Origin of the sequence: Rheinheimera nanhaiensis E407-8 (genome assembly GCF_000296695.1) — a bacterium.
Taxonomy (GTDB): Bacteria; Pseudomonadota; Gammaproteobacteria; order Enterobacterales; family Alteromonadaceae; genus Alishewanella; species Alishewanella nanhaiensis.
This window is the reverse complement of the sequence record NZ_BAFK01000008.1, coordinates 1-57,372: the sequence shown is the minus strand read 5'-3', so window position 1 is coordinate 57,372 and position 57,372 is coordinate 1. Positions and strand designations below refer to the sequence as shown.

Sequence of the window (57,372 nt, the reverse complement as noted above, 5' to 3'; positions counted from 1 at the left end):
TCAGTCACATAAATAATGCCGATGGCATTCGTGCCAGTGCCCATCACAAACACAGGCCGTTCAGTTTCACGAGCCAGTTTCTTATAAACTGCCCGAAAATGTTCTGAGCTAAAACTCTCAAGCCTGACTCGGGGAGGGACTCCAACTAATACCGCGACAGCAGTATTATCCTCACTGATATTAACAAAATTACATACCAACCCATTAGTACCATTACATTCCCGCCCGGCAGTTGCATTAGTACCAACGCGACTGTATTTGTAACTCAGATCTTTATCTTTTCTAATCACCAACCCAAGAGGTGCATTAGCCCTGATAGCATCATGTCCTACTGCTGGTTTATTGTTTGCACCACGGTTATTAGCAGCACGAACTTCACTGCCTACTTGGCCTCTAGCCCTGTTGAGTAAAGAGATAAATGCCGGGTCATCGCAAAGTACACCACATTCCTTAATCAAATCCATTTTAAAAGTCCGATAAAGCTAGAAGAGAGAGCATTGTAAATTAATTGATAATATTTGAAAGTAATAAGTTTAATTTTATGATTCATTGTCGAGAAAAAGACTTCCAGCGTTAAATACCAATGCTCGCGGTAAATCCATTTGTTAAGCATATGGGCCACGATAATCCATTTGTCAGCGGCACGCGCGAGAGAAATTTGGGGTATAAGAAAACCGGGTATGGATTAACACTAAGCCAATAAAACACAAGCCACAGTTTGCCTAATAATTAGGCCGCTTGATTTACAAACAACTAACCGCCTAGACTAAGAGCAATTCTGGAACTTGCAAAATCGTTTATGCGACACTTCCGATTTATGATCATTCGGAATGTTCGGTTAGCATGTTCAACTTGACGGTTAGGGAATGAGAATGGAACAAAGCTGGGATACCTATAAAAGTTGGGTCGCAGACGCAACACGAAACAACAAAAAGTACTATTTTCGAGGTCAGAGCGATAGCAGGTGGAAGCTAGAAACCACTTTTCAGCGCAGCGCCAAGCTCAAAGGCATATCTCTCGAAACTTACTTTAGCACCATCATAAATGACGTAAATTATCAAGTTGCTGCCTTTGAGGCTCCAATCAATTTTCAAAATAACGCTGAATATGGTGCATTCTTGGGGAAACTGCAACATCATGGCTTTCCTACACCTTTACTTGATTGGACTCTATCTGGCTATATAGCTGCATATTTTGCTTTTAAAAACGCGCCGTTAAGTCCCAATGTGACAGATAAAGTTACAGTGTATATTTTCGATATTGAGGGTTGGAACGAAGCTTTCGGCTCTGAAACGAACTTTCTTGGAGTTGAACAGTTTGTCAGTAACTTTGTTCCATATGCGACAGGGAACCAAAGAATGGCAAGGCAAATGGGGGTAACAACTTCGACTAATGTGGTTGATATTGAAAACTTTATTATGCAGAAAGGTACTGAGAGAAATCGTACATTTTTGTGGCGTTATGATATGTCAGCTATTAACCGAAATGTTGTAATGCGAGAGCTAAATTCTATGGGAATCAATGATATGACCTTATTTCCTGACTTCGACGGCTTATGCCGGCACTTAAAAGAAGTACATTTTACGAGTCATCAACATATATTGCCACCACCACCACCGCCATCACCATTGAATAAAAATGGCTAACAAGTCTGATAAGATGTTTGCAATTAGCTAAATATCGTGGTCAAAAGTTGTTTATTGCCTGACATAAGCAAGACCCGGAGACATCGCTAGAGCTCGAGCTTGACCAGCGCATAAGCCAGCATATGGGCCACGATAATCCTTTTGTCAGCGGCAAGCGCGAGTGGAGTTTGGGCTATAAGCCAACCGGGTATGGGTTGGTGGTTAGTCAGTAAAACGGTTAGCTAACATTACCACCCGGCCCATTTATCGTTGCCACCTGCACCTGTCCAGCACGGATAGCGCCGGCCAGATCGCTGTAAAGCTGCGACTCTACCTCGCTAAAGCGGGCATTTAGCCCCTCGAGCATACACACCTGGTTGCGGCCGTTAGTTTTACTTAAATACAGCGCCATATCGGCAATTTGCAGTACCTTTTCCCAGTCCAGCTCAGCCTCGCTGATACCGGCAAACGGCAAGTGAATAAAACCACCACTAACTGTTACTGCGATCTGTTGGTTGTCAAAGGTCACCGGCTGTTCACCAATAATATTTAACACCCGTTGTACAAAGCTGCCAACATGGGCCGGGTCGATATTATCCAATACCAGCAACATTTCTTCACCGCCCCAACGCACCACCATATCTTTGTCGCGACAGCTATCTTGCAGCCGCTGCGCCACACTTTGTAGCACAGCATCGCCGGCAGCATGGCCATAGCTGTCGTTTACCTTTTTAAAGAAGTCGATATCCAGCAATAAAAAGCCGGTAATGCTACTGCTGACAATATCGCCATCGCGCCGCTTTAACGCCCGCTTTTGTAAATACTCCTGCAGTGCACGGCGGTTATACAGCCCGGTGAGTACATCGCGTTGTGACTGATACGCCAGCAGCTTATTGGTTTCGTGAAGCTTTTTATTAGAGCGGCGCACCTTACGGTATAGCTGGAATACCATAACAGCGGCAAAGGCAACAATAATGGCAACTAACCAAACGAGTTGTTGATGCAACCGCTGGTTTTCCAGCAACTGGGCATGCAGCGCGTTTTCCTGCTCCAGTATAGTGATCTGCTGCGCTTTGGCTTTAGAGTCATACCTGTCGTGCAGTGCGGCCAGCCGGCTTTCGCTGTCGGCTTTGCGGATATCCTCCTGCAAGGCCATTTGCTCCAACAAGGTGTCGGCTTGCTCTTTATAACGTCCGGCTGCAGCATACGCCTTGGCCAGCCATTCATAATAGGGTTCATATTCCGTTTTGGCAGAATGCTGGCTTAAATAGCGCATAGTGCTTTCCATCTGCGCTATGCCCTCGTCATGCTCACCTTGCATCACACGGATAAAGCCCAGATTTTGCAAGATTAACTGCTTGCTGTGCTCGTCTTGTAGCTGCTCTGCCCGCTTAAGTGCCTGCTGTAAGATGGTTTTGGCCTCAGCATACTGCGCCATCTGGATATAGGTGGCACCGAGGTTATTCTCGAAAATAAGTGCAGTGCTGTCATGCCCCACCGCATTTGCCGCTGCCAGGCCTTGCTGATTAATTTGCACCGCACGCGGATAATCTTTTTCTGAGCCGACGATATAGCCCAGCAGCAAATACAGCTCCGGTAAAAAGCCATCATGGCCATACTTTTTCGCCTCGGCGATATTTTGCTCGGTCAGAGTGCGGGCCTGTGTCCAGTTTCTCAGCTCAGTGTGCACATGGGCTATGTTGTAGTTTAAAAAGGCCCGCCGGCGCAATGTGAAAGCATCATCGGTTTCGCTTACCGCATCCAGCGCGTCGATAAAATGTTGCAGCGCTTTTTCAAATTGCTGATCGGCTTTATACAACCGGCCCAGGACGTTATTGGCGTAGTAACGTACCCGTGGTGTCAGCGCGCGGCTAACGGCTTGGGTCGCCCGGTCAATATTAAGAAAAGCCTCATTTAACTTAGTCTGATACAGCCGGATCTCCAGCTCAGTGGCGTAGATTTCTGCCAGCGTATCGGCATCTTCTGTCAGCTCGGCCTGGGCCAGTAACTGGCTAAGGCGCTGCTCCAGCCGCTCGGGATCCTGTTGGTAAAACTGGTAGTTAACCAGATAACTGAGCAGCCGCACCCGGCTGGCAATAGCGGGGTTATGCGCATGTTGCTGCTCCAGCTCAAGCAATTGCTGCTCGGCAGCGGCAACATCGTCTATCGACAGCAGAATATACTTATCCAGTGCTTGCTCCAGCTGGGCGTCAACCGGTAATGCTGCCAACACTGGCAAGGCCGGTAGCAACAACAGGGTGAGGTACAGCTGACAACACAGGGATAACCAAAAACGCATAACCACAGGTACCTTAAAGGCTTTTATTATTTTTAGCCCAAGATACCGGATACGTACACCTAATGCACACTTTTGCGGCAAATTACCCTTTGCTAATGCAATGCATTCCCACCAACGTTAGCGGTTTTCGCCACCTTTTCGTGAAAATCGCACATGCCAAGCAACGCCAGAATAAAAATAACGTTATTTATCAGCATGATAAAATTGGCAAGCAGCTTGCTGATAGTTGACCGATAGCGTTTAACTCAAATACAACAAGGACTTCATCATGCGTTTAATTACATTAGCCGCCACCACTCTGATCGTGGCATCCCTCGTTGCCAGCACTCAGCTGGCGGCTCAGACCAACATTGACAAGGTAATGGGCTCTGCCGTCGTCGGCAGCAACCAGCACTACGGCGACATATCGCTGGTAAATGGCAGCGTGCAAATGGCCAGTAACAGCAGTGCCGGGGATGTGTCAGTAGTAAATGGCAGTATTGACCTGCGTGACAACGTTAGTGTTAACAGTGCCTCTACCGTAAATGGCAGTATTGAAAGTGGCAGCGGCCTGAAGGTGGCCGGCAACCTGGAAACCGTAAACGGTAAAATTCTGCCGGGCACTCATGCTGTGATTGCCGGCCATGTCGACAGTGTTAACGGCGACATCGTGTTGGACCACAGCGAAGTGGCGAAAGATGTCAGTACCGTAAATGGCGATATTAAACTGACCGGTAATACGGTGGTAAAAGGTGATCTGGTGTATAAGCCACGCGGCAAGAAAAAAACCTTTTTCGGCTGGACGAATACCAACAAACCAACACTGTATATCGCTGCCGATGCAGTAGTAGAAGGCCGTATAATTCTGCAACAGGACGTTGAGCTGCAGATCAATAACCCCGCCATGCAGGACAAAGTGGTGTACGACATTAACGACGGCCGTTAAGCCGCCAGCCGCAGCCAGACAACTTTACTTAGTCTGGCTGCAACGTTGCTCTGAATGCCTCTTTATAACGCCGTGACAGCGCCAGTTGCTTACCACATTTGAGCAAAATATCGCCATCACCACTGCTATCGTAGCTAATACTGTCAATAGCATTATGGTTAACCGCCAGGCTACGATGTATCCGGCTAAAACCTTTACTGCTTAGCAAGTCCAGGGTGCTGCTCAGCGTGGCCCTAAGCGGATAAATTCGGCCTTTGCTGTGCAGGTTAACGTAATTGCCACTGGCTTCCAGCCATTCAATCTCATCAGTGCGGATCAAAAACTCTTTGTCGAGTTTCTTTACCAGAAAATGCTCCGGTGCTTTCGGGCTTTTCTGCAAAGCGCTGGCTTCTGCAGTATCTTCAGCTAAATCAAGCTGATGCGCCTCACCTTTTAGCCGGCTGTAGCCAAACATGATCAACTGATAACTCAGTAAAAACCAAATGTAGCCCCAGGCATCTTTACGATATTCGTAGAAAAACTCGCGCAACAGTGGGCCAAACTGATAGTTGCCACCTTGCCAGTAATACACCAGCTCGCGCAGCGCCACCATGATACTGACATGCAGCACTGAGAACACCAGAGTACCAAGCAGGTGTGCCAGCAATTGCCGTTTTACATTCGTCAGTTGCAACGGGTAACGGTTAAACCAGTAAAACAGCAACGGGCAAAGCAACAAAGTGCTGATAGCACTGCTGTATTCCCACACTATTGGCTCCCACAGCGATAAGCTGTTGGCCGGATCGCGGCTGTGTTCCATCCAGACCGAACTGGCGTTTATGGCGGCATTAATAAAAAAATACAGCATCAGCAACAGGTAGCTGTATAACACTGGCCGCCGGTCAAACCGTTCAAACACACTTTTTGTCTTACCGCTTGTCACTCTCAGCCACCTGTTATCCCTAAAGCCCGCCGCTGCGCCATTTGTCTGTGTTGCATGCTAGTGCAGGCGGGCACTATAACGCAACTGCAACCACGGAGCTTTAACATGACAACCACCACAGACACCCGCCGCTACGATGTAGACTGGCTACGCAGCCTGGCCTTTGGCCTGCTGATTTTGTATCACATTGGCATGTATTATGTCGCTGACTGGGGCTGGCATATTAAAAGTGATACCACCAGTGTCGTGCTGCAAAATGTGATGATCCTGACTAACCAGTGGCGCATGTCGCTACTGTTTTTTATCAGCGCTATGGCGCTGGCATTGGCGCAGCGACACAGCTCTAAGCTCAAGCTGTTTAGCCTGCGCAGCAACCGTATACTGATCCCGTTACTGTGCGGCATGTTTATCGTGGTGGTGCCGCAGGTTTATTATGAAGCCTTATCACAACAGCTGATCGCGCCCGGGTACCTTAATTTCTGGTGGCAATATATCAACCCTAATACAGACTTGCTGGTTGAGCATCACAGTCCTATTGGCCTGTTAACCTGGAACCATCTGTGGTTTTTGCCCTATCTATGGTGCTATAGCATCTTGGTGCTGATTGCTGCACCGTTACTTAATGCGCTGGCAAGCCGCCTGCAAGCGCTGCCGGGCCGTATTGCGCTGCTACTGGCAATGGCCAGCCTTATCTGTGCCTGGTATTTTCTGCGCCAGGCTTATCCGTCCAGCCATGCTTTAGTGGACGACTGGTATAACCATGCCAAATATTTCGCGGTCTTTATTGCCGGTTACCTGTTTGCGCTACAAGGCAATTGGTGGCAAAAAGTGATAGTGCAGCGGCGCTGGTTTCTGCTGACAGCGCTACTTTGCTACAGCCTGATTATTGCCGATCGCAACGGCCTGTTCGACAGTATCCCGGCCAGCTTTGGCGAGTCAGTCAGCGGCCGCTTGCTGGTTGGCATGGTGCTGGCGCTAAACCACTGGGGCTGGATCCTGGCGCTAATCGGCTATGCCGGCCGCTACCTGAACCGGCGCACTAATACGCTGGATAAAGACGGCCGCTTGTTGCACTACGCCAACAACGCCATTCTGCCCTGGTATATGCTGCACCAAACCCTGATTATTGTATTTGCCGTCTGGCTAAAGCCGCTGGCATTACCGGTGGCGATTGAAGCGGTATTACTTATTGTGCTGACCTGCGCCGGCTGCTGGGCCGGTTATGAGCTTATCAAACGCTTCTGGCTTAGCCGCTGGCTATTTGGTTTAAAGGTAACGCTACCAGTATTTAACCCCCGCCAGGAAGCTCTGGGGGATAAGCACTAAACCTATCGCCGCTTTGCTGCGTAAAAGCAATACTCGGGTTTGCATCAGGCTGATATGAAACTTTGCTTAGTGTTACTGATACTGCTGTTTGTCACGCTGCCGGCGCAGGCCGATAACGCCTGGCAGGCCTGGCGTGAGGGTAAAGCGCTGCTGCTCATGCGTCATACCTTAGCGCCCGGCAGCGGCGATCCGGCCGGTTTTGTGTTGGAAGATTGCAGTACCCAGCGTAATTTAAATAACGAAGGCCAGCAGCAGGCAAAACGCTGGGGCAAGCTGCTGCGCCAGCAGCATAATGGTGAAATCACTGTTTATAGCAGCCAGTGGTGCCGCTGTTTGGATACCGCCCGACTGATGGATTTGACAACACCCACGCCTTTGCCGGTGCTTAATTCATTTTTTGCCGGCCGTGGCGATGGCGACAAACAAACACAAGCGTTAATGCAGCAATTTGCCATTGCTCAGACGGCACAACCGACAGTACTGGTTACCCATCAGGTTAACTTTACTGCCCTTACCGGTATTTTCCCGCGCTCAGGCGAAGCCGCTATTCTCGCCTTACCGTTGACACAACCGGCTACGGTGCTGGCGCGGATAAACACACCCTGATACAAATCGACATACCCCACACATACGCTTCAGGCTATGCTATAGCCAATTTTCAAAACCGTAGATGCAACTGATGACAAACCCCATATCAAACAACACAGCACTTTTACGCTTCGGAGGCCTTGCTGCTATTGGTATGGCACTTTGCTATGTTGCCATCGCGGTTATTTTCTTTGCCATGTTGTCGATGCCGCAAGGGCTGGATACTGCTGGTAAAATCCAGTATGTGCAGCAGCACCATCTGCTGGTAGCCAGCGGCTATGGTATTGGCTACCTGTTGTTTGGTGTGCTGCTGGCGATAGTGCTACAGGCGTTACAACGGGTGTTCGCTAACACCTCATCAGCAGTGGCAGCGCTGGCGGAGCGCTTTGGTAATGTCTGGCTGGTACTGATGATGGCATCTGGTATGGTGGCGCTAATTGGCCTGCAGATGGTATTTCGCTTAATGGAAACTGATCCACAGCAAGCAATAGCGCTTTATAACACTCGCAACATGCTGACCGAAGCCTTAGGGGGTGGCATTGAGCTGGCCGGCGGCTTGTGGGTATTGCTGTTAAGCATCAGCGGCTTACAACAACACCGTTTAGGTAAAGGATTACACGTGCTGGGGCTGGTAGTGGGTGCACTGGGTATACTAACCGTTATGCATAGCCTGCCTTATCTGAAAGATGCGTTTGGCATTACCCAGTTAATCTGGTTTATCTGGCTAGGCATTAGCCTACTGCGCGCCACGAAAGCCTGATACATCACATATAAAGAAAACGCCGCTTTCGCGGCGTTCTTTTAGGCTGGTTCAGCTTCGGTTTCTGCGGAGTCCGGCTGCAGTTCCTGCTGCAGCGGCTGGCAGATTATCCAGTCTTTTTCATCGACCCAGTTTTGTGCGCCGCCGGCGACGGTACGGATAGGCACGATATAACGGCAGCTGGTTTGCGGTTTCACCGACGCGAAAATCGGCACAAAGCCAAAGCTGAGTGCAGTTTCAATAATAGCCTGCTGGTTATGCGGGTCGATATCTGCCGCTTCGTCGATATAAATCGGGATACGGTATTTACCGCGCTCGCGCTCGGCCAGCAGCTGGCGGATAAACAACATGCCGCACAGCAGCTTAATGGTAATACGGGTACCGTTAGAGCCGGCCGAGTCTATCTTGTCGAAGTACTCTTCTTCACCGGCGCGGTTGACCACTTTAAAGCGGATATCGAATAAGTCCGACAGCGTTAGGCCGCCTTTCTCACTGGCTGCCTGCACTAAATAATCACGAGCGGCATTAATATCGCGCTCGGCCATGGTATTACCGGCCAGCAAATCAAAGGTATCGCCCTGCTCGTAGGCTTCTGAAGTGCTTAAAATGGTATCGATATGACCGACCAACAACTTGCGATCGACTATCTCTATCTTAAAGTCTTTTAAGTTAGAGATTTGCTGGCGCCAGATACCACGGTTAAAGCTGTTCAGCTCGCGGTGCAGCCGGTTTAAGTCGTTACGCAGACCTTTTAAGGTTGATGCCACTTCGGTCAGCGCTACCCGGGCCCGGCGCTCTATCGCCTCGCGCTCTTTATCCAGATGATGGAAGGCCTCTATCAGTTTCTGGTACTTCAGCTCAGTATCACTTTCGGTTTCAAACTTGGTGATGCCGGCGTTGTAGATAAACTGATAGGTGTTAGCGATATTCATCTCAGTTAGGCGCAGCTCCTGACAGTCTTTGTTAAAACTGCGGATACTGTCAGCTAAGTTGTCAAAATCCAGCACTATATCAATCATATAAGGCGTAACACGGCCGCTGTACAGCTCCAGCTCGTGGTCGCGCCGTTCGCGTTTTTCCTGATCGATGCGCTCTTTTTGCCGCTTTAACTGCTCCAGTTTGTTATTGAGCAAATTGCGCCGATCAGACTGATTAGCCAGCTTATGCTGCACCTCATCCAGCTGACCTTGTACGCTGGCTTCTTCCTCTTCCAGCGCCGCCTGTAACTGCTGCTGATCATCCAGCAGCTGCTGCATTTGCTGGTAACGGCTGAAGTCTTTTACATCCTGCTCGGCTTGTAACATATCCTGATACAGCCGCTCTTTTTCGCGGGTTTTTCCGGCTAAATCGGCTGCTACTTCAATCTGCTGCGTCAGTGTATGCAGGCTTTGCTCTAAAGCATCTATTTGTTGCTTAATTTGCAGCTTATCTTCGGCGCTGGTCATATCCGGCGCACTGTGCAGTGGCGCTAAATCGATAACGGCACCCGGCAAATGTGCTTTGCCGCCTTTAATACAATCGGCCAGTTGCTCCAGCAGGTTGCTAAAGGCACTGTCGTCAGTGATCTCGACTTCGCCGCCTTTAGCGGTAGATAGCGATAACAGATCCGGGTTTAACAGCTTAGTGATGTGCTGTACTTCCGGCAGGCTTAAATCTTCACGCAGCCTTGAATACAGGTTGTATTCGAGGTTTTTCAGCTGCAGTTTGGCGCTTTTATGCTGTTTCTGCGTTTGGCTTAGCTGGTGCTGCAAAGTGGCCAGATTAACGTTACTGGCGCCCTGTAAACTGTGGCTTAAGCGCTCGTAGTCACTACGGATATTACCTAGGTTAGTCGCCAGCTGCTCGCTGCTGGCGAGTTCAAAGCGGCTATGCAGCGCATCGTATTGGTTAAACCACTGGCTAAGCTCAAGCTGACGGTTGCCCAAGTCTTTAATCTGGCCGACAAATAAACGCTGGCGCTCTTCTAACTGCTGCTTTTCGCTGAGTAAATCTTCCAGCTGTACGCTAAGCTCGCTGGTTTGGTCGTCAAAGTGCTGCTGATAGTCGTTTAACGCGATATCGAGCTTAGGCGCAAAGGCGGCCAGTTTACCTTTGTATACTGCGCGCGCATCCAGCATATGCTCCAGTGCGGTCACGCCTTCTTGCTGGCTTTCCAGTGCTTTTAGCTCGCGCCGGTCGCGGTTAACCTTTTCAAAGGCACCATGCCAAACGGCGTAAAAGTCGACTTTAGGGTCACCCAAATGGCGGGCAAATACCGGCAGTAATAAGCGTTTCACGTCCTGCGCGGTCAGCTTATGCAGATTCAGAATACGACGGAAAATATCTTTATACACCGGCGCATCCGAGACATTATTCAGCGGGATCATGCGCAGATTAATGCGACTATCGTACGGTGTGGCACCGCCGGTGAGCATGGCGTTCAGCTCGGACGGTTTCAGCTCTATCGGATCCAGGCCCTTCTCGCGCAGCACATGGTCGAGCTTGTTGTATTTCACTATGCTGTTGCCGGCGATAAAGTGGTCTAACTCCAGTGCGCCCTGATAGCAAAAATACTGGTACTTGTAGCCGGCAATTTTACCCAGACCCGCCACGCCAATGACTACTTTGCCATCGGGCAGATTGGCTTCCAGCAGGATATAGCTTTGATCCGAGCCAAAGTAAAACTTACGTGTTTCATCTAAGTCGTGGCCGTCCCACTCGGTTAAACGTAAATCGTTAATCAGCGGGAACTGCAGCGCATTAATCACCGAGCTTTTACCGGTATTATTCGGCGCACATATCGAGGCGGCATGATCAAGTGGAATGACGCATTTGGCATAACCGGCGGTATTTAACAGCGCCAGTTTAGTCAGGCCATACAGCTGCTCAGACATCGCTTATCTCCTCAGTAGCCGGGGTATCAACCAATAACACTGTATCGCTGGAGGCCGGCGCTACGCCATCGTCCAGCTGCAATAAGGCATCTAAGTAACGGTGCACCGGTGAGAGCAGCTTAATATTGTCGCCACTTTGCCGCGCTAAACCTAAGCGCAGCATCCGGTTGGCCACTTCGCGTTTTACATCGGTGGCGCTAAAGATATCCAGCTGTTCAAACAGGTGATATTGTTTTTGCACTATGGCCGCGAACACCTCGTGGTCCAATTCGGTATCAAACAGCGCTTGTAGCGGATCGCGACCCTGATCGGCAAAATATTCCACCAGCGCATAAATGGTCAGCGCAAACAAACGGGAAATTTTGCCCATATTGGCGCTGGCATCATCAACATCAAAATAGAAAAAGCCCCGGCTATCACGCTTTAGCGTATTTCCCAGGCCGGAAAACAGTGCACTGTAGGCGTCTTCCTGCGCGTCCAGCTCTTGCCACAGTGCGACATCCTGCTCGCTGATATGGTAGCCGGCACTGAGTTTTTTATAGATCTCGGCCAGCTGTGTCAGCACGGTTAAATCAAGTTGCATCGGCCTTAGCCTCCTGCGCAAACGGGTAAAGGGTTAACTTATGCTGCTGTAATGTCAGTTCAATGGCGTGGCTGCGATGTTCAAGTGCCAGCCCCTCTTCGCGGCTTAATGCCTGATACAGATACAGCAGTTCATCTAAGGCTAAATTCGGGTAGTTATCGTCCAGCCAGCGCGCCAGGTTAGTAATAGCGCCGCTAGTGCGCGCTCTGCTTAGCACGCTGTCGTAATCGGGCAGCTGTAAGTTCGGTGCCACGCGCTCGTCTTGTTGGGTCGGCAGCTGGTATTCAGCTTGCTGGTAGTTGGCAAGTTCGGCCATATAGCTGGTCAGCTGATTAGCACTGCCCAGCGAGAAACGCTGTGAATCCGAGGCGATTACCACCGGCAGCTGGCTTAGCGTGAGATCAATGCCTTTTTTGCGCATTAAGCCCAGCACGGCACTGGCGTTACGCGCTAACAAGGTGTTTTTACGCAGCTCTTCGCGCAGCGGCATTAACGCATCGGCGCTACGGCTTAGGCTTTCACGGCCAATCTGGTTCATATCCAGCAAGCGGGTGCGCAGCTGCAGCAACAGCTCTTTTTCATGGCTTAGCCCGCCGCTGATGTCCAACGCGCTGATTTGCTTGCTAAGCAGCGCCTCTAAACTGGCAATGGTGGCCTGAAACGGGCCTTTGATATCAATCAGCTGCAGCATCGGCTCAATGTAATCATCAAAGGCTTCCATTACCGCGCTATAACGGCGCGCTAAGGATAAATTGCGCTCATCGGCCTTGGCCTTATCAACCAGGTTTAAAATGGCGGTTTCGTTTTTGCCAAAATGCTTTACCACCTCGCGGATGCGCTCGTCCATCTGCCAGATAAAGCGCTTTAGCTCGCTGGCATCACGGCCTTTAGCCGCCAGCTCCAGTTTACGCGCCAGCCGGTTTAGCTCATGAATACGGCTTTGAATATCCTCGGCCATACCCAGGTTATGCTCCTGCAGCAGATATTCGGCAAATTCCAGCACGGCGCGGTTCAGTTCCAGCTGGCTGGATTTGGCCAGCGGAATAAACACCTCAGCCTGTAGCAGGCGCTGCGCTTCTTTGTATATTTGCTCACTGCTGTACGCCGGGTTAAAGCGCTTTATCAGCGCCTGCACATCCTGAAAGCTGAAACTGCCCAGGTTACTGCGGCCAATTAAAGCTTCCAGCACCTGCCAGTGTTCATCCAGGCATTTTAAAATTTTACGCGGGGATATCATGCGCGGTTAAGCGTTCCTGCTTGCTGCAATAAAAAGGCTATTATCCACGGTTTGGCGCTAAACGCCAGCGTGCGAGTCGGCCGTACTAATCAGCGCTGCGCCGGCAGTTTCATTAATAAGTTGTTCGCGCAGTGCCGGCTCAGCATCCTGTGGCAGGCTGATGCTTAGCCTTACCTTGTCGCTGTAACTAACATTATCCAGCACTGCGTTGTATTGCTGCAGTAACTGCCGTAAGCGTGCTTCAAAGGCGAAACTGACAACTATAGTCAGCTCGACACTGGGGCTGATCAGACGCAGCCGGGCTTTGCCCGCCGCCTGCGATACCGCATTGGAATAGGCCCGCACTAAACCACCGGCGCCCAGTTTAACGCCGCCAAAATAACGCACCACCACCGCCAGGCAGTTACCCAGCTCGCGCTCGGTGAGTACATGCAGCATAGGTTTACCGGCCGTGCCGCCTGGCTCGCCATCATCACTAAAAGCCTGGGTTTGTGGCTGGCGGGTATTGCCGATGATATAAGCCCAGCAGACATGGTTGGCATCGGCGTAGCGCGCACGGTAATGCGCCACCCAGGCCATGGCGTTGTCGCGGCTGTCGATGGGGTGTAAAAAGGTAAGAAACTCGCTGTTTTTCTCCAGCAGCAGGTGCTCTGCCGGGGCCGCAAGGATACTGTACTGCGTCATAATCCGCCTGACCGCTTAGCTCAGGAGGCGAAGCTTAGCCGATTACGCGTTAAAATAACACAGGCCGCAGCAGCGGCCTGTGAGCAGCGAGAATAAGACTCGCAACTAATCGCCGCTGGCGGCTGGCTGCCCTGTGTCTTCACTGGCGGCCACTTCGCCGGGCTGGTTACCCTGCTGCTCATCTGAGCGCTGCAACGCCAGCCAGTCGATAGCCTGCAGCTGCTCAAACTGGCTTTGGCTAAGTTCAAACCAGTGGTTGATATCGTTACGGCGGATAAGCGCCATATCGTCCTGCTTGACCAGCTGATACTGATAATCGCGGGCACTGCTGCGCACCTTAAGCTCAGTAATATCGCTGCTAAGCGGCGCTTTATCCGCCCGCTTCAGCACAGATAATGAGCTGAGCTTCGCCACCAGCGCACGGGCTGCTGCGCTATCCGCACTGTGGCTTTCGCCATTAAGCGTTAGCTGCCAGGTCTCGCCCTGCCGGCTTAAGCTGTTGTCGCCCTGGGCGATGCGCTCGACCACCGGCAAGCGCAGTAACTGCTTATCCAGCCAGGCGCTCTCGTCCACGCTGAGCTCAAAGCGGTTAAGCGCTGCTTTGTAGATAGCCTCGTCGTCATCGGTGCGGACATACAGCTGACGAAACGCCGGGCTATCACCCAGATACAGCGTGTGCAGCACGTTGTCGCCCTGTTTTAGCACCAGCTTTTGCTCAAACTTATCCTCAGCCACACTAAAGCGGCTTTGCGCCTCAGCACTTTGCGCTACCGGCCAGCCGGTTTTCAGCGCCGTTAACTCACGCAGCAGGTTATCCAGCTTGCTGTGGCTGACCGGCAGGCCGCCCGTTAGCTGCCAGTTATCACCCTGTTTCGTCAGCGTCAGCATGCCATCCTTACTGCTAAGCTCCAGGCGGTCGGCGGCCGACAGCTGTGGCAATAGTGGCTCCGTCACAATGTCATCATGACTGCTGCTAACCAGCCACAGTGCCAACAGCAACTGGGCGATAAGCAGCACAGTTAAATTACGCATTAAAGGTGTCATATCGCCTCCTGTTTAGTCTGCCAGTTGTTTCAGCCAGGCCAGCTGGCGCCGTTTTTGCAGGCTGCGCTGCAGCACAATCAGCCCCGCCAGCAGCAGCAAGGCCAGGCCATAGTTCAGGTATTCCCAGAACTGCTGGCTGCCCTCATCCATTGGCATTAGCGTGCGGTTAAACTGGCCGCGGGCGCGGATACTGGTCAGCGCCGCATCATCCAGCGCCCAGTCCAGCGTATTGGCAATCAGCTGCAGCGCGGCTATGTCCTGCACACCATTGGCGGCACCGCTGAGCTGCAGCGCGGTGTCGCTGATAAAGTCGTTTGAACTGAGCACAATTAAGCGCGCTGACGAAGGCGAACGGCTGAGTACCGACGAGACATTGAGCGTTGGCTCGTCAGCGGCAGCATCTTCGTTTGCGTCATCAGCCGCCGCCTCATTAGCAGCCGCTAACAGCGGCGAGTCTTTACCGGCAAAGTAGGAGCTAAATTCGCCCTCTACCACAGCGCCCAGCAGATAAGACTGCAGCTCGCCTTCTGGTGTAAAACTCAGCTCGCCATAGTGATCCAGCGGCGGCAGCACTTGCGTACTGTCTGACAGCCAGGCACGGCCGGAGCTGTGAATAAGCTCTGTGACCTTACGCGCGCTGTTTTTCCCGCTATCAATACTTAGCGGCGATGCCCAGCTCAGCGTCAGTTGCTGCAGGCCGGCGGTGGCCGGATGCTCAGTATTTAAGCCGCTCTGGCGCACATCGATAAAGTAGGGGTAATCCAGCATCCGCACTTCCTGCACGCGAAAGCCGCCCAGATCGCGCGTCACCGGCAGTGGCAGGGCGGCACTTTGTTTATCCAGCACTAAGGTGTTTTGCTGGTTGATGCCATGATGCGCCAGCCAGTCAGCCAGGCCCGATTGCACTGTTTTCAGGTTCAGGCTACGGCCGCTAAAGTCAGCACTGTATGGCGAGCTGGCCAGCAATACGGTGCCGCCCTGCATTAAAAACTGATCAACGGCAAACAGTGCCTTGTCATCCAGCTTATCCGGCGCGGCCAGCAGCAGAATGTCGGCATCGCTGGCAACGCTGCCATCGCTCAGATCTTCGGTTTTCACATTTAGCTCATCGCCAAGGTACTGCTGCAACTGGCTAAAGCTGACACCGCCACCGTAAGGGTTGGCCGCCGGTGCCACTAAGGCCACGGTTTTGCGATAACCACTGGCAAAGCGTTTTACTGCCGCGCTGAAGTTACGCTCAAAGCTGTCGGCCGAGAAATCGTCCAGCGGAATTTGCACCAGCTGCTCACCATCCCCGAGCAGTAAATGGAAGTAAAACGGGTTAGGGTCCAGTAAACCGGTCACCAGCGGGCTGATGCCGTAGTCGTTGGCCAACTGCTGTGCCAGCTCGCCGCCGTTGGCATCCGGATCCAGCGTCTGGCGCTGTAGTTTATCGCCAGCCTCATTTGCCAGTTTATCCAGCACGCTGTTGATATCAGCAGCGAACTGCTGCAACTGCGCGGGCAACTTGCTGCTATCTGACAAGTAGGCGGTAAAAGTAAGGGGTTTATTTACCGCCGCAAAGAGCTCACCACCGGCCTGGTAGCCCTGCATCACGCTACGGATAGTACGGGTAATATCCAGCTCCGGGTTGCGCAGCTGCACGTTAAGCTCGGCCTCGCCGCCTGATTTCACTTCAATCAGATCGCGAAAGCCCAGCACTTTATATTCGCTGCCGTATTGCACCAGCACATTAAAGTAACTGCTGACAATCGACGACTGATAGCGGTCGGCCACCTGAAACGGCACCGGCTCGATACCAAACTCCTGATTGGCCTGCTTTTCTGCCTCAGCAGAGCTTAACGGGTCAACCAGTTCCAGCTTAATACGGCCTTTGCCGGCAATTTCGTATTCGCGCAATAAATCACTCAGTTGCGGCACTAAGGGCGCCAGCAGCGGGTGGGTTTTACTGCTGAAATAACCGCGCAGCAGCAACGGCTCCTGTAATTGTGCCAGCTGCTGTTTGCTGGCCTCTGACAAGGTAAATTGTTGGCCGGCGGTGCTGTCAAAGCGCAGCGCGGATAACTGCCCCAGCCATAAATTCAGCGCCAGCGCATTGACGATCATCAGGCTGGCCGCCCACTGCCAGCGTTTGGCCGTGTTACTGCGCTGCTCACTCCAGCGGCCGCGCTCCAGCGCCCAGCAGTTCAGTGTTAAAAACACCAGGGTTAAGCTGACAAAATACAGTAAATCACGCGCATCCAGCATGCCGCGGCTAATGGCATCAAAGCGGCCTGAGGTCGACACTAAGCTTAACCACTGGCTGATATTCTGGCCAAACAAACTGGTAATCACATTGCTGCCCACTAAGTAAAATACGCCACACAGCAGCACCGCCAGCAACAGCGCCACTATCGGGTTGTCGCTGCGCGCCGAGGCGTAAAGGCCTATCGCCAGATACAGCATACCCAGCAGCAAGGTCGCCAGATAACCGGCCCACACCGGGCCCCAGTCCAGCTCACCCAGCATAGATACGGTAAAGGGCAGTGGTAAGGTCAACAGCAGCGCCAGTAACAGCAGCAGGCTACAGCCAATAAATTTACCCAGCACAAACTGCCACAGCGGCGTGCTTTGGGTCAGCACATGCTCCAGGGTGCCGCTTCGGCGCTCTTCACTCCACTGCCGCATGGTTAAGCTGCTGGCAAGGAAAATCAGCAGCAGCGGCATCGCATTAAACAGCGGCCGCACATCGGCAATATTGCGGGCAAAAAACGCTTCGCCCCAGAAAAACATAAACAGCACCACCGCCAAAAAGCCACCTAAAAACAGGTAACTGACCGGTGAGGCGAAAAACAGGCTGATTTCTTTTTGCGCGATACGCCACAGCATGGTGCGGGCGTGTTGGGTGTTATCAGGCTGCATCTTGCACCTCCGTGTTGCTGTTTAACTGGCGGAACACCGTTTCCAGATCGCGCTGCTCGATAAACAGCTGGCTTAAGCTGGCGTTGGCGTGAAACACCGCTTGTGCTGTCGCCTGGCACACTGCTTTCAGATCGTGCTGAGTATCGTTAAGTGTTAAGCGATACTGGCCATCGGCAAGCTGGCTGATCTCCAGGCCGGCAACAGCCGGCGCCAAAGCCTCGCGCAATGCGGACAAGCTAATAGTACTGTGCAGTTGCACGCTATTGCTTTGGCGCAGCGTGCTTAAGCTGCTATCGAGCACCAGTTCACCGGCGCGCAGCATTAGCACCTGGCTACAAAGCGCATCCACTTCCTGCATAATGTGGGTCGATAAAATCACGGTGGCGTCTTTGGCCAACTGACGGATTAAATTACGCATCGCTTCGGTTTGCGCCGGATCCAGGCCATTGGTCGGCTCATCTAAGATCAGCAATTTCGGCCGGCTGAGTATCGCCTGCGCCACACCAACCCGCTGTTTAAAACCGCGCGATAAGGTCGCAATCGGCGCCAGCAGTTTAGCGGCAATGTCGGTGGCAGCGATGGCGTAACGGATGGCTGCGGTTTTCGCGCTGCCGCTTAAGCCCTTTAACGTGGCAGCGTAATCCAGATAGTCGGCCACTGTCATATCCGGGTACAGTGGCAGGCTTTCCGGCAAGTAGCCAATTTGCGCCTGTATCGCCGCGCGGTCCACCGCCATGTCAGCACCGTTTAAGCTAATGCTGCCGCTATCGGCGTCTAAATAGCCGGTCAGCATTTTCATAATGGTGGTTTTACCGGCACCGTTGTGGCCCAACAGGCCGACAATTTCACCGGGTTTGATAGTAAAGCTGACGTTATTCACCGCCAGCATAGCGCCATAACGACGCGTTAAATGGGATACCTGTAGCATGATTAATTCTCCGCAGCATGGTTAGTTTTGGTTAGATAGGTGCGAAAAATCAGGTGGCGGCATCGCCACGCAGCGGGGCTGGATACGCTGAAACATTGTTTTTACCTTCCTCTTTGGTTGCCGGGGACATTCCCGTAAAAACAGTGTGTTAGTGCAAAGCCTGTTGTATATAAGGCCGCTTGCTAAGAATTCAAGCAGCGAAAAAAGTTCCTTATTTTGCGCTAGCTCAGCAGGCTGTGATAGCCCTGAGCACTTGACATTTGTTAACAACAGCATTATAAACGCGAACCATTCTCATTATATTTCACACTTATAAAGGTTGGTTATGTCTGTACTGCCCCGCTTTACCCCATCACGCCTCGCTTTAGCATGGTTAGTTTGCAGCCCACTGTTACAGGCCAACGATGATGCCATTGAGCATATTCAGGTTAATGCTACGCGCAGCAGTGCGCCGGTCAGCACAGTGCCGGCCACCATTACCGTGATTACGCAGGAGCAAATTGCCAGCCAACTGGCCTTTACTCAGGACATTTCGGCCATTTTGGGTAACCTGTTACCGGGGTTTTCTCCCAGCCGGCAAAAGCTGACCTCGGCCGGTGAAACACTGCGTGGCCGTGAACCGCTGTATATGATTGACGGCGTACCGCAGTCTAACCCGCTGCGTAACGGCTCGCGTGATGGCAAAACCATAGACCCGGCGATGATAGAGCGCATTGAAGTGATCCGCGGTGCTAATGCGATTCAGGGTATGGGTGCCAGCGGCGGCATTATTAACATTGTCACCAAGTCGGCCGCGGAAAACCGCCATCAGCTTAGCGCCGGCTTTACCACACCTACCGCCGGCGGCAGCGACAGCCAAAGCTATAAAGCCAGCTATCTGCATAGCTATCAGCAACAGGGCTTTGCTGTGGTGGCCGGCGTTTCGGCCAGCGATACCGGCATGTACCGCGATGGCAATGGCGATCTTATCGGTGTCGATGGCACTCAGGGCGATACGATGGACTCGCGCAGTATCGATGTGTTTGTTAAAGCGCGCCAGCAACTGAGCGGGCATGAAAGCCTGCAGCTGATGGTAAACCACTTTAAATTACGCGGTAACGGCAACTATGTGCAGATCCCGGGCAACGTGACCACGGGCACGCCGGCCACATCTGAACGCGGCGACACTGAAGGTATGGCACCGCAAAATAAGGTGACTACCGCCACGCTGGACTACCAGCATCAGGCGGTGTTGGGCGGCAGTTTAAGCTGGCAGCTGTTTTTACAGGACTTTGCCGCGCTATACGGCGGTGGCCGTTTTGCTGTGTTTCAGGATCCGGCATTGGGCGAAAACTTCTACGATCAGTCGCAGAATAAATCGACCAAGTATGGCAGCCGCTTAACCTGGTTTAAACCTAATCTGGCCCTGAGCGGCTTGGATTTAAGTACCGGAGCCGACTGGCTGCAGGATGAAACCTATCAGGAACTGGCACTGAGTGGCCGTAACTGGGTGCCGCAAGCTGAGTTTACCAATCTGGCACCTTTTGCCCAGCTACGTTACAGCGCATTGCAGAACTTTACCTTTAGCCTGGGTGGCCGCTACGAATACGGTAAGCTGAAGGTAGACGATTTTACTACGCTGGCGGCTTACGACAGCACCTTTGTCGAAGGTGGTGAACCGGATTTTAACGAGCTGCTGAGCAACGCCGGCGTAGTATGGCAATTTCACCCTGAGGTGCGGCTGTATGTCAGCTACAGCGAAGGCTTTAGTATGCCGGATGTGGGCCGGGTATTGCGTGATATCAGCACGCCGGGCTTATCAGTCGACAGCTTTCTAACGCTGCAGCCGGTGCTGTCGGACAATCTGGAACTGGGCATTGAATTCAGCTTTGATAACTGGCAACTGCGTGCCAGTGCCTACCGCTCTGATTCCGACTTGGGCATGCGTTTGCAAGCCGATGCCGATGGCATTTACAGTGTAATGCGGGAGAAAACCGAAATTGATGGCATTGAAGCCGAAGGCCAGTATTACTTCGGCACGGATAGCCAGATCGGTTTTAGCTATGCCCGTACCCATGGTCAGTTTGATAATGATGGTGATGGCCGAACCGAAACCGACTTAGGCGGTGTAAATATCGCACCGGAACGGTTAAACCTGTACTGGCAGCAATTGTGGTTACCACAGCTTAGCAGTCGCCTGCAGGCCAATATTCTGTTCAGTCATACGCTGAATACCGGTGAGCAGTTTGACGGTTATACCACGCTGGATTTCAGCAGCAGCTATGACAGTGCTTATGGTCGCTGGACGCTGGGTATCGAGAATCTGACCGATAAACAGTACTTTACCTACTATGCGCAAAGTACGCCGGCCAATGGCCGTTACTTTGCCGGTATTGGCCGCACACTAAACTTAAGCTGGAGCCATAGCTTTTAAAATGAGCTTCACCGCGTCACGGCTGCATCGCTACCTCAGCTGGCTGCTTGGCATCTGGCTGGTATCGCTGTGCGTTAGCGGCGCGGTGTTACTGTATAAAAACCCGCTACTGCGCTGGCAATACCCGCAATTGCAGCAGGTTCAGGCTGTGGCGGAGATCAGCCATTGGGGGCCGCTGTTAAACCAATTACAGCAAAACCCAGAGTTTCGTTATGTGAAATTTCCTGCGGCCGATGCGCTCTGGCTGGAGGCCGTCACATTCGATAACCAGCGCCACTATTACAATGAACAGCATCAGTTGCTGTTAAGCCGCCAGGTGCATAGCGACTGGCTGGATTGGCTGTACGACTTTCATCTGCATTTGCTTGGCGGCGCAACAGGCCATACCGCCAACGGCTTTATCGGTCTGCTGAGCCTGGTGTTATTACTCAGCGGCCTGTGGCAATGGTGGCCGCGCCGCTTTAGCCGCCGCTTATTTCGTCTGCCAAAACCCGACAACAGTCTGCGTAGCCTGCGCCAATACCACAGTGTGTTGGCGCTACTGTTATTACCATTACTGCTGTTAACCAGTGCCACCGGCGCTATGATGGTGTTTAGCCAGCAAACACAAAGTGTACTGCACGCCCTGTTTCCGCCGGCGGCACCGGCGCCAAAGCCGGTGCGCAGCATTGCGCCGGTACCGCTTAGCGCCACTAACTGGACAGCAGCCTTGCAAAGTGCCCGGCAGCACTGGCCAACACAGGCACTACGGCTGGTTAGCTTGCGGCAACACGACAGCGAGCCGATTAGCTTTCGGGCTAAGGCTGGCAACGAGTGGCATCCGAATGGTCGTGGCGTGTTGCAGCTTAATCCGCGGGATAACAGCCTGTTATACGCTGTAGCAGCGGCAGAGCTGGCAACGGCCGAACGGCTGCGCAATAGCTTTTACCCGCTGCATATCGCCGCAGTGGGCGGCACTTTGTACCAGCTGGCGTTGCTGCTAACCGGCGTGCTTAGCCTGGCGTTATTTGTTCTGGGCCTGCTGTTTAGCTGGCGCCGGCTTAAGGCTCGTTCAGCTCGTTGTGGTGTTTGCTAAATACCGGTATCGTCAGTTGCCATTTAATCGCCGCTAAACGCAGTAACAGCAGGGCGACCATGCCAGCTAGCATGGCCGGTAACTGGCTAACACCCAGCGCCAGCAGGCCGGTATAGACCACGCCACCAAAGATACAGGTTACCGCGTACAGCTCGCCGCGAAACACCATCGGCACTTCACGGCACAACACATCGCGGATCATGCCGCCACAGACGCCACTCATGGTGCCCAGCAATATTGCCACCATGGTCGAGGTACCGTAATCCAGCGCTTTTTGCGTGCCCATAATGACAAAAAACGCCAGCCCCAACGCATCGAAAAATTGCAAGGTGTTGTGCGGTATGGTTAAGCGGTTACGCACCAGCAAAATGGTGCCGATAGCGGCGATAAAAATAGCGTAAAAGTAGCTGTTGTTGTTGATCCAGATCACCGGCGCATTAAGGATTAAATCGCGCAGCGTGCCACCACCAATGGCGGTAACACTGGCCAGCACGATCACGCCAAAGCCATCCATCTGGTTACGCCAGGCTGCCAGGGTGCCAGAGATGGCAAATACCGCTATACCGAGTAAATCGAACCAGTGAAAGTAGCTTTCCATACCTGCTGCCCTGCCATGCTCAGGCGGCCAAAGTAGCAGGCTTTACCGCCAGCGTAAATAGGCGCTGCAGCGAGAAAAAAGCCGATATTGTTACTATCCGCGCCAAGCCGTGCTGTGTTAACATTTTGCCGTTTTATTAACAAACTATCTTGAAGGAACAACATGAAGAAGTCAGTGATCGCGCTTATCGTGGTAGCCGCCGCGGCCGGCGGTGGCGTATTGTTCGCCAATATGCAGGCTGAAAACGCCATTAAGCAACAATTTGAGCAAGCCAACCAGAGCTACCGCGATTTGGCCGGTGCTGGCGAAATGCCAGAGATTAGCCTGAGCTACGGCGATATTTCGGCTAATGTACTGACCTCCAGCTACAGCATCAGCGGCCTGACGGTTGATCTTGGTGAGCTGGGTACTGTGGTGACTGTCGACCTGATCACCGCCCAGGGCTTAAAGCCTAATGGCTTAGCCGACAAAGGCAGCATGCAGATGGTAGGCGCCAAAGCCGCACCGGCGGTGCTGCAAATGTTACCGCCGCACAGCAGCGCCTTTTTGCAAAGCCTGGCCCTGCATGGCGACTACAGCTACCAGTACCAGGACGACGGCCAGCTGCTGTTTAGCCAGCAAACCCGTATTAATGACGAATTTAGCCTAAGCTACAACTTTACCCTGGCGCAAATGCAGCAATTTTGGCAATACGCCAAAGACTTCAGCGCCCTAAGCGCCGAGCAGCAACAGGAACTGACCAGCAGTGATGCCTATGTTGAGCAAATGATGGCCAAACTGCTAACCGGCGCCCTTAGCAATGGCAGCATTGTTATTGAAAACAAAGGTTTTATTGAGCGTACGCTGGCGATGACCGCCGAGCAGCAGCAAACACCGGATTTCGCCACTGTGCAAGGCCTGGCGCTGGCGAATATCGCCGCCCTGCCGCAAGTGCCCGCCGAGATGAAGCAAAGCCTGACCGATTTTGTCAGCAAGCCAGAAAAGCTGACGTTAAGCTTTGGCTTTAGCGAGCCGCTGCAGTTTGCCAAAGCACAAAGCGGCGAGCTGGCCGAGCATATGGTTAGCCCGGAAGCGATGATTAAGTTTGCCAACATAACACTGCAGGCAAACTAAGCAACAACCTGTGTTTACCCCAAGGGCCAGTTAATGCTGGCCTTTTTGCTTTTTACCCTAACAGGCAAATAGCAGCGGCCAAGGCTAAACAAAGGCTATCCAGCGGCCACTCGTCAGAATAGCAAGCCATAGCATCATTGAGATACCGGCGGTTACTTTTAGCAACAAGGTAGCTGGCTGCCCGGCCAACAAAGCACGCCAGGCCGTCAAACTATGCACCACAGCCGCATTAAGCAGCGCCAGACTAATAAGTGCCAGCTTTAACAAAAAAGCATTGTTGGCCAGATAATGTGCCGGCTGTACGCTAAATAACAGCAAGCCACTAAGTACTGCCAGCATCAGCCCGCCCGCCGCCACCCGGCTGAGCAAAGATGCCAGCTCGCTAAGGCGGCTGCGTTTAATGATATTTAACAGGCGCAAGTCCAGTGTAACAATGCTGCCAACCAGCAATGCCAGGCCCAGAATATGCACTGCAGATAGCAGCGGGTAACCGATAACTGACTGACGTAGTGCCGAGGCGACAGCAGACTCGGCCAGGCTTAGTAATAAAGCCTCAAACACTGCCGCCTAATCCTGTTGCAGCAACTGCGGGTAAAAGGTGTATTGTTTATTATTGATAGTAGCGCGCACCGCTTTAATAATGCGCTCATCTTTATTGGCCGAGCGATGGCCACGGATCAGCACCGTATCGCCGGCTTTGGCTTCACCTTCGACAAAACCCGCTGCCAGCGTTTGGCGCGGATTACCCAAATCGACCTGCCAGCGGCCGGTATCGGTTTCAATCATCAACCGCGGGTGCGGCGGGCCAATATAGACCTCGGTAATAGTACCCGTCATCTCAGTTTGCTGCTTTTCAGTCCAATCCCAACCATGATGGGCGTTGGCATCCGGCAGCCATAACAAAGTCAGCAAAAATGCGCTGATTACAGACTTCACTAAATGTTTGCTTAACATAGGTATTCCCCGTTGCTTCGATAAACAGGCATTAAGTATACAAAGCAGGCAGCATATTGCCATGTTGCTACAAGCGGTGCCGGCATGGCAAAACAACAGCGGGCGGGTTATGCCGGGTTATCACCGGACTGCACCGGAATATCAAAGTGCAGAACCTCTTCACGTAACCCAAGTTTGCTATACAGCGCAATGGCCGGCTTGTCTTCTTCGCCGGTATCAGCCTGAACAAAAATGACATAGGCGCCCCGATCAGCCGCCACGGTTTTTAGCTTCTCAATCAATGCCGTCGCTATTCCCGTTCTCCGGTATTTTGATGCTACGGCAAGGTCGTATATATAGATCTCACTGCGCTCTTGCTCGAACTTTTTCAGCTCGTAGGCGGCAAGTCCACCGACAACATCTATGCCTTCCAGCGCAACCAGCGCTATAAAGGAGTCACCGCAGAGCAAAGCTTTCAGATAGTCTGCACTTGGGCGTTTTTTAGTATAGGTGGGCATGTCGTTAAACGCTTCGCCGAAGCAAGTCGACAAAGCCTTCATCAGACCGATGTCATTTGACGTAAGTTGGCGAATTTCTACTGGCATCGACAGCTCCGCAGCGCAGCGTGGGCAGTCCAGTGGAGGCCACGCCGTTTGTGGCCGGAACGAAATTAAGCAATTTGTTAGAGTTCACTTACTAATTTACTCCCCGCCCAACTTTTTATAAGGCTAATTTGCTCTTGCGACAAGCATCGCTTTGGTAAAGGCGCTATACCGTCAATCGCACCAACAAGTAGAAACGCATCTTCTATATCAACAACCTTGCCAATGCCTGACCATTGCATCTGAATACTTCCTGATTTTGATTTACGCTCGAAGCCATCTTCGGTAAAAACAAACTGGCAAGTACCCTCAGTTATTGATTTAAACATGAAAATACAAAAGCAAATCGGATGCGAAAAAAACTTAAAGTGCCACTTTGTAACTGCAGGGTAGCCCAGCTCATGCAACATAACCGCCTCTACTATCGACTTGTATTCAGTGTATGTATAGCGAATTACGGTTGAAAACATTTGTGAACTCTAACACCCGGCTCTGGGGCTGCATGGAGCGCAGCGTAATGCAGTCCCTAGCAGCCGATTGTTATGCCTTTACCTCTGATCTTTGGCTTCTTGTGTTTCAAGAAGCTCTTTGACAAAGCATGTTTTGATTATCTTACCAAATGGAATTCTAGTTCTTACATTTGGAGCATCATCAATTGGTAGTGTCGCCTGGGCACTTACTACGCCAACCAACCTTCCATTCTCGATTACAGGACCACCACTGTTTCCTGGATATATGCTCATATCACACCAATAAAACGGTAATTGAGCATGCAACATAGATACTTTGCCCCATGAAAAGACGGGTAATGATAAATGGCTCGAAGACCAGTGTGCTGATGCGGGGTGTTGGCTAATTTGCCCTAATAGAGCTGTCGCGCTAGGAAAGCCTACTGTAAACACTTCTGCACCTTCGGAAGAAGGGCCATCTTCAATTAGGTCTGAAGGAATTGGACTATACCCCAAAGCAATCAGCTCATCGGCAAACCGTTCATCACGCTGATCCAGTGAAACAAGAGCCAAATCCAAATCGGGAGAAGAAAATGTGTATGGCACGGTAAACGATGCACCAGCACCCAGATTCATCAAAAACTCTCGACGGCCCGAATCACTTCCTGACATCACTTCATCGAGGGAGGGAACTCTAAAGACGATGTTAAAGATATTATTAAGCGCCCTTTCATTGGCAGAAGATAGAATATGTCCTCTTGAATGCTCCGGCCATCCCTCGGCTCTCTGTATCTCTTCTTCTAACTCTCTCTTTGCCGAATGTTCATCAAATAGAACGTGTCTAGCTGTTAGTAGATATCGCCTTTGATTGTGAGAAATGAATAAAGCTGTACCATGAAATCTTAAATCTCGACTCCTTCCTGAAATTTCTTGCCCGAACTCTTCTTGCGATATTTCGCCGCTATCGAGTTTTTTCCGTAGCTCATCCATTCTCTTAATTCGGTCATAGAAATGTTCGCTATCGGTCGCGCACTCTAAGTGAATTACTGCTTTTTTCCATTCTTCATTCATTGCTCATTTCCCTATAGGGGCATAACGCCCAAATTCAGCGCGGAAATCCGCGAAGCAGACTGACATCGCAGCAAGCGCTTTTTTCTGACGATAAAATTTGATTGTTAGACAACGAGAATGTCTTATTTAAAATCATGATTTTAGTAACCACGGACTAAATAAAAGAATAAGCATACTGCCCCCACTAAAAGCATCCATAAGACAACTGGGCCATAGTTACCTTTTTGCGCTTCCGACGCCAGATAGGCATTGAATTCCTTTTTACTCTGACTTCGCCCGTATGCTGAACCAGTATTATGTTGCCCTAGCGGGGTTGAGCCAGTACTAACATATTCTTTCGCTGCGGCTAGAGAAGGTAGTGGCCCTAAATCAGCTTTTCCTTCTGCAGCGACAACATACCAACTTGAACCCTCTTTGATGATGAAACGACCATCACTTACAGCATATTGGCCTGCTTGAATTCTTGTAACGGAAACCATCGGCTGCTCCTTTTGTCTAACGCCCGCCACAAACGCGAGCAACTTGTTGATAGTCGAGCCGCGAAGCGGCGTTTTTAATGGCGCTTGTAAGAACAGCCCTACAGATACTTGTTATAAACCTCAATTAAGCTATTCGACATCTTGTGCTTTTGATCCAAAATGTAGGCTATCGCCAATAGATTACCGTCCAATCTCATTTCACTTTCAAGACTTTCTAGTTTTACATAGTCATTAACGGTCTTATCCTCTACAAGAGAATATATTCGCACTGGTAACTTGTTGTTTCTAATCAATGAAGCAATAGAATCATCAGGTGCAAAATTAATTTCCGTCACATCATGCTCAGGTGGTGTGACACATAAAAGTGAGCCATTCGGCAGTTTTACGACCGCATGGGCATTTAGCTTAAAAACAATCTTGCCTAACTGTGAGAACACCCAACCCAGTTGAATTTCTCCCTGGTTCGATTCCAAGTATCGCATTACATTGTTATAGCAATGCAACTTTTTACCATCACTAATTGCTGATATTCCAACTTTTTCCACAGATTCAATATCAATAGATTTTAGAAAGCCGAATGGAAGTTCACTTGGAATATGATATTTCAACATCGGTTCTCTAACATTTTATTCTTGAACATGCTTACCTCATTAATTCCCGCATGGGGGACGGAAACTTATAATCCATTGAAAAATAAACACAAATCTTCAACTTCTATTTTCACGATTTGGAAAAACAAGCATGCGTTATATTTCCAAAGTCCTCTGCCTTAAGTCCCTAATGTATAGCAGGTCGCCAACGCGAATAGTAGGATAAAAAACACCTCAGGGCAGGTATGCCGCTGAGGTGTTTTCGTTAATTGTCAGCTCGTTAGATCGCAGCTGAGAAAGCTTTAATGTTATCCCAACCAGGGTTGGCTGGCTTTGCGGCTTTGCTCGTAGTCGGCAATTTGCGGGTTTAGCTGCTCGCTGCTGCCGATAAAATCCAGCCCGGATAACAGCCGCTGTTTAATATCGGCGTCGATATTAAAGCCCATTGCCGCGTTATTGCCAAACAGTATCTCCTGGCTTTGTAAGTCAATTTGCCACTGCTGTGGGCCCTGGGCGCAGCGGTTAAACAGCAGCTCGATATTGGTTTTGCTTAACTGAATTAACAACATGGCGTTATTGACACTGTTATTAAAGAAAATATCGGCAAAGCTTTCCGCGATAATCACATTAAAGCCATACTGCTTAATGGCCCAGGGCGCGTGTTCGCGGCTGGAGCCACAGCCAAAGTTCTCCCGTGTCAGCAAAATACTGGCGCCCTGATATTCGGGTTTATTCACGACAAAATCCGGGTTTGGCTTGCCATCGGCTAAATAACGCCAGTCGTAAAACATCGCCTGTGCAAAACCATCGCGGCTGACGCTGGTTAAAAACTGCTTTGGGATGATCTGGTCGGTATCGACGTTGTTTTTATCCAGCGGGCAGACTAAGCCCTGTGCAAAAATCTGGCTCATGCTTTCTCTCCCTCTGTTGTCGCGGCGATATTAACAAACTTACCGGCGATAGCGGCGGCGGCTGCCATCGCCGGGCTCACCAGATGCGTGCGGGCACCGCGGCCCTGGCGGCCTTCAAAGTTGCGGTTTGAGGTAGAAGCGCAGCGCTGGCCAGCCTCAACGCGGTCATCATTCATGCCTAAACACATGCTGCAGCCCGGTTCACGCCACTCAAAACCGGCGTCTTTAAAAATGCCGGCTAAGCCTTCTGCTTCGGCCTGACGTTTTACCACGCCCGAGCCTGGCACCACTAAAGCGCGCACGCCGGCAGCGACTTTTTTCCCCTGCACCACAGCGGCGGCGGCGCGTAAGTCTTCAATCCGGCTATTGGTGCAGCTACCAATAAACACCACATCGACTTTACAGTCGGTCAGCTTTTGCCCCGGCTGCAGCCCCATATAAGCCAGCGCTCTTTCTGCTGCATCACGTTTGCTGGCATCAGTAAAGCTATCCGGTGAGGGTACGCTCTGATCGACAGCGATCACCTGCTCCGGGTTAGTGCCCCAGGTAATTTGCGGCGTAATAGCAGCGGCATCAATTTCTACTACCTGATCAAACACCGCATCGGCATCCGAATACAGGCTTTGCCAGTAGGCCACGGCCGCATCCCAATGCTCCGCTTTTGGCGCATGCGCCTTGCCTTTAATGTAATCAAAGGTGGTTTGGTCCGGCGCTATCAGGCCGGCTTTGGCACCCATTTCAATGCTCATATTGCACAGCGTCATCCGCCCTTCCATGCTCATAGCGCGGATGGCACTGCCGCAAAACTCCGCCACATAACCATTGCCGCCGGCAGTACCTAACTTGCCAATTACCGCCAAAATCACATCTTTTGGCGTCACATGGGCGCTTAATTCGCCATTTATCTCTACTTTTAACGTTTTCGCCTGCTGCTGCGGCAGCGTTTGTGTCGCCAGCACGTGCTCAACCTCTGAGGTACCAATACCAAAGGCCAGCGCGCCGAAAGCACCGTGGGTCGAGGTGTGCGAGTCGCCACAGACGATAATCATGCCCGGCTGGGTTAAGCCCTGCTCCGGGCCAATCACATGCACTATGCCCTGATCGGGGTGGGTTAAATCCAGCAGCGGAATGCGGTTTTCGGCGCAATTGGCCGCTAACGCCTCCAACTGTTTGCGCGAGGTGTCACCGGCGGCGTCTAAACTGCGGCGCTGCGTTGAAACGTTATGATCCATGGTGGCAAAGGTTAAATCGGGCCGGCGTACTTTACGGCCCGCCAGTTTTAAACCGGAAAACGCCTGCGGTGAGGTGACCTCATGAATTAAGTGCCGGTCAACGTACAACAAATCGGTGCTGGGGTTTAATTTCCCCACCACATGGCTGGCGTAAATTTTCTGATATAAGGTTTTGGCTGAATAATTAGGGGCCATTAGTTTTGCTCCTGGCGCAAGGTGGCAACAATAGCTGCGCCTACCGCAGCGGTGCCATAAGTCGATTTCGGATTGATATCGCGCGTGACGATGTGCTGCGCTAAGCAGTGCTGCACCGCCTGCTCGATAGCGCGGGCGGCGTCTTCTTCGCCAAAGCTGTATCTAAGCATTAAAGCGGCACTTAAAATTTGTGCAATCGGGTTAGCAATGCCTTTGCCGGCAATATCCGGCGCGCTGCCGCCGGCCGGCTCGTACAGGCCAAAGCCGCTGCCATTTAAGCTGGCCGATGGCAGCAAACCTAAGCTACCGGCGATAGCGGCAATTTCATCAGATAAAATATCGCCAAACAGGTTGTCGCACAAAAGCACATCAAACTGCTGCGGGCTGCGGATCAGCTGCATAGCAGCATTGTCGATATACATATGCTCCAGCGTCACGCCGGGGTAGTCTTGCGCTACCCGCTCCACCGTTTCGCGCCACAAAATACTGGTTTGCAGCACATTGGCTTTATCAATAGAAGTGACTTTATTGCTGCGCTTGGTGGCAGCGTCAAACGCCACCCGGGCAATACGCTCAATCTCACGCACGCTGTAGCGCTGGGTGTCAAAGGCGTCTGTCTCAGTGCGGCCCTTCTCGCCAAAATAAATACCCCCGGTCAGCTCGCGCACGCACAGTACATCCATACCCTGGCTGCTCACGCGTGGGTGCAGTGGCGATAACTCGGCAAAGGCCGGATAAATCTGGCCGGGGCGTAAATTACAAAATAAATCGAAGGTTTTTCTAAGGGGCAACAAAGAGCCGCGCTCGGGCTGTTTATCCGGCGCCTGGCCGGTCCATTTGGGCCCGCCGACCGAGCCAAATAAGATAGCATCGCTTTGTTTGCACAGCTCCAGTGTGGCAGCGGGCAGCGGCTCGCCGCTGGCGTCCAGCGCGGCGCCGCCAACTAACGCCGGTGTTAAGGTTAAGCCAAACTGAAATTTATCGGCCACCACCTGCAGCACTTTTTCCGCCTCGGCCATCACTTCGGGCCCAATACCATCACCGGCTAATACCGCCACCTTATAATGCTTGTTGCTCTGTGTACTCATGACTATTCCCCTGCGGCAATTTTGTTGGTGTTCTGACGGGCGTGTTTATGGGCGTCGATGGTTTGCGCCCGCTGGATCATATTCAGCACATGCACATAGGCCAGTACCGAGCTGCGCACTATGTCGGTGGCTAAACCGGCACCATGAAAGCGGCGGCCTTCGTGCTCGGCAATAATATCGACCTGGCCCAGCGCATCTTCGCCACTGCCTTTAGCCTGTAAGTTAAAATCAACCATCTTGATAGCCAGCTTGCTGATACGGGCGATGGCGCTAAAGGCCGCTTCTACCGGGCCATTGCCGGTAGCGGCTTCGGTAAACACTTTATCGCCGCAGCGCAGGCCGACGGTAGCGCTGGCCACATGGCCGGTATGGGTGGATGAGCTTAAAAACTCCAGCGCGTAGTAGTCATTTTGCTCCTGCATGTTTTCAAAAAACACCAGCGCTTCTAAGTCGTAGTCGAACACCCGGCCTTTTTGGTCGGCCAGCGCGACAAAGGCTTTGTACACCGCTTCTAAGTCATAATCGCTGCTGGTGTAGCCCAGTTCCGCCAGGCGATGCTGGATAACATGCCGGCCCGAGCGCGAGGTTAAATTCAGCTCGTTCTGGCGGATACCGACTTGCTCCGGCGCCATAATTTCGTAAGTGTTTTGCGCTTTTAACACACCATCCTGATGAATGCCGGAGCTGTGGGCAAAGGCGTTTTCACCGACGATGGCTTTGTTCGGCTGGATCGGCATATTGCAAATCTGGCTAACCAAATGCGAACTGCGGTAAATCTCGGTGGTTTTAATATCGGTATACAACGGCGCTAACACGTCTTTACGGGTATTGATAATCATCGCCACTTCTTCCAGCGAGCAGTTACCGGCGCGCTCACCTATACCGTTTACTGTACACTCAATCTGCCGCGCTCCGGCCTGTATCGCGCTGATGCTGTTAGCCACCGCTAAGCCCAAATCATTATGGCAATGCACACTTAAGCGGGCTTTGTCGATATTCGGCACTTTGTTGCGCAAGGTGCTGATAATGGCCGCAAATTCGTTTGGTATCGTATAGCCGACGGTATCCGGAATATTAATGGTGGTGGCGCCGGCAGCAATGGCGCGCTCGACTATCCAGCATAAGTCATCAATCGGCGTGCGGCCGGCGTCTTCACAGGAGAACTCGATATCATCGGTATAACGGCTGGCCAGTTTAATGGCGGCGACTGCCTGCTCGCTGGCCTGGGCCAGGGTTTTGCGCAGTTTGTACTGTAAATGCAGCGGCGAAGTGGCGATAAAGGTATGAATACGCTGCTGCTCGGCGTCTTTTAACGCTTCACCACAGGCTTCGATATCGGCCGCTACCGCGCGCGCCAGGCCGCAAATAACCGGGCCTTTAACTTCGCGCGCGATGCGCTGCACTGAGTCAAAATCGCCGGGGCTGGAGACCGGAAAGCCCACTTCCATTACATCGACATTCAGCCGCGCTATCGCATGCGCCAGCTGAATTTTTTGTTTCTGGCTTAAGCTGGCGCGCAGTGCCTGCTCGCCGTCACGTAAGGTGGTGTCAAAGATCCAGATTTTGTTATCGCCGCTCATCTTGTCTGTCCTGTTCCGTTAGTCGGTCGGTGGCAACTTTGGGCGGGGCTTAAAATGCAAAAAACCCCGGCCAGTGGCACGGGGTTTTGCAATATTGGTTTCGTTACGTTTTTACCAATAAGCGACACCCCGCGCGCCGGTGAGGAGCACGAGGAGGCTAATGGTAGAAACGCGACGGTTAAAATGCATTGATTGCTCTGTTAGTCACTTTGGTTAGCAAAACGCCAATAGTAATAGCATGGTTATTTTTTAACTGCAACAGTATAGATGGCTAAAACTTAAAAATGCGCTTTTACCAGCAAGTTCACATTCGACTCATGGGTGCGAAACTGCGGACTGTCGGCAATACCGTATTTATTGCGCCAATACACATATTCCACGCCGACATAGAGTTTATTTTTCAGCTTAAACAGCGGGTGCAGCGCCCATTTCAGCTGCGACGTCATATTCATACTGGCGCTTTGATCGACAGTGGCACTGCTCCAATCCAAAAAGCCATCAAACAGAAACTGCTGCCCGCCCAGCGCAAACGGCACTGCCCAGGTGGTGGTAAGCTGCCAGTTATCGGCCACACCGTCATTATTGCGCCGGTAAAAATTTAATTTCAGATAACTAAAACCCGGTATGGCTAAATCGGTTGCTACGCCATATAAAAAATTGGTTTGCAGCGACGACATCTCCACCGTGCTGGTTAACAGTACATCTTTGATCACGCCATATTGCAGTGGTTGCTGGCTGAATTTACTCAGGCTGATACGGGGTGACCACTCGGCATAATTACTACGGCTGCCATTGTCGCCACGCAAATGATCTAGAAAGAAGAAACTGTCGCCCCAACTGGTGCCAGCGACATGTTCAAAGGTCAGCACCTGCTTGTCCGGGCCATCGACCCGGTAGTTGCTGCCATTAAGATAGGTCAGGCTAACATCCTGCCACAGTATTTCAGCCTGCAGCGGCAGTGTGGCTAACGCCAAAGTGGCTGGTAAATAGTATCTTTTCATCGCTTACACCTTAAATTGAGTAACCAGCGCCCGCAACTGCTCGGCGCGCTGTTGCAGCAGACTGATGGCTTCCAGTTGTTGTTGCGCATTCTGGTGAATACTGGCGGCGCTGTCGGAGATTAAATGCGCCGACTGGTTAATATGCTCTACCACTGTGCCCTGCTCCTCCGTGGCGGCCGCTACCTGATGGTTACCGGCACTGATTGCCTCAAATTTCTGTTTAATGCTTAACAGGGCCGCCGCCGATTGCTCGGTGTGGTCGGCCACTTGCTGGCTACTGGCTGTGCCCTGCTGAATAGCCGCAGTAGATTGCTGCGCGGTTTGCTGCAGCTGGCTGATCTGGTCGCGTATTTCCAGTGTCGACTCCTGGGTGCGCCGGGCTAAATTGCGCACTTCGTCGGCCACCACGGCAAAGCCGCGGCCCTGCTCGCCGGCGCGCGCCGCTTCGATGGCAGCGTTTAATGCCAGCAAGTTGGTTTGCTCAGAAATGGCGTTAATGACTTCGACCACCGAATTAATTTGCGAGGCCTGGTTGGCAAAATCGACTATGGTTTTTTCAATGTCGCCCATTACGCTGTTAAGCTGCTGCATAGTGCGCGATGTCAGCGCCATATTGTCATTGGTGCTGTGGGTGTCCTGCACCGCCGCTTCGGTGTCTTGCGCGGTACGATGGGCAATACCCGACACCTCAGAGATGGTCTGGCCCATTTCGGTAATGGCTGTCGCCACCTGATCGGTCTGAGCCCGCTGCAGCTCGGTCGAGCTAAAGGTGTCGTTCGCCAGCTGCGCCAGCTGCTCAATACCGGTTTTAATCGCAGTTTCGGTGTGCTGAATTTCGGCCACCAGCTCGCGGATCTTGCCAATAATGGCGTTAAAGCCCTTGGCCAGATGGCCCAGCTCGTTATCATGGCTGTCATCCAGCCGCTTGGTTAAATCGCCGCCGTCACCCGACATTTGCAACAGATTTTCACCAACCTGATAAATCGAGTTGCTCAGTGATTTGGCAAACATGACCGTCAACACAATACACAGCGCCGTTAGCATCAGGCTGGCAATGACCGAGAATGAAATCACGCTGTTAATGGCGCTGCTGATCTCCTGCGCCGGCAATACTGCCACCAGTTTCAGGCCGGTATCGCGGATATCCTGCAGGCCAATATAAACCGTTTCGCCATTTAACTCGCCCTGGCTCAGGCTAAAGCCGGTGCTGTGCTGCTTTAACAGGGCCGCTATGCTTTGGTATTGCGTTTGCTGGTTAATATTTTGCCGCACCAGGTTCAGCTCGCGGTGCACGGTAATCATGCCATTGGCATCAACCAGAAATAAAAAGCCGTTTTGGCCCAGCTTATACTCCGACACCAGACTGGCAATGGCGGATACATCGTAACCCAACCCGGCCACGGCAGCGCGCTTACCGGCAATATTGGCCGCTACATTGACAAACAAGGTTAACTTGCCGCTGCGCTCGTCGGCATCCAGCGACAGTTCGCGCTTATCACGGCTGTTTAAAAAGTTAAAAAACCAGCTATCGCGCGGCTCGCTGGCTGAGATGGTTTTAAACACCCCGGCTTGTGTGTAGTAAGTTTTGCTGAAATCCGACACCCAAAACAAGGTGGCGGCGCCGGCATCCTGTTGCAGCTGCTTAAAATAGGCCATTACCTGCTGATGGTTAGCCGCCGCGGTTTCACCTTGCTGCATCCAGTTATGCAGTAAGCTGTTCGCTGCCAGGTTTTCCGACAAGATAATAGGATGCATCAGCTCTGAGCGCACCTGCTCGGCGATACGGCCGACACTGTTGGGTAAATATTCCCGCTCGGTCTGGCCGTAGTACAGGCCGGAGAACTGGTTAATGTTAATCAGGGTAGAGATTAGGGTAAGCAGGGTCAGTGCCAGGGTAACAAAGGCAATAAAAACCGTGCGTAGTTTTAGCTTCTGCATAGCGGCTCCGTCGCGTTTACTGCTGTTATTTTTCAACTTAAGGCTAGCTTAAGCCTAGCAGCAAGATCAAATAAGGTGTTGAAATATAAGTAACTAAAACGGGTATTTATCGTTAACCACAGCACGCCAGACGAAAATTGCTTGCATAATGGCAGCAGGTTACATAAGATGCGCGCCGTCTTACCAAGTGCAATCGCACGAACGACTCTGCCCGGGTGGTGAAATCGGTAGACACAAGGGATTTAAAATCCCTCGGGGGAAACCCCGTGCCGGTTCAAGTCCGGCCCCGGGCACCATTTATTCTTTCCAATACAGAACAGCGACGCGGAATCGACAATATTTGGCGAAACGCTTTATTGTCAGCTATAGCTAACAGCAATAAACCAAATTTTGAGCACTGATTGCTAATGATGCAGAGGTGTTTATGTATATTCCAAAGTGGATGCTATCCATCTTTATCATGTTGTTTTTACTACTGTTAAGCTGGACTTGTAGTCTGGTAATGCAACGTAATCCTTTGCCGTTTCCTGATCCAGGATCGCGTATTTTTTCTACCCCCTCTGTCGAAGCCAAAGCCGCAGTGGTAGACCTGCTGACGCAACATGGCATCACAGAACGTTTTCAGGCTAATAGTGACGGTGTCCTGCGCTCTATTATGTGGGACGGCACCATTATCAACCAGCCAACACCAGAAGTGTTGCAAAAGGTGGGTAATGCCAGTGCCAGTATTGGCCTGGTGGTGGCAGACCCGGTGCAAAGTGCCAATAACGCCGCCAATTTCCTGCGCCAACGGGGCTTTCAGGCCGAAGTGGTGCTGGATGTAGAGCCCAGCTTGCCCATCGCGTTTGTGGTAACCAATGCGTTAAATGGCACTGTGTTGAACTTTCGCAAGCATATTATCCACCTGCCGAAACCAGATAGCCTGGAGCACTGAGGGTCAGATCCAAATGTGAATAGCAATCAGGCAAGCAACATCAGCTCAAACAACAGCTTTTGCAGGTTCTGCCTGCTATCCATCAGTAACAATAACTCGATACGTTTGTTTGCTTCATCCAGCCGGTAAAACACCACGTTATGTTGGTCAACCTGCCACTGGCGGTAGTCGGCGACACCCAGTGCCAGCAAACGCTCACTGATAGGTGCCAAGGTAGGATGGCTGGTCAGATCTTGTTTAATACGTTGCTTAATGTTAGCCAAGGTATTCTGCGCTAAAACACAGGAATACTTTTCGGTTAGAAATGCCTTGAGGCGTTGCTGTGATAATTTAAACAGCGGTGAAGCGACAACAATGTAAGAGCTACTCAAACGCTTGTTCCAGACTTAACTCAGCCCCTTGCAATGACTTTTCTGACAACTTCAGCATTTTAAGCAGCGCCAGCGTATCTTGCTGAAACTGATAATCCTGATAAGACTGCACCACAAAAGCCGGTTTACCATTTTTGGTTATTAATAGCTCTTCACGCAGCTCCAACGTGTTGGCATGCTCTTTTAAGTAGGTAATCGTTTCGGTTTGCATAGCAGCCTTTAAAAAGATTTTATTCAGACTGATTTAGCCTAGCAGATAATGTCTGGTTGCGCCAATCTGGCGAGGCTATAACTGACACTGCGCGCCGCTCTGCGTATTTTGCTGTGCCTGCTGAATTTGTTGCTGGCTATCACGCAGGTTAGCATCCTCTGGCGCCAGCTGCAGTGCCTGGTTAATCAGGTTGCGGGCTTGCTCATGGCAGGCCAGGCTGCTTAACAGCAGCGCATAGTTATTTAAATACGCGACTTGTTGCTGTGCTGCGCTAAGGCCTTGCTTAAACCAGTTGGCGGCCTGTTTCGGCTGCGCCGAAAAATAATGGTTACCGAGTAAAAAATACGGCAGCCAGTACTCTGGCCACTGCTGTGTTGCGGTGTTAAGCGCACTCAGGCCTGCGGCTGTCTGGCCGGTGCTGAGCAAATCCTGACTGGCTTTGGTGTATAAAAAAGCGTCAAGCTGCGCACTGATTTTGTCTGGCGGCAACATGGCCAGCAGCCAGTAGTTACCACGCTGCCAGGTGCGCTCAAAGGTAGCAAAATTAAGCCGGTGGTTGGGCGTTACCCCGGTGTGTAAAATTACCTCGCCTGCTTCAAGGTCGTAGCCAATCACCACCGCATAATGCCACTGCGGCCACCAGGCAATGCTGTTGTTTTGCAGTACTATAAGCGGTATATCTTCGGCCACCAGGCTGAGCAGCTGCACCATAGTGGCGCGCGGCTGCACATAGGCCAGCATGCCCAATTGCCGGGTGGCGGCGGCCATTTCAATTTGTAAGCTACCCTGACGGCCGGGAATAAAGGTGTTAGGGGCTATGGCTTCAGGGCTGGTGTTCAGGCCATAAAAGCCGGCCACTTCAGCCAGCGTTGTCGGGCCACAAAAGTAGTCTTGTTGCGGATAAAACGGTACCTGCGCAATAAGATGCTGGCGGGCAATATCAGGCGGCGCACTGTGTAACTGCCGGGTTTGTGGCGGTGTCTGGCAAGCCGTTAACAGCGCCAGCACAAATAGCAAACCAGCCCGCAGGCTGGTCTGGCGCAGTAAAGCTAACACCTGTTAAGAGTTGATCGGGCGGATAAACGGATACACATCAGTGATGCCCAGTACATCCAGTACCGCTATTACCACCAACACGGTAACGATAGTGCCCACAATACCACCTGCCGGCATCTCGTTCAGCTGAGTGTTTAATGCGTCGAGCTCAGCGGTAGTCATGGCCGCAATGCGCTGCTTGGCATCATCGGCATTAACGCCCAGCTCAATAAGCTTTTGCTGCACTTCAGCATTGTCCACCAAGGCTAATACTTGCTGCTGGCTGTACCGGTGTTGCTGCTGGGCGACCACCTCATCAGAGCCATAAAGGCCTGCGGATACCTGACAGCAGGTGAACATTAACGCGGCACAGGCCGTTAAAACAACAGAGGCTTTTTTCATTTACGGCGTCCTATATTTATTATTTTGACAAAATGGTGTTCTAAAGCCTAGTTGAAACAACAACCTGACGCAACACAGATTATAGCTCACTGCCTTAACGCAGCGATGTAATGCATTACGCCACCGAAGCCGGCTGCAGCTGCTGCCGGGCCGCCTGGGTTAGCGCCACCATCGCCGGGCGCACACTGGTGGCCGCCAGACAAGCGCTGGCAAAGCGGATAAAAAAGGCTTTGCCGCTGTAGCGCACATGAAAACCCTCTGCCAGCACATTTAACATCTGTACCTCGCCGGCAGCGGCAGACTGCTGATGTTGCAGGTTAAGTATTAAGGCCAAAGCATCGGCGTGGTCTGCATGCATATGGTCAATCATGCCACCGGCCTGCGCCTGCCAGGCCGGTGTCGGGTAGTGCCAGTCTTGTGCTTTAAACCAGTATATTTCGCCAAAACCACCGATATAGCGCACCCGGCTTGGCGTAATGCGGTAAAACTGAAAATCGTGTGCCTGTTTATAGGCTTCAGCCTGCGGATACAACTGAAAGTAGGCCTGCGCCTCGTCGCAGTTTTTACCCAATAGCTCAGCCTCACCCAGCACGGTCACCCGGGCATTGGCCTGGCTGTCATCCTGCGCGCTGTCAAACACACATAAACTGACTTTGGCATCGGCCTGCATATTACGACTGTGCTGGGCAATATCAGACGCATACAGCACCACACTGCCCTGCTCTGTCATCCAGTAGGGCGTTACCGAGCCAAAAGGGTAGCCCTTTAACGATAAACTCTGGGTGGATAATACGCCGCTGTGCTGCTGGCGTAGCAGGGCGCGGGCATTAAAAATATGTTGTTGTAGGTTGTCGGCTTGCATAAGAACTCCGGGCTAAAACAGTTAATAGTGAAAATAACGTCTACCGCTACTCGCATCATGTTGCAGCTGGCCTGCAACCTGATAACAGCGGCATAGGTTGGTTTGGGTAAAGCAGTGTGCGGCATCACCGGCCGCCAGCAACTGGCCTTGTTGCAGCAAAATAAACTGATCCGCCACACGGGCGGCCTGATTGACGTCGTGCAGCACCACCAGGGCGGTACCACCGGCGGCGACGAAACTTTGCAGCGCCTGGTAAAACTGGCGCTGCTGATAAATATCCAGTGCAGCAGTGGGTTCATCCAGTAACAACATGGCATGGCCTACCCCCTCTGGTGCCACCAGCTGTAACCAGGCACGGGCAAACTGTACGCGCTGCCACTCCCCACCCGATAAACGGGTAATGGGCTTATCCAACAGCGGCTGCAGTGCCAGGCGCTGAATAAGATGGCTGGCATGCGTCAGGCTTTGCACTTGGCTTTCCAGCCAGGCATGGCGTGCCAGCAGCAGGTAATCCAGCACCAGAAAGTCAAACACCGGCCGCTGTTGCTGCAGCATGAAGGCGCGCTGAGTTGCCAGCTGTGGCGCAGACCAGTGCGCCAACGGTTGTTGTTTAAACAGGACTTCACCCACTGAGGGTTGCAGCTCACCCGCCAGCAGGCTAAGCAAGCTGCTTTTGCCGGCACCATTGGCACCCAGCACTGCGGTTAAACTGCCCTGGCGGATGGTTAAACTCAGCTCACGCAAACGCTGGCTGGCGCCGCTGCCAACACTGACATTGGTTAACTTAAACATGGCGTGCCCCACGGCGGTACTGCAACAGCAAGTAGAGGAAAAACGGCACGCCCAGCATGGAGGTAACCAGACCAACCGGCAATTCGGCCGGCATAATCACAATACGGGCTAAGGTATCAGCGCCCGTTACCAGTAAGGCACCGGCCAGCGCGCTAAGGGGGATCAAGCTGCGCAAGTCTGGCCCAGTCAGCAAACGGCAAATATGCGGTGTCACCAGGCCGACAAAACCAACAATACCGGTAAAGCAAACACTGACGGCGGTTAGCAGTGCCACACACAATAAGCTAAGCCGTTTAATCTGTTGTACCTCTACTCCCAGATACTGGGCGTCCTGCTCGCCCCCCAGCATCAGGGTAAGCGCAGTGCGATAACGCCATAGCAGCAACAGCGGCGCGCTGACACCCAGAGCCACCAGCATCACCTGCGCCCAGTTACTGCCGGCATAGCTGCCCATACTCCAGAAGGTAATTAACCGCAGAGTGCCGTCGTCAGCAATAAAAGCCAGTAAGCCCATAATGGTGCCCACCAAAGCATTAATCGCCACTCCGGCCAGAATCAGCAATAAGGTGTTTAGCCCCAGTGCCGTGTGCGCCAGCCGGAACACCAGCAGGCTTATCAGTAAAGCACCAACAAAGGCCGCCAGCGAAAGCAGTACCGGCTGCAGCGGCGCTGGCAAAAACCAGCTGAGATCAAACACCATCACCAAAGCGGCAAACAAGGCCGCTCCGGAAGAGACGCCAATCAGGCCGGGGTCGGCCAGCGGGTTACGACAAATACCCTGCATTACCGCACCACACACGGCCAGGCCGGCACCGGTAATGGCCGTCAGCACGACTCTGGGCAGGCGAATATCCCAGATCACCTGCTGGGCAAAATTGCCGGGCCCGCCGTTCACGCCGCCCAGCAAGCTGGTAACAACCTCTGCTGCATCAATCGGCATAGCGCCCTGCGTTAATGACAGCAGCATTAACAGCACTACCAGCAATGCCAGTGTCAGCAAGGTGCGCCGCTGTTGGCGGCTTTTCTGCGCCAGAGCGGCCTGTAACTGCGCCGGCAACGGCAACACCGGGCCGCCCGGCTCAGCTGTTGCAACAAAAGAGCGTGATGACAGCTCACTCATCCGCCTTTCCCTTCGCCAACTGCTGTAACTGGGCAACCGCCTGCGGTAAGCGCGGGCTCAGTCCCATAAAAATCAGTGGGTCGACAATACTCAGCTGACACCCCTGTTGCTGCGCCCAAAACCGTAACGCCGGCAACTGACACAACTGCGCCGCGCTCTGGCCCGCAGCAGCGTGAGCCGGCACCAGCAAGTGCGTCGGTGCGCCAGCCATCAGCGCCTCGACCGACACCGGCTGATAGCCCGCTACTGCGCCAAATGCATTGGTGATACCGGCGCTGTCAAACAAGGCGTCTGGCATAGTATTGCTGCCTGCAGCCATTAAACCGCGCTCGCCTACCGACACCAGAAATGCCATGGCCACTGGCGTTACGTGCTGCCCTTCTAATTGGCTTAGCTGCTGACGAATCTCGGCCACTAAGCTGGCCCCTTGCTGCTGGCGGTTAAAGCGCTGGGCCAGGGTGGTAATTAACTGATACAGGCTGTCCGTTTGATAGCCATGTGGCACATTCACTACTTCTATCCCCATCGCGGCAATTTGCGCTAACACCTCTGCCGGCCCCATCTGGCTGTGGCCCACCAGCACGGTAGGCTGCTGCGCCAGTACCCCCTCCGGGCTTAGCTGGCGGTAATAGCCAATTTTCGGCAGGCGGGTGGCGGCTTGCGGATACACACTGGAGGTATCAACCGCGACCAGCTGCTCACCCAGGCCCAAGGCAAACAACACCTCAGTGACGCTGCCACCGGCGGCAACAATACGCTCTGGCGCTGCGCCAGCAGGGCGCACCACGAAAAGCAACACGACAGCAAGACACAGCAGCTGGGTGTAACGATACATTTCTCCACCTCGTTATTGCAAATACGAATAATTATCATTAGGATCCGATTCTCGCAAATAACCCAGCCATGTTCAAGAGGTAAAAATGATCAAGCGTATTCCCTGGCTCTGCCTGACAGCCGTATCGTTAAGCAACGCCATGCTGCCAGTAGTCTCGGCCGAAGAAGCGATAGAGCACATCAGTGTGACGGCCAGCCGCAGCGAACGCGACATTAACGAAATAGCGTCCTACGTCAGCTTTATCGACAGCGACACCATGCAGCAGCAGCTGATGACCGATATCCGCGATCTGGTACGCTACGAGCCCGGCGTCAGCGTGGAAGGTGGTGGTCGCTTTGGCTTAGCCGGCTTTAATATTCGCGGCATTAACGGTGACAGAGTATTAATGCTGCTGGACGGTGTGCCGCTGGCTGATGAGTTTAGCTTTGGCCCGGCATTATCAGCACGGCGTGACTTTATCGATATCGATTTGCTGCAGTCGGTAGAGATCATTCGTGGCCCGGCCTCAACCCTGTATGGCAGTGATGCTATTGGCGGTGTAGTCGCTTTTAGCAGCAAAGCACCGAAAGACATGGTCGCCACCGGCGAGTCCTTAGCCGGCAAAGTGAAACTGGGCTACGCCAGCGCTGCCGACGAAGGCTGGCTAAGCGGCCAACTTGCTGCAGTACAGGGCAACTGGCAGTGGTTACTCAGTGCCAGCCGCCGGCAGGGTAGTGAAACCGAAAGCTATTTTGACCATGGCCCAGAAACCGGCAGTGAGCGTCTGATGGCCGAGCCGCAGCGTCAGCGCAGCCAAAGTGGCCAGGCAAAGTTAATTTACAGCCCCTCTGCGACACAGCAATTCAGCTTTATCGCCGATCACTTGCAGGGCGACAGTAAAACCGAGCTGCTGTCGCAGGTTGGCACGCTGGTGCGCGGTGTCAGAATTGACGCCAGCCAGGGCGATGACCAGCGCCAGCGCAGCCGGCTACAATTCAATTACCAGTTTAACGGTGAGCTGGCCGCCTTTGATAAACTGCTGACACGGCTTTACTGGCAGCAGTCAGACACCGAACAAGACAGCTTTGAGCAGCGCTTTGGCGCACCAAGCCAGCAAGCCCCGGCCCCGATTGACATGCTACGCAGCCGCCATAGCGAGTTTAGCCAGCGTGCGCGCGGTGCCAGCCTGCAATTCGACAAAGCTTTTGCCAACCATTACCTGATTTATGGCTCAGAGCTGCAGCTAACGGACAGCAATTCGCTGCGCGATGGGGCCACCCGCCGTGCGGATAACGGCGACGTGCTGCCTGAGGGCAGCGTATTCCCGACCCGCGACTTTCCACGCTCAGCCGCGCGCGAAGTGGCCTTATTTGTGCAGGACGAAATGCGTCTGCTGGACGGCAAACTGACACTGTCACCCGGCCTGCGCTATGATAAATTTAACCTGTCGCCCAAAGCCGACGCGCTGTTTAGCAGCGCCAACCCCGGTGTTGAAACCCAGTCTTATTCCGACAGCGAAGTGTCGGCCAAATTAGGCGCGCTATACCGGCTTAATTCGCAGTACACCTTATGGAGCCAGTTTGCTGAAGGCTTTCGCATCCCGCCCTTTGACGATATCAACGTTGGTTTTACCAATTTTGCCGGCGGTTACACCTCGCTACCTAATGCCAATTTGGCGCCTGAACGGGTAAAAAGCTGGGAGCTGGGCATTCGCGCCCGGCTGGACAGCCTGGACTGGGAGTTAAGCCTTTACCACAACCGCTACGACAACTTTATTGAGTCGCTGGCAGTTAAAGGCTTTAACCCGGCTACCGGCTTGCTGGAGTTTCAGGCCCGTAACCTGGATAAGGTCACGATACGCGGCGCGGATGCCCGCATTAACTGGTACCCACTGCAACAGCACGCTTTACTTAACAGCCTGCGCGTCACTACCGCGCTAAGCTGGCTGGATAGCAAAGATAGCAGCACTGGCCAACCACTGGACTCCATCATGCCGCCACAGGCCGTGGTTGGGGTAGGTTACGGCTTACCGGATGATAACTGGTCACTGGAGCTGATCACCACAGCAGTAAAGCGCGCTACGGTAGCCCGGCCCGCTGAGGCGAATGCCACTCAGCCTTTTGCGGCACCCGGTTATGTTAGCCTGGATCTGCTGGGCCACCTGAACCTGGCCGCCGACTGGCGTTTAAATCTGGGGATATTTAACCTGACTGACCGCAAGATCTGGTCGGCATCTGAGGTGCGCGGGCGCTCCGTGGCAGAAAACCTGGGCCAGTTCACCCAGCCGGGGCGCAATATCACCGCCAGCCTAAGTTATCGCTTTTAACGCTGAGAAAAAGTGAATGCAGGCAGCAAATTTCCTGCTGCCTGCACTGTGTTACAAAAACTAAAACCCCGGCGCACTACTATGCCACGGCGTTTGGCGGCCGGCCAGCGCCAGTACAGATAGCACTAATTTCATCTGGTTTCCCTGTTGTTATGTTGCTGTTGTAAGCCAGTTTTTCGCCAGCGGCAACCGTTTAACGGCACTGCCGGCGTGTTTTGCCGACGAAAAGCGCTAAAACTGCGGTACACTTATAGCCAACTGAGTAAAGGAGCCGTTATGCCACGTTATTCTGCTGAATTTATTAAAGAGATGCCCAAATCTGATCTGCACCTGCATCTGGATGGCAGCCTGCGGCTGGACAGTTTACTTGAAATGGCCAAACGCACCGGCACTAAACTGCCAGCTGATAGTGTGGAAGGCCTTAAACAGCGGGTGTTTAAAGAAAAATACAACAACCTGGGCGAGTACCTGCACTGCTTTCAGTACACCTGCGCTGTGCTGCGCGATATGGAAAACCTGGAGCGCGCGGCCTACGAGCTGGCCATTGATAACCAGCTTGAAGGCGTTAACTATATAGAAGTGCGCTTTGCGCCGCAGTTATTGATTGATTTAGCTAACGGCATCGATTTTGACCGCGTAATGCATGCGGTAAATAACGGCCTAAAGCGGGCAATGAGCGAATACAACCGCAGCGAGGTGGTACTTAGTGGCCACAAACCCCCCTTTGCTTACGGCATTATTAACTGCGCCATGCGGATGTTTGGCGATAAAGGCTTCTCGCCCTATTACACCAACCTGTTTCAGCTGATGCGCGATTTTGCCCCGATGGATGTGATTAAACTGGCAGCAATGGAGCTGGTGCGCGCCAGTGTGCGGCTGCGTGATGAAGAAGGCGTACCTATTGTCGGGCTGGATCTGGCTGGCCAGGAAAGCGGCTACCCGGCCAGCAAATTTAAAGAAGTGTACGAGTATGCCCACCAGCATTTTTTGCTAAAAACCCTGCACGCCGGCGAAGCCTATGGCGCCGAAAGCGTGTTTGAAGCCATTACCGAATGCTATGCCGACCGTATTGGCCACGGCTACTCGATGTTTATCCCACAGATGATTACCGATCCGGATATTACCGATAAAGCCGCCTATATCCGCAACCTGGCCTCCTATATTGCCGATAAGCGCATAGCGATAGAAGTGTGCTTAACCAGTAACCTGCAAACCAACCCGGCGATTAGCGATATTAAGCAGCATAAATTTAAAGCCATGCTGGATAACCGCATGGCCACTGTCATTTGTACCGACAACCGCCTGGTGTCTAACACCACTGTCAGCCGCGAGTATCAACTGGCACTGGATAACTTTGATATACCGCTAAAGCGCTTAAAAGACATAGTGGCCTATGGCTTTAAAAAGAGCTTTTTCCCTGGCAGCTATGTGGAAAAGCGCGAGTACGCCAAGCAGTGTCTGGAATATTTTGATCGCGTAGCGCAGCGCTATGGATTTATTTAAATAAAATCAGACACATAAAATAGTGTCGCAAAAAGCATACAGCTTAAGTTATTGATTTATAACAGTACTCAAATTAAGTGCTATTAACTGTCGCCATTTAGCAACAGTTAATAGCCTCCCCTGCTAGCAACACCGCTTAGAGCCAATCTAAACCATTGTTTTTAAACAAATAAAAATCACCTTTCAACCTTGGCACGCTGTTTGTATTAGTTAAAGCACGCGACGTTACAGGAGAATGTCGCAAGCGCAAGCAACACTCATATTGCCTTTGCCACATTCTCCTTCAAACCGTGTTAACGCAGCCAACGACGTAACGGCTGCACCTAACGGAGGTGGTTATGGATTTGTTCTTATTAGGTACCGTACTGTTTTTACTGGCTAATGTTGCCGTAGTCATTACGATGCTGCGCCGGGTAAACCTGCATAACGACAGCGTGCTGGCGTGGGAGCAGGCACAATTGGCCACAGCACAGCCTGAACTGGTGCAGCCGCAGCCACAGGCGGTTTACACCCCAGCTTATCTGGCGAAAGCGGCTTAAGCCGCTACGCCCCCATCCCATGAGTTCAGCCTCAGTGCTGAATTTTTGTCAGGCCAGCACCCCACTGGCCTTTTTTTTGTGCCGCTAATGGCTTTTTTTTTTGCCGCTAAAATAAGGTATGCTTACAGGCCTTAGCATTAAGACATCAAACTATGCGCTTTTCATTGCAAACGGCGTCCCTGCGCCAGCTGGTACTACTGAGCTTTTTTCTCGCCCTTATTCCGGTAGCAGTACTGCTATGGCAAAGCCATAAAGCACTGAGTGGCGTCAGCCAGAACGCCGTGGCCGAGGCGGAAACCTCGGTGGCCAGTGTACGCCGGGCCGAAAATATGCAGAACCTGGTGGTCGATATCGAGCGCGCCGTGCGCCAGCATGCAGTGGTGAAAACCGATGCGCTGGCCCGGGTAGCACGCACCCACCTGGACAGCTATGGCACCTTGTTACAACAGGTATGCGACAATGTCGGTCAGCCACAGCTGTGCCAGCAGCAACAGTATCAGCTGGCCTTGCTGCTGGATAATTTCAATGCGCTTAGCAGCAGCGAGCTGGAGCCGGTGATTCAGCAGTTCCGCTTGCAGCAACAACAACTGACGCAGCAAATATGGTTATTGCTGGAGCAAAACCTGCAGCAGCAGCAACGCTTTGTCGTAGCAAGCCAGCAACAGCTGGCCTGGCAAACGGTGGCACTGGTGCTGCTGACACTGTTGCTGGTGCTGTGGGCATCGGGCCGCATTACCGCGCCGGTGCGCAAACTGGATAAAATGATCCGCGCCATTGGCCAACAACATCAGTTTCCGGATGAAAAACTGACCGGCCCGCGCGAGCTGACTGAACTGGGCGAGCAATTACGCTGGCTTAGCTCACGCTTACAACAACTGGAAGCGCTGCGGCTGATTTTACTGCGCCACGCCTCGCATGAGCTAAAAACGCCGCTGTCGAGTATCCGTGAGGGCTGCTCGCTACTGAGCGAACAACTGGTTGGCCCGCTTAACGCCCAACAACTGGAAGTGGTTGGCCTGCTAAATGGCAGTGCCGACCGCTTAAGCGTCCTGACCGAACAACTACTGGATTACAACCGGCTGCTGCAACAGGCCAAGCCCGAGCCCGCCTGGCACTCGCCGCAGCAACTGTTTACCGACTGCTTTAACGACCATGCGCTGTCGCTGCAACAGCGCGGCCAGAGTATTGAACTTAGCTGCAGCTTAAGCACCATATACACAGACGCCACCCTGTTTCGCCGCATACTGGATAACCTGATTAACAATGCCCAGGCTTATGGTAGCCAGGGCAGCCCGGTGTGGGTGAAGTTGTATCAGCAGGAACACCAGCTGGTGTTAGATGTGGCCAATAATGGCAACCCTATTCCCACTGCGCTGCGGGAAAAACTGTTTGAGCCGTTTCAGCGCGGTACCACACCCAGGTTTGACTCGGTGCAAGGCTCGGGGCTGGGGCTGTCTATTGTTGCCGATTGCGCCCGCTTATTGGGCGGCCATGCTGATATAGTTGATGTGATTTACGCCGATGTCTGTATCCGGGTTCGGCTACCATTGTTAGAGGAAAAACCCGCATGAAAACGTCCCTGTTGCTTGCCAGTCTGCTGCTGTTAACAGGCTGCCAGTTACCGCCACCACCCGAGCCGGTAACACCACAACCGGTGGAGCCACTCGAAGCCGAGCCACAGCCGGTGCAGCTGCCTGAGCCAGAGCCGGTGGCAACCCCCCTGGCGATCAGCGACGATGCCGCTACCCTGCAAGCCTGGGTGAATTACCGCGCCAGCATGCTAAACCGCATTAACGAAGAGCGTGAGCTGTTAAATGCCAGTACCGAGCAGGACGAGGTGTGGCAGCTAAAACGCACTATCTTGCAGTTACACCCCGACACACCCTACCTGACCAGGCTGAGGCTGCAAATGCAATCGGCTGAGCAGTTGGCCACCTTGCCGGCGCCGCTGGCAGCATTGCTAAGCTGGGATCTGGCCTTTAACCAAAAGCTGTTAGAGGCGGAATCGGCCGTTAGTGCCCTGACCCGGCTTAACGCCCAGCAGCATGATAACGTCGAGCGGCTGCAAAAAATTAATAAAGAGCTGCAAAAGAAAATTGATGCCCTGACCCAAATTGAAGCCCAGCTAAACCAACCCGCCGTGGTGCAAGAGGATAACAATGGCCAGCCCTAAACCGCGTTTATTACTGGTAGATGATGATCCCAGCTTGTTGCGCTTACTGACCCTGCGCCTGGAAGGGGAAGGCTATCAGGTGATCAGCGCTGACAGCGCCGAGGCAGCGCTGCCACTGTTGGCGAAAAACAGCGTAGATGTAGTGCTAAGTGACCTGCGCATGCCGGGGCTGGATGGCATGAGCCTGTTTGATGAAATTGCCAAACGTTACCCTGGTTTGCCGGTGGTGCTGATGACAGCGCACGGCTCTATCCCCGAGGCAGTAGCCGCCACCCAGCGCGGTGTATTTGGCTTTTTAACCAAACCGCTTAATACTGCCGAGCTGCGCGACATTCTGCAAAATGCCGTGCATCAATCGGTGCCGGAGCAAGCCGAATGGCGGGAAGAAATTATCACCCGCTCGCCGCTGATGGCCGAACTGCTGGAGCAAAGTTACCGGGTAGCGCAGCGCGATGTCAGCGTGCTGATAACCGGTGCCAGCGGTACCGGTAAAGAGCTGCTGGCGCGCGCCATTCATAAAGCCAGCCCACGGGCCGGCAAACCCTTTGTTGCCATTAACTGCGGCGCCCTGCCCGAACATCTGCTTGAGTCTGAGCTGTTTGGCCACACCAAGGGCGCCTTTACCGGCGCCGTCACCGAGCATGGCGGCCTGTTTCGCGAAGCTGACGGCGGCACGCTGTTTTTAGATGAAATTGGCGATATGCCGGTCGCCTTACAGGTAAAACTGCTGCGCGCTTTGCAGGAGCGGCAAATCCGCCCGGTCGGCAGCAGCAAAACCATCCCGATCAATGTACGGGTGCTGTCGGCCACCCACCGCGACTTACAGCAGGCGATGCAGGATGGCAGCTTCCGTGAAGATTTATACTACCGGCTGAACGTAGTGAACCTGCAATTGCCAACCTTAGAGCAGCGGCCGGAAGATATACCACTGCTGGCACGCCATGTACTGCAACAAAGTGTCGAGCGCCATCAGGTTGATGTGACCCGTTTTTCTGACGATGCCATGCAGCTGCTGGCCACCGCCAAATGGCCGGGCAACGTACGTCAGCTGGTTAATGTGGTGGAGCAATGCGTGGCGTTAACCCACAGCCCGGTGATTGGTGCCGCGCAGGTCGAACAGGCGCTGTCGCAAAACAGCAGCTACTGGCCCACCCTGACTGAAGCGCGCGATCAGTTTGAACGCCAATACCTTATCCGGGTGCTGCAAATGACCGAAGGCAACGTCACCCGCGCCGCCGAGCTGGCCGGGCGCAACCGCACCGATTTTTATAAACTACTGAAAAAACATGAACTAAGCGCGGCACAAGTGACCGAGCAGCAAGACGAGGCTGAATAAGCATGACCGCCATTACCCCACCCGATGCGCATTTAATTGACGATGAGCACAACCCCGAGCTGATTAAAGCGAAAATTATCAGCGAAACCGCCCGTATCAGCTGGCTGGAACTGCAAAAGTTTTATGCCGCTGGCAGCGTTATCAGCGTCGCGCCAGAGCTGGATCTGGTTGACGTGGCCTTTGCCTTTAGCCGTGATGATAAAACCCGCGTCGCCGACTGGCTGGCCGCCGGCAGTGTTAGCCGCACCAGTGAACAGCAAGCACAGCAGTGGTATCAGCAGCAAGCCGAGCTGTGGGCGGTGGTGATATCCCCCTGGGTGCTGGTACAGGACAAACCACTGACGCAGCAGCTTAATTAAGCTGCTACACTGGCACAACGCAGCCGAAAAACAACACAGCCTATGTCAGAACTGTACAAAAAAAGCAGCAGCTCACGGGTCACCCTATCGCAGCTGATGCTGCCATCGCACTCTAATTTCAGCGGTAAAATTCACGGTGGCTATTTGTTGTCACTGATGGACCAAATCGCCTTTGCCAGTGGTTCTAAATTCAGCGGTAAATACTGCGTTACCGCCTCAGTCGACCGGGTCGATTTTCTCAACCCGATTGAAGTCGGCGAGCTGGTCACCTTAAAAGCCTCGGTTATCTTTGTTGGTAACAGCTCGATGGTGGTAGGCATTCGGGTAGAAGCGCAAAACATTCAAACCGGTAAGGTAAAGCACTGTAATTCCTCGTACTTTACCATGATTGCCAAAGACGCAGCGGGCAACAACGCCCGGGTACCACGGCTGATTTTAACCAGCAAAGAAGAAGTGCTGCGCTTTGTGAAAACCACCCAGCGCTTAAAACTACGCCACAGTTACGCCGAGCTATGCGCCGACTTTGACGGCGATATGCAGCAAGCCATCGCGCAAATCACCGCCGATTATCAGGTACAGGTGCAACTGGCTTAATAGCCCGCCGCCTGGCCGTCTTTACGCGACTCAGATGCGCCAACCCAAACGCCGTTGGCATGGTCGCGCATAATGGCCTGATAACCGCCATAGCCGCCTAAACCGTAGCGCACGTCATGGCCTTTTTTCATCAGCTCGCGCACGGTGTCATAAGGCACACCGCGCTCAACTTCAATATAACCGCCGTTTTGCAGATACATGTCGCTGCCATCGGTCGGCTCTGTGCTGCCTAAATGCTGCCAGCGCGCCGCGTCACCGGCTTCCTGCAGGTTCATGCCGTAGTCGACCATATTCACCAGCACCTGCACATGGCCTTGCGGCTGCATAGCGCCACCCATTACGCCGTAGCTGATTAGCGGCTTGCCATCTTTGGTAATAAAGGCCGGGATAATGGTATTAAAGGGCCGCTTGCCGGGCGCGTAGACATTGGCGTGTTTTTTATCCATTGAGAACAGCTGGCCACGGTCCTGAAACACAAAACCCAGCCCCGGCACCACGACGCCGGAGCCCATGCCGCGGTAGTTACTTTGAATAAGGGAGACCATGTTGCCGTCTTTATCGGCGGTGGTCATATAGATAGTATCACCCTCGTACAGGTGCGGGTTACCGGCATCAACCCGTTTGGCGGCTTTATCACCGATCAGTTTGGCACGCTCGCGGCCATAGGCTTCGGAGATTAAACCCGCAATTGGCTGCTTGGCAAAGTCACTGTCGGCATAAAACTTCGCCCGATCTTCAAACGCCAGTTTTTTCGCTTCTACCATCAGGTGCAGGCTTTCTGCGCTGTTAAAGCCGGCGGCTTTTAAATCAAAGTTTTTCAGAATTTGCAGCATTTGTAGCGCCGCTATGCCCTGACCATTGGGTGGCAGTTCCCACAGCGTATAGCCTTTGTAATCGACACCCAATGGCTCTACCCAATCTGAGCGGTGGTTAGCAAAGTCAGCAAAGCGCAAATAGCCGCCATTGGCGCGCATAAAACGGTCTATCGCTACGGCTATCTCTCCTTTGTAAAACGCATCGCGGCCACCTTTTGCCAGCGCTTTGTAGGTATTAGCCAGTGCCGGGTTTTTAAATAGCTGGCCTTTGGCCGGTGCCTTGCCGTTGAGGGTAAAAGTGCCGACAAAGTCGCCCGGCTGCGGGCTGAGTACTGGTACACTGCGATCCCAGTAATAGGCAATTAACTCACTGACCGGGAAACCGTTGTCGGCGTAGCTGATAGCGGGCTGAAGAATATCGGCCATTGGCAGGCGGCCAAACTTTTTATGCAGTTCAAACCAGCCATCCACCGCGCCGGGCACGCTGATTGGCAACATGCCATGTGGCGGCAAATCGGTGCGGCCCAGCTTTTGTAACTCGTGTGCCAGCATGTCATAACTTAAGCTTAGCGGTGAGCGGCCAGACGCATTTAGCCCGTGCAGCTTTTGCGACTTTGCATCCCAGACGATGGCATACAAGTCGCCACCAATACCATTACCAGTGGGCTCCATCAGGCCCAACGCTGCGTTAGCGGCAATAGCTGCATCTATCGCGTTACCGCCTTGCTGCATAATTTGCAGCGCAATCTGGGTCGCCAGCGGCTGGCTGGTGGCGGCCATCGCCTGCTGCGCTATCACCTCTGAGCGGCTGGCAAAGCGCTCGCCGGTAATACGATCATAACTGTGCGCACCACTGCTCAGCGCCAGTGAAAACCCTACCCCTAAGCCAAGTAACAGACGTTTCATAACAGACTCTCTATTTTTTGTTGTGGCTAAACCTTAACCAGCTGCGCCTTACCATACCAGCAGTTTACGACCAGACCAAGGCAGCATGCGACGTTTATGCCCGGCAGGCATGTGCACTTAGCTGCTGCTGTTGCGCACTGCTCAGGGCAACGGCTTTATTGCTGGCGTAATCAAATTGCACCAGCACGGCGGTACCCGACACGGTTTTTACGCCGTTTTGCCAGGCTTCCTGATAGACATCAAACGAGCTGTTGCCAATACGGCTGATGTAGGTGCGCAGCTCAACATCGGCATGAAAATGGGTTTGGGCGTGATAATCCAGTTTTACGCTGGCGACAATTAACGGCCACTGTTGTAAATTAAGCTCTGGTGTAAAAATTTTGAAAACATCACGTCTGGCGCCTTCAAACCAGACGGCAAACACCGTATTGTTGATATGCCCCAGCGCATCCGTGTCAGAGAAACGCGGAGTAATAATTTTTTGCCACATAAGGGATCCCGATGACTGATTTTATTGAAGTGTACGATAATGCGTTAAGCGAACAATTTTGCCAACAGCTGATTAACGTGTTTGAACAAAGCCCGCACAAAGCGCCGGGTCGCACCGGTGGTGGAGTCGACCCCAGCAAAAAAGTCAGTACCGACCTTTACCTGTATCAGCATGCCGAGTATCAGGAACTGCTAAAAGTGATCTGGCAGGCCACCACCCACTACGCCTGCGAATACTTTAAAAAGTACCATTTCGCCTTGATAGGCCCGGTCGGCTTAACCATAGCGCACCCTGATACCGGCAAACCGGTTGCCATTACCCATGATAATTTTGCCGAGCTCGGCCAGCCCAAAACGCTGGATTTTATGCGGGTGCTGTTTCGGCTGGGCAATATTCAGGCGCAAAAATATCAGGCCGGGGTGGGCAACTATGGTTACTGGCACAGTGAAGTGTACCCGCAGCAAGGCAGCACTGAACCGCTGCACCGGGCGCTGCTGTTTATGTTCTATTTAAATGATGTGGCAGAAGGCGGCCAGACAGAGTTTTATTACCAGAACAAAAGCATTCAGCCAAAAACCGGCCGCATGGTGATAGCGCCGGCCTACTTTACCCACACCCACCGTGGCTGCATTCCGGTATCGAATGACAAATATATTTTGACCAGCTGGATTTTATTTAACCCGGCCGAACAAATTTATGGCCCGCCACAGCGCTGAATATTAAAAAAGCCCGGTCGGGCTTTTTTAATAAAACTGTGTTAGAAGTCTAACCGATACCCTACTGACAAGGTACGGGGTTTACCCGGTTGGATACCACCATTAGCCCGGTTAGCGATATAGGCCTTATCCAGCAAGTTGTCGACATTCATATACAGCTGCTGATTAGGGGTCAGGTGGTACTTAGCGGACAAATCCAGCATAACACGGCTGTCAATAGCGTCTAAGCCGACATCGTCCAGGCTAGCATGTGACGATGAGACATAGCTTAGCCGCGCCAGCACAGAATAATGCTCTGCCACCATACCGGTTTCCAGGCTGGCCTGATGCTGCGGTACATAGGGCATCTTATCGCCATGTTCGACCGAGCCGAAAATATCACTGTCAAAATTTGACTGAAACTCGCTATCGGTGAAGGTGTAGCTCAATTTTATCGGTATCAGGTAGTGCTGATGCTGATACTGATGATAGCTGCTGAACTCCACGCCATTGACCAGTACCTCACCAAAATTATACTGATCACCGATGTTGTCCGGGTTACAGCCGGTACTGGCCCGACAGTTACCGTGCATATTGTCGTAATGCGAGCTGAATAACACCACTTCTGCGCGGCGGCTACCTTGCTGATAGCGCACACCCAGCTCGGCGTTCAGGCTTTCTTCCTCTTCCTGCTCGGCGTTGGCCGGCGCTGCCGGTGAGAAACCTTTTTGTACACCAGCCAGCAGCACCACAGTGTCATTCAGGCGATAGGTCATACCAATCGAAGGCAACACTATAGAGCTGCTGGCTTTACGCACAGTGGACGCACCATTGCGATCCGGCGCACGGTTCCAGTTTTCCGCTTCGGTATCGATAGCTTCATAGCGCAGGCCGCCACTGAGCACCAGCTTATCGATAGCCCACTCGTCATGCACGTACAACGCTAATGCATCGGCCGACGCTGTACGGTTATCCTGGGTCCCCGGTACGCCGGCGCTGGTTAGCGTCATGCTCAGGTCCTGCTGCAGCAGATAAATATCATCCCACTGAAAGCGGTCTTCTTCATCCTGATGCAAACGCCCACCAAAGCTCAGCTGATGCGCCCCCAATGGCAACGCAAATTCAGATTGGATGCCACTGCCTTTATAGTTGCGGTTGTTAGCGCGAACGCTGACATTGATGCCTTCTGCCGTAGGGTTGGCCTCAAACGCAGAATAGGCCTGCAAATTTGTCAGCCCCACCTGATTGGCTTTATACCAGTTGCGGCTGAAATCATTGTAGTAAGCGGTGGTGCTCAATTGAGCTCCGTTGGCCAAATCGTACTGATAACTTAACTGATAGCCGTTGTGCTCGGTGTTCATTACATCGTGTTGCGAGGCCGCATAACGACGATAAGGCGCTGCCTGATAATCGGCATCGGTTAAGCCGGCGTAGGTTTCATTCGAAGTTTCATCGGCATAGCTTAACTTCAGCTGCAGTTTGTGTGCGTCAGCAGCGCCAAAGCGGCCAGCAATTTTGGTCAACAGATCGGTTTTTTCAAAGCCGGTGTCGGCGCCGTTGGGCAAGTTTTTAAAACCATCAGCACCGTAGTGATAACCTTCTATCACAGCGCCCAATTTGTTACGCTCGCCGCCAACAAAACCATGCAGTTTACGAAAGCCATCTTCGCCCAGCGCACCGTCCACTCGCCCGGCCAATGCTGTCTGCGGAATGCTGCGCGATACCAGATTTACCACGCCGCCGGTACTGCGGGGGCCGTATTTTACCGAAGACGAACCTTTAATAATCTCTACGGCTTCCAGCCGGCCGGTGGTAGGGAAATAATAGGCTGCAGGTGCAACATAAGGCGCTGGCGCAATCAGCACACCATCTTCCATTACGGTAATCTTGTCATTACGGCCAGTACCGGTGCCGCGCATGCCAATATTCGGTCGCAGGCCGTAACCATCTTCTTCCTGCACATAGACGCCCGGCGTAGTGGCCAGCACCCGCGATATATCGGTATAACTGAACTGTTCCAGTTCCTGCTGTGAAATATAGCTGGCTGAGCCAGGCACCGTAGCAGCTGCCTGCTGTGAGCCTAAAATGCTAATGCGTTCAATAGTGCTGATGTCCGTCTCTGCCTGCACCGTCAGAGCCGGTAATAAAGCCACAGTTAACAGACTAAATGACAAGCTTTGCATACACACTCCTTTGTCGGTATTCACGCTCATGTGAGCCATTACAGCATAGCAAATAATACGAATCCGTCTTATTTATATCACGAGTACTGTTAGTACTACTCTGCCGGGGATTGAAGCTGTTGTAGCGGCAAAAAAAATGGGGTCAGAGAACACTGACCCCATTTTAGTGTGAAGCTACATTAGAACTGGTAACGCACGCCCAGCTCGAATGAACGCTCTGGGCCAACGTAAATACCCTGACGCAGGCCAGTGATATAACGCTTATCGGTCAGGTTTTTCACCGCACCAAATACGCTGACGTTATCGGCCAGATTGTATTGCGCTGTGACATCCAGCACAGTGTACGATGGCATTAAGCCGCCCCAGATACCGCCGGCGGCATTGGCCGGAATATCTTCACGGTTGCTGGGGTCACCATATTGCTCACCGCGGTGGTGCGCGCTAATGGCGGCGGTTAATTGCTCCAGCTGGTAAGTCAGTGCCAGGTTGGCAATAAACTTCGGTGCATACGGCAGACGGTTGCCGGCGTTATCACCGGTTTTAAACTCTGACGTAGGTACCCAGGTAGCGTTACTGTCCAGGCTGAACCCACCGCCTAATTGATAACCCAGCATAAACTCCATACCACGGTGCTCGGTTTTGCCGGCGTTTGACTGTGACAAGGCCGGGTCGCTGTTACCGGTAACCACCTGATTGCTGAAGTTCATCACAAAAGCGGCCACTTCATAGCTTAGTGCGCCGTCTTTACCACGCAGGCCAAGCTCAAAGTTGGTTGAGCGCTCACCGTCTAACTGCTGATCGGTCAGGCCGTCCAGTGCCACACCATTAGAAGCTGGCGAGAAAGCACGGTATACACCACCGTACAGCTGGGCAGCGTCGGTTAAATTATAGGGGGCACCTACACCGGGCAACCACTCGGTGTTGCTGGTAGTGGCTGTTGCGTTATCGG

At 52.5% G+C, this 57,372-nt stretch carries 54 protein-coding genes and 1 tRNA gene (1 of these 55 only partly in view); 19 read left to right on the top strand and 36 right to left on the bottom strand.

What is annotated here, in order from left to right:
* On the bottom strand, window positions 1-464 hold the 5' portion of the coding sequence (locus tag RNAN_RS08340; RefSeq protein WP_040551900.1) for a hypothetical protein. 49 nt of this gene lie to the left of the window's left edge; only the first 464 of its 513 coding nucleotides appear in the window; its start codon is at window positions 462-464; the stop codon falls past the left edge of the window.
* 408 nt (window positions 465-872) lie between these two features.
* Between RNAN_RS08340 and RNAN_RS08335 the strand changes: the two genes are divergently transcribed.
* Window positions 873-1,646, top strand: a complete 774-nt coding sequence (locus tag RNAN_RS08335) for an FRG domain-containing protein (RefSeq protein WP_008220708.1) — start codon at window positions 873-875, stop codon at window positions 1,644-1,646.
* 217 nt (window positions 1,647-1,863) lie between these two features.
* On the opposite strand, the gene RNAN_RS08330 is transcribed toward RNAN_RS08335, so the two are convergent.
* Window positions 1,864-3,924 carry a tetratricopeptide repeat-containing diguanylate cyclase gene (locus tag RNAN_RS08330; RefSeq protein ID WP_008220706.1) on the bottom strand — a complete coding sequence of 687 codons (2,061 nt, stop codon included), beginning with the start codon at window positions 3,922-3,924 and terminating at the stop codon, window positions 1,864-1,866.
* A gap of 268 nt (window positions 3,925-4,192) precedes the next feature.
* On the opposite strand from RNAN_RS08330, the gene RNAN_RS08325 reads away from it, so the two are divergent.
* Entirely contained in the window at window positions 4,193-4,849 is a 657-nt protein-coding gene (locus RNAN_RS08325; RefSeq protein WP_008220697.1) for a DUF4097 family beta strand repeat-containing protein, read from the top strand.
* A gap of 28 nt (window positions 4,850-4,877) precedes the next feature.
* On the opposite strand, the gene RNAN_RS08320 is transcribed toward RNAN_RS08325, so the two are convergent.
* Window positions 4,878-5,771, bottom strand: coding sequence for a LytR/AlgR family response regulator transcription factor (locus RNAN_RS08320; protein WP_008220695.1), 894 nt, complete (start codon window positions 5,769-5,771; stop codon window positions 4,878-4,880).
* A gap of 105 nt (window positions 5,772-5,876) precedes the next feature.
* Between RNAN_RS08320 and RNAN_RS08315 the strand changes: the two genes are divergently transcribed.
* The 3 genes from RNAN_RS08315 to RNAN_RS08305 all read left to right on the top strand — a co-directional run bounded on the left by RNAN_RS08315 (window position 5,877) and on the right by RNAN_RS08305 (window position 8,445).
* Complete coding sequence (locus RNAN_RS08315) at window positions 5,877-7,097, top strand: acyltransferase family protein (protein WP_008220693.1); 1,221 nt, start codon at window positions 5,877-5,879, stop codon at window positions 7,095-7,097.
* A gap of 54 nt (window positions 7,098-7,151) precedes the next feature.
* Window positions 7,152-7,703, top strand: coding sequence for a histidine phosphatase family protein (locus RNAN_RS08310; protein WP_040551899.1), 552 nt, complete (start codon window positions 7,152-7,154; stop codon window positions 7,701-7,703).
* Window positions 7,704-7,776: 73 nt separating this feature from the next.
* A complete protein-coding gene (locus RNAN_RS08305; RefSeq protein WP_040551920.1) occupies window positions 7,777-8,445 on the top strand; it encodes a hypothetical protein in 669 nt (222 codons plus the stop codon).
* 41 nt (window positions 8,446-8,486) lie between these two features.
* Here RNAN_RS08305 and RNAN_RS08300 read toward each other — a convergent pair whose 3' ends face one another.
* From RNAN_RS08300 to RNAN_RS08270, 7 genes are all read right to left on the bottom strand, one after another.
* Window positions 8,487-11,318 carry an Mks condensin complex protein MksF gene (locus RNAN_RS08300; RefSeq protein WP_008220686.1) on the bottom strand — a complete coding sequence of 944 codons (2,832 nt, stop codon included), beginning with the start codon at window positions 11,316-11,318 and terminating at the stop codon, window positions 8,487-8,489.
* The gene (locus tag RNAN_RS08295; RefSeq protein ID WP_008220684.1) at window positions 11,311-11,901 is read right to left on the bottom strand and encodes a condensin complex protein MksE; all 591 of its coding nucleotides are present in this window, start codon (window positions 11,899-11,901) and stop codon (window positions 11,311-11,313) included. Before RNAN_RS08295 ends, RNAN_RS08300 begins: the two co-directional genes overlap by 8 nt.
* Entirely contained in the window at window positions 11,891-13,138 is a 1,248-nt protein-coding gene (locus RNAN_RS08290; protein ID WP_008220682.1) for an MksB family condensin complex protein, read from the bottom strand. The genes RNAN_RS08295 and RNAN_RS08290 overlap by 11 nt, the downstream gene beginning before the upstream one ends.
* 57 nt (window positions 13,139-13,195) lie before the next feature.
* Complete coding sequence (locus RNAN_RS08285) at window positions 13,196-13,822, bottom strand: IMPACT family protein (RefSeq protein WP_008220680.1); 627 nt, start codon at window positions 13,820-13,822, stop codon at window positions 13,196-13,198.
* 105 nt (window positions 13,823-13,927) lie between these two features.
* The gene (locus RNAN_RS08280) at window positions 13,928-14,866 is read right to left on the bottom strand and encodes a DUF4340 domain-containing protein (RefSeq protein WP_008220677.1); all 939 of its coding nucleotides are present in this window, start codon (window positions 14,864-14,866) and stop codon (window positions 13,928-13,930) included.
* A gap of 12 nt (window positions 14,867-14,878) precedes the next feature.
* The gene (locus RNAN_RS08275; RefSeq protein WP_008220675.1) at window positions 14,879-17,767 is read right to left on the bottom strand and encodes a Gldg family protein; all 2,889 of its coding nucleotides are present in this window, start codon (window positions 17,765-17,767) and stop codon (window positions 14,879-14,881) included.
* On the bottom strand, window positions 17,757-18,695 hold the full coding sequence (locus RNAN_RS08270; protein ID WP_008220673.1) for an ABC transporter ATP-binding protein: 939 nt from the start codon (window positions 18,693-18,695) through the stop codon (window positions 17,757-17,759). Before RNAN_RS08270 ends, RNAN_RS08275 begins: the two co-directional genes overlap by 11 nt.
* A 325-nt stretch (window positions 18,696-19,020) precedes the next feature.
* On the opposite strand from RNAN_RS08270, the gene RNAN_RS08265 reads away from it, so the two are divergent.
* Window positions 19,021-21,108, top strand: a complete 2,088-nt coding sequence (locus RNAN_RS08265; RefSeq protein WP_008220671.1) for a TonB-dependent receptor — start codon at window positions 19,021-19,023, stop codon at window positions 21,106-21,108.
* A 1-nt stretch (window position 21,109) separates the two neighbouring features.
* The gene (locus tag RNAN_RS08260; RefSeq protein WP_008220670.1) at window positions 21,110-22,183 is read left to right on the top strand and encodes a PepSY-associated TM helix domain-containing protein; all 1,074 of its coding nucleotides are present in this window, start codon (window positions 21,110-21,112) and stop codon (window positions 22,181-22,183) included.
* Here RNAN_RS08260 and RNAN_RS08255 read toward each other — a convergent pair.
* Window positions 22,149-22,781, bottom strand: coding sequence for a trimeric intracellular cation channel family protein (locus RNAN_RS08255; protein WP_008220668.1), 633 nt, complete (start codon window positions 22,779-22,781; stop codon window positions 22,149-22,151). The two genes, RNAN_RS08260 and RNAN_RS08255, sit on opposite strands and share 35 nt — an antisense overlap.
* Before the next feature lie 162 nt (window positions 22,782-22,943).
* On the opposite strand from RNAN_RS08255, the gene RNAN_RS08250 reads away from it, so the two are divergent.
* Window positions 22,944-23,894, top strand: a complete 951-nt coding sequence (locus tag RNAN_RS08250; protein ID WP_008220663.1) for an aq_1923 C-terminal domain — start codon at window positions 22,944-22,946, stop codon at window positions 23,892-23,894.
* A gap of 84 nt (window positions 23,895-23,978) precedes the next feature.
* On the opposite strand, the gene RNAN_RS08245 is transcribed toward RNAN_RS08250, so the two are convergent.
* The 13 genes from RNAN_RS08245 to RNAN_RS08185 all read right to left on the bottom strand — a co-directional run bounded on the left by RNAN_RS08245 (window position 23,979) and on the right by RNAN_RS08185 (window position 35,963).
* A complete protein-coding gene (locus RNAN_RS08245) occupies window positions 23,979-24,455 on the bottom strand; it encodes a DUF6644 family protein (protein ID WP_008220661.1) in 477 nt (158 codons plus the stop codon).
* Between the two features lie 6 nt (window positions 24,456-24,461).
* On the bottom strand, window positions 24,462-24,848 hold the full coding sequence (locus RNAN_RS08240; protein WP_008220658.1) for a DUF6152 family protein: 387 nt from the start codon (window positions 24,846-24,848) through the stop codon (window positions 24,462-24,464).
* Between the two features lie 107 nt (window positions 24,849-24,955).
* On the bottom strand, window positions 24,956-25,432 hold the full coding sequence (locus RNAN_RS08235) for an AAC(3)-I family aminoglycoside N-acetyltransferase (RefSeq protein WP_008220656.1): 477 nt from the start codon (window positions 25,430-25,432) through the stop codon (window positions 24,956-24,958).
* A gap of 77 nt (window positions 25,433-25,509) precedes the next feature.
* Entirely contained in the window at window positions 25,510-25,839 is a 330-nt protein-coding gene (locus RNAN_RS08230) for a YcxB family protein (protein ID WP_148275688.1), read from the bottom strand.
* Window positions 25,840-25,977: 138 nt separating this feature from the next.
* Complete coding sequence (locus RNAN_RS08225; protein WP_008220653.1) at window positions 25,978-26,949, bottom strand: trypsin-like serine peptidase; 972 nt, start codon at window positions 26,947-26,949, stop codon at window positions 25,978-25,980.
* 140 nt (window positions 26,950-27,089) lie between these two features.
* Window positions 27,090-27,428: a hypothetical protein gene (locus tag RNAN_RS08220; protein WP_052027271.1), complete on the bottom strand. Its 339-nt coding sequence runs from the start codon at window positions 27,426-27,428 to the stop codon at window positions 27,090-27,092.
* A 98-nt stretch (window positions 27,429-27,526) separates the two neighbouring features.
* Window positions 27,527-28,039, bottom strand: a complete 513-nt coding sequence (locus RNAN_RS08215; RefSeq protein ID WP_040551897.1) for a hypothetical protein — start codon at window positions 28,037-28,039, stop codon at window positions 27,527-27,529.
* Between the two features lie 287 nt (window positions 28,040-28,326).
* Complete coding sequence (gene leuD / locus RNAN_RS08210) at window positions 28,327-28,929, bottom strand: 3-isopropylmalate dehydratase small subunit (RefSeq protein ID WP_008220651.1); 603 nt, start codon at window positions 28,927-28,929, stop codon at window positions 28,327-28,329.
* A complete protein-coding gene (leuC, locus tag RNAN_RS08205; RefSeq protein WP_008220649.1) occupies window positions 28,926-30,356 on the bottom strand; it encodes a 3-isopropylmalate dehydratase large subunit in 1,431 nt (476 codons plus the stop codon). The genes leuD and leuC overlap by 4 nt, the downstream gene beginning before the upstream one ends.
* Window positions 30,356-31,444 (bottom strand): 3-isopropylmalate dehydrogenase, encoded by a 1,089-nt coding sequence (gene leuB / locus RNAN_RS08200; protein ID WP_008220646.1) that lies wholly within the window; start codon window positions 31,442-31,444, stop codon window positions 30,356-30,358. The genes leuC and leuB overlap by 1 nt, the downstream gene beginning before the upstream one ends.
* 2 nt (window positions 31,445-31,446) lie before the next feature.
* Window positions 31,447-33,024, bottom strand: a complete 1,578-nt coding sequence (leuA, locus tag RNAN_RS08195) for a 2-isopropylmalate synthase (protein ID WP_008220644.1) — start codon at window positions 33,022-33,024, stop codon at window positions 31,447-31,449.
* A gap of 278 nt (window positions 33,025-33,302) precedes the next feature.
* Window positions 33,303-34,025, bottom strand: a complete 723-nt coding sequence (locus tag RNAN_RS08190; RefSeq protein ID WP_008220642.1) for a DUF5020 family protein — start codon at window positions 34,023-34,025, stop codon at window positions 33,303-33,305.
* Between the two features lie 3 nt (window positions 34,026-34,028).
* Window positions 34,029-35,963 (bottom strand): methyl-accepting chemotaxis protein, encoded by a 1,935-nt coding sequence (locus RNAN_RS08185; protein ID WP_008220640.1) that lies wholly within the window; start codon window positions 35,961-35,963, stop codon window positions 34,029-34,031.
* Window positions 35,964-36,172: 209 nt separating this feature from the next.
* Between RNAN_RS08185 and RNAN_RS08180 the strand changes: the two genes are divergently transcribed.
* Together RNAN_RS08180 and RNAN_RS08175 are read left to right on the top strand one after the other, a co-directional pair.
* A tRNA-Leu gene (locus tag RNAN_RS08180) sits at window positions 36,173-36,259 on the top strand.
* 128 nt (window positions 36,260-36,387) lie between these two features.
* Window positions 36,388-36,897: a hypothetical protein gene (locus RNAN_RS08175; protein ID WP_008220638.1), complete on the top strand. Its 510-nt coding sequence runs from the start codon at window positions 36,388-36,390 to the stop codon at window positions 36,895-36,897.
* A 26-nt stretch (window positions 36,898-36,923) separates the two neighbouring features.
* Here the strand turns inward: RNAN_RS08175 and RNAN_RS08170 are convergent, their stop codons facing one another.
* The 8 genes from RNAN_RS08170 to RNAN_RS08135 form a co-directional block, all read right to left on the bottom strand.
* Window positions 36,924-37,160, bottom strand: coding sequence for a hypothetical protein (locus RNAN_RS08170; RefSeq protein ID WP_008220637.1), 237 nt, complete (start codon window positions 37,158-37,160; stop codon window positions 36,924-36,926).
* Between the two features lie 100 nt (window positions 37,161-37,260).
* Window positions 37,261-37,479, bottom strand: coding sequence for a type II toxin-antitoxin system Phd/YefM family antitoxin (locus RNAN_RS08165; RefSeq protein WP_008220636.1), 219 nt, complete (start codon window positions 37,477-37,479; stop codon window positions 37,261-37,263).
* Between the two features lie 75 nt (window positions 37,480-37,554).
* A complete protein-coding gene (locus RNAN_RS08160; RefSeq protein WP_008220635.1) occupies window positions 37,555-38,535 on the bottom strand; it encodes a PA2778 family cysteine peptidase in 981 nt (326 codons plus the stop codon).
* Window positions 38,536-38,538: 3 nt separating this feature from the next.
* A complete protein-coding gene (locus RNAN_RS08155) occupies window positions 38,539-38,916 on the bottom strand; it encodes a PA2779 family protein (protein ID WP_008220634.1) in 378 nt (125 codons plus the stop codon).
* A 115-nt stretch (window positions 38,917-39,031) separates the two neighbouring features.
* Window positions 39,032-39,778 (bottom strand): HugZ family pyridoxamine 5'-phosphate oxidase, encoded by a 747-nt coding sequence (locus tag RNAN_RS08150; protein WP_008220632.1) that lies wholly within the window; start codon window positions 39,776-39,778, stop codon window positions 39,032-39,034.
* A 21-nt stretch (window positions 39,779-39,799) separates the two neighbouring features.
* Window positions 39,800-40,570: an ATP-binding cassette domain-containing protein gene (locus tag RNAN_RS08145; RefSeq protein ID WP_008220630.1), complete on the bottom strand. Its 771-nt coding sequence runs from the start codon at window positions 40,568-40,570 to the stop codon at window positions 39,800-39,802.
* Window positions 40,563-41,690, bottom strand: coding sequence for a FecCD family ABC transporter permease (locus tag RNAN_RS08140; RefSeq protein WP_008220628.1), 1,128 nt, complete (start codon window positions 41,688-41,690; stop codon window positions 40,563-40,565). The genes RNAN_RS08145 and RNAN_RS08140 overlap by 8 nt, the downstream gene beginning before the upstream one ends.
* On the bottom strand, window positions 41,683-42,525 hold the full coding sequence (locus RNAN_RS08135) for a heme/hemin ABC transporter substrate-binding protein (RefSeq protein WP_008220627.1): 843 nt from the start codon (window positions 42,523-42,525) through the stop codon (window positions 41,683-41,685). The genes RNAN_RS08140 and RNAN_RS08135 overlap by 8 nt, the downstream gene beginning before the upstream one ends.
* Before the next feature lie 85 nt (window positions 42,526-42,610).
* Between RNAN_RS08135 and RNAN_RS08130 the strand changes: the two genes are divergently transcribed.
* From RNAN_RS08130 to RNAN_RS08095, 8 genes are all read left to right on the top strand, one after another.
* Window positions 42,611-44,830: a TonB-dependent hemoglobin/transferrin/lactoferrin family receptor gene (locus RNAN_RS08130; RefSeq protein WP_008220626.1), complete on the top strand. Its 2,220-nt coding sequence runs from the start codon at window positions 42,611-42,613 to the stop codon at window positions 44,828-44,830.
* A 276-nt stretch (window positions 44,831-45,106) separates the two neighbouring features.
* On the top strand, window positions 45,107-46,333 hold the full coding sequence (locus RNAN_RS08125; protein WP_008220624.1) for an adenosine deaminase family protein: 1,227 nt from the start codon (window positions 45,107-45,109) through the stop codon (window positions 46,331-46,333).
* Window positions 46,334-46,671: 338 nt separating this feature from the next.
* Window positions 46,672-46,872 (top strand): hypothetical protein, encoded by a 201-nt coding sequence (locus RNAN_RS08120; protein ID WP_008220623.1) that lies wholly within the window; start codon window positions 46,672-46,674, stop codon window positions 46,870-46,872.
* A gap of 152 nt (window positions 46,873-47,024) precedes the next feature.
* Window positions 47,025-48,443 carry a sensor histidine kinase gene (locus tag RNAN_RS08115; RefSeq protein WP_008220622.1) on the top strand — a complete coding sequence of 473 codons (1,419 nt, stop codon included), beginning with the start codon at window positions 47,025-47,027 and terminating at the stop codon, window positions 48,441-48,443.
* A complete protein-coding gene (locus RNAN_RS08110) occupies window positions 48,440-49,045 on the top strand; it encodes a hypothetical protein (protein ID WP_008220621.1) in 606 nt (201 codons plus the stop codon). The genes RNAN_RS08115 and RNAN_RS08110 overlap by 4 nt, the downstream gene beginning before the upstream one ends.
* Window positions 49,032-50,381 carry a sigma 54-interacting transcriptional regulator gene (locus tag RNAN_RS08105; protein ID WP_008220620.1) on the top strand — a complete coding sequence of 450 codons (1,350 nt, stop codon included), beginning with the start codon at window positions 49,032-49,034 and terminating at the stop codon, window positions 50,379-50,381. The genes RNAN_RS08110 and RNAN_RS08105 overlap by 14 nt, the downstream gene beginning before the upstream one ends.
* Before the next feature lie 2 nt (window positions 50,382-50,383).
* Window positions 50,384-50,740 (top strand): DUF2288 domain-containing protein, encoded by a 357-nt coding sequence (locus RNAN_RS08100; protein ID WP_008220619.1) that lies wholly within the window; start codon window positions 50,384-50,386, stop codon window positions 50,738-50,740.
* A 42-nt stretch (window positions 50,741-50,782) separates the two neighbouring features.
* Window positions 50,783-51,334 carry an acyl-CoA thioesterase gene (locus RNAN_RS08095; protein WP_008220618.1) on the top strand — a complete coding sequence of 184 codons (552 nt, stop codon included), beginning with the start codon at window positions 50,783-50,785 and terminating at the stop codon, window positions 51,332-51,334.
* On the opposite strand, the gene ggt is transcribed toward RNAN_RS08095, so the two are convergent.
* The gene (gene ggt / locus RNAN_RS08090) at window positions 51,331-53,055 is read right to left on the bottom strand and encodes a gamma-glutamyltransferase (protein ID WP_008220616.1); all 1,725 of its coding nucleotides are present in this window, start codon (window positions 53,053-53,055) and stop codon (window positions 51,331-51,333) included. The two genes, RNAN_RS08095 and ggt, sit on opposite strands and share 4 nt — an antisense overlap.
* Before the next feature lie 94 nt (window positions 53,056-53,149).
* Window positions 53,150-53,545: an acyl-CoA thioesterase gene (locus tag RNAN_RS08085; RefSeq protein WP_008220614.1), complete on the bottom strand. Its 396-nt coding sequence runs from the start codon at window positions 53,543-53,545 to the stop codon at window positions 53,150-53,152.
* An 11-nt stretch (window positions 53,546-53,556) separates the two neighbouring features.
* Between RNAN_RS08085 and RNAN_RS08080 the strand changes: the two genes are divergently transcribed.
* Window positions 53,557-54,261, top strand: a complete 705-nt coding sequence (locus RNAN_RS08080; protein ID WP_008220612.1) for a 2OG-Fe(II) oxygenase — start codon at window positions 53,557-53,559, stop codon at window positions 54,259-54,261.
* Window positions 54,262-54,302: 41 nt separating this feature from the next.
* Here RNAN_RS08080 and RNAN_RS08075 read toward each other — a convergent pair whose 3' ends face one another.
* Complete coding sequence (locus RNAN_RS08075) at window positions 54,303-56,423, bottom strand: TonB-dependent receptor family protein (RefSeq protein WP_008220610.1); 2,121 nt, start codon at window positions 56,421-56,423, stop codon at window positions 54,303-54,305.
* Between the two features lie 179 nt (window positions 56,424-56,602).
* On the bottom strand, window positions 56,603-57,372 hold a 770-nt coding region (locus RNAN_RS08070; RefSeq protein WP_040551893.1), incomplete at its 5' end, for a TonB-dependent receptor domain-containing protein.

Excerpts from the sequence above, each read along its gene's own strand:
- RNAN_RS08095 (WP_008220618.1), top strand. The coding sequence starts at position 50,783 with ATGTCAGAACTGTACAAAAAAAGCAGCAGCTCACGGGTCACCCTATCG.
- RNAN_RS08150 (WP_008220632.1), bottom strand. The coding sequence starts at position 39,778 with ATGCAAGCCGACAACCTACAACAACATATTTTTAATGCCCGCGCCCTG.
- RNAN_RS08310 (WP_040551899.1), top strand. The coding sequence starts at position 7,152 with ATGAAACTTTGCTTAGTGTTACTGATACTGCTGTTTGTCACGCTGCCG.
- RNAN_RS08075 (WP_008220610.1), bottom strand. The coding sequence starts at position 56,423 with ATGCAAAGCTTGTCATTTAGTCTGTTAACTGTGGCTTTATTACCGGCT.
- RNAN_RS08120 (WP_008220623.1), top strand. The coding sequence starts at position 46,672 with ATGGATTTGTTCTTATTAGGTACCGTACTGTTTTTACTGGCTAATGTT.
- RNAN_RS08240 (WP_008220658.1), bottom strand. The coding sequence starts at position 24,848 with ATGTTAAGCAAACATTTAGTGAAGTCTGTAATCAGCGCATTTTTGCTG.
- ggt (WP_008220616.1), bottom strand. The coding sequence starts at position 53,055 with ATGAAACGTCTGTTACTTGGCTTAGGGGTAGGGTTTTCACTGGCGCTG.
- RNAN_RS08165 (WP_008220636.1), bottom strand. The coding sequence starts at position 37,479 with ATGCAAACCGAAACGATTACCTACTTAAAAGAGCATGCCAACACGTTG.
- RNAN_RS08235 (WP_008220656.1), bottom strand. The coding sequence starts at position 25,432 with ATGCCAGTAGAAATTCGCCAACTTACGTCAAATGACATCGGTCTGATG.
- RNAN_RS08215 (WP_040551897.1), bottom strand. The coding sequence starts at position 28,039 with ATGTTGAAATATCATATTCCAAGTGAACTTCCATTCGGCTTTCTAAAA.
- RNAN_RS08140 (WP_008220628.1), bottom strand. The coding sequence starts at position 41,690 with ATGAGTGAGCTGTCATCACGCTCTTTTGTTGCAACAGCTGAGCCGGGC.
- RNAN_RS08225 (WP_008220653.1), bottom strand. The coding sequence starts at position 26,949 with ATGAATGAAGAATGGAAAAAAGCAGTAATTCACTTAGAGTGCGCGACC.
- RNAN_RS08290 (WP_008220682.1), bottom strand. The coding sequence starts at position 13,138 with ATGATATCCCCGCGTAAAATTTTAAAATGCCTGGATGAACACTGGCAG.
- RNAN_RS08280 (WP_008220677.1), bottom strand. The coding sequence starts at position 14,866 with ATGACACCTTTAATGCGTAATTTAACTGTGCTGCTTATCGCCCAGTTG.
- leuA (WP_008220644.1), bottom strand. The coding sequence starts at position 33,024 with ATGAGCGGCGATAACAAAATCTGGATCTTTGACACCACCTTACGTGAC.
- leuC (WP_008220649.1), bottom strand. The coding sequence starts at position 30,356 with ATGGCCCCTAATTATTCAGCCAAAACCTTATATCAGAAAATTTACGCC.
- RNAN_RS08145 (WP_008220630.1), bottom strand. The coding sequence starts at position 40,570 with ATGTTTAAGTTAACCAATGTCAGTGTTGGCAGCGGCGCCAGCCAGCGT.
- RNAN_RS08295 (WP_008220684.1), bottom strand. The coding sequence starts at position 11,901 with ATGCAACTTGATTTAACCGTGCTGACACAGCTGGCCGAGATCTATAAA.
- RNAN_RS08110 (WP_008220621.1), top strand. The coding sequence starts at position 48,440 with ATGAAAACGTCCCTGTTGCTTGCCAGTCTGCTGCTGTTAACAGGCTGC.
- RNAN_RS08300 (WP_008220686.1), bottom strand. The coding sequence starts at position 11,318 with ATGTCTGAGCAGCTGTATGGCCTGACTAAACTGGCGCTGTTAAATACC.
- leuB (WP_008220646.1), bottom strand. The coding sequence starts at position 31,444 with ATGAGTACACAGAGCAACAAGCATTATAAGGTGGCGGTATTAGCCGGT.
- RNAN_RS08335 (WP_008220708.1), top strand. The coding sequence starts at position 873 with ATGGAACAAAGCTGGGATACCTATAAAAGTTGGGTCGCAGACGCAACA.
- RNAN_RS08135 (WP_008220627.1), bottom strand. The coding sequence starts at position 42,525 with ATGTATCGTTACACCCAGCTGCTGTGTCTTGCTGTCGTGTTGCTTTTC.
- RNAN_RS08115 (WP_008220622.1), top strand. The coding sequence starts at position 47,025 with ATGCGCTTTTCATTGCAAACGGCGTCCCTGCGCCAGCTGGTACTACTG.
- RNAN_RS08080 (WP_008220612.1), top strand. The coding sequence starts at position 53,557 with ATGACTGATTTTATTGAAGTGTACGATAATGCGTTAAGCGAACAATTT.
- RNAN_RS08185 (WP_008220640.1), bottom strand. The coding sequence starts at position 35,963 with ATGCAGAAGCTAAAACTACGCACGGTTTTTATTGCCTTTGTTACCCTG.
- RNAN_RS08315 (WP_008220693.1), top strand. The coding sequence starts at position 5,877 with ATGACAACCACCACAGACACCCGCCGCTACGATGTAGACTGGCTACGC.
- RNAN_RS08305 (WP_040551920.1), top strand. The coding sequence starts at position 7,777 with ATGACAAACCCCATATCAAACAACACAGCACTTTTACGCTTCGGAGGC.
- RNAN_RS08125 (WP_008220624.1), top strand. The coding sequence starts at position 45,107 with ATGCCACGTTATTCTGCTGAATTTATTAAAGAGATGCCCAAATCTGAT.
- RNAN_RS08130 (WP_008220626.1), top strand. The coding sequence starts at position 42,611 with ATGATCAAGCGTATTCCCTGGCTCTGCCTGACAGCCGTATCGTTAAGC.
- RNAN_RS08190 (WP_008220642.1), bottom strand. The coding sequence starts at position 34,025 with ATGAAAAGATACTATTTACCAGCCACTTTGGCGTTAGCCACACTGCCG.
- RNAN_RS08085 (WP_008220614.1), bottom strand. The coding sequence starts at position 53,545 with ATGTGGCAAAAAATTATTACTCCGCGTTTCTCTGACACGGATGCGCTG.
- RNAN_RS08220 (WP_052027271.1), bottom strand. The coding sequence starts at position 27,428 with ATGGTTTCCGTTACAAGAATTCAAGCAGGCCAATATGCTGTAAGTGAT.
- RNAN_RS08265 (WP_008220671.1), top strand. The coding sequence starts at position 19,021 with ATGTCTGTACTGCCCCGCTTTACCCCATCACGCCTCGCTTTAGCATGG.
- RNAN_RS08250 (WP_008220663.1), top strand. The coding sequence starts at position 22,944 with ATGAAGAAGTCAGTGATCGCGCTTATCGTGGTAGCCGCCGCGGCCGGC.
- RNAN_RS08330 (WP_008220706.1), bottom strand. The coding sequence starts at position 3,924 with ATGCGTTTTTGGTTATCCCTGTGTTGTCAGCTGTACCTCACCCTGTTG.
- RNAN_RS08275 (WP_008220675.1), bottom strand. The coding sequence starts at position 17,767 with ATGCAGCCTGATAACACCCAACACGCCCGCACCATGCTGTGGCGTATC.
- RNAN_RS08105 (WP_008220620.1), top strand. The coding sequence starts at position 49,032 with ATGGCCAGCCCTAAACCGCGTTTATTACTGGTAGATGATGATCCCAGC.
- RNAN_RS08270 (WP_008220673.1), bottom strand. The coding sequence starts at position 18,695 with ATGCTACAGGTATCCCATTTAACGCGTCGTTATGGCGCTATGCTGGCG.
- RNAN_RS08155 (WP_008220634.1), bottom strand. The coding sequence starts at position 38,916 with ATGAAAAAAGCCTCTGTTGTTTTAACGGCCTGTGCCGCGTTAATGTTC.
- RNAN_RS08260 (WP_008220670.1), top strand. The coding sequence starts at position 21,110 with ATGAGCTTCACCGCGTCACGGCTGCATCGCTACCTCAGCTGGCTGCTT.
- RNAN_RS08230 (WP_148275688.1), bottom strand. The coding sequence starts at position 25,839 with ATGTTGCATGAGCTGGGCTACCCTGCAGTTACAAAGTGGCACTTTAAG.
- RNAN_RS08325 (WP_008220697.1), top strand. The coding sequence starts at position 4,193 with ATGCGTTTAATTACATTAGCCGCCACCACTCTGATCGTGGCATCCCTC.
- RNAN_RS08175 (WP_008220638.1), top strand. The coding sequence starts at position 36,388 with ATGTATATTCCAAAGTGGATGCTATCCATCTTTATCATGTTGTTTTTA.
- RNAN_RS08285 (WP_008220680.1), bottom strand. The coding sequence starts at position 13,822 with ATGACGCAGTACAGTATCCTTGCGGCCCCGGCAGAGCACCTGCTGCTG.
- RNAN_RS08255 (WP_008220668.1), bottom strand. The coding sequence starts at position 22,781 with ATGGAAAGCTACTTTCACTGGTTCGATTTACTCGGTATAGCGGTATTT.
- RNAN_RS08100 (WP_008220619.1), top strand. The coding sequence starts at position 50,384 with ATGACCGCCATTACCCCACCCGATGCGCATTTAATTGACGATGAGCAC.
- leuD (WP_008220651.1), bottom strand. The coding sequence starts at position 28,929 with ATGAGCCAGATTTTTGCACAGGGCTTAGTCTGCCCGCTGGATAAAAAC.